Genomic DNA, 54,616 nt, shown 5'->3' with positions numbered 1-54,616 from the left:
CTCCGGCCTGGATCACCATGACGCTGACGTTGTGACTGACGATGTCGTGCAGATCGTGGGCTATCCGGGCCCGTTCGGCGTCGACTGCGTTCCGCGCGGCACTCTCCCGCTCACGCTCGAGCAACCACCCGCGTTCCTCCAGTGCGCGGGCGTGCGCGCGGCGCGCCCGTACGAGGGCCACCGCGAGCGCTATGGCGGCCAGGGAGGCCAGCGCGGCGACGAGCAGCCAGACTGTGATCACACCAACCACTGTCCCAAAGGCATTCGCGATTCCGCATCATCCGCCGGGGGCACGCCGTACATCTCCAGGATGACCGGGCGCGGACAGTACGCCGGCAGGCTGACGCCCGGCGCGCGTGACCGGCCCTAGCGTGAACGCATGACGGATGACGAAGGCAACGGACAGGCGGTCGTACGGCTCACCGCCGTACGCAAGGAGTACGGCGATTCCGTCGCACTGGACGGAGTGTCGCTGGAGATCCGGGCCGGCGAGGCAGTCGCGGTGATGGGGCCGTCCGGCAGCGGCAAGTCCACCCTGCTCAGCATGGTGGCCGGACTGGACCGGCCGACGGCCGGTTCGATCGTGGTGCACGGCGACGACCTGGGCGCGCTGGACGAGAAGGGTCTCGCGCTGTACCGGCGCCGGCGGATCGGCATGATCTTTCAGTTCTTCAACCTGCTCGACGACCTGTCGGCCATCGACAACGTCGCGCTGGCCGCACAGCTGACCGGTACGTCGGCCTCGAACGCCCGCAAGCGCGCCCTCGAACTCTTCGACGAACTCGGCATCGCCGGGCGACGGAACGTCTATCCGGCCCAACTCAGTGGTGGCGAGCGGCAACGTGTCGCCGTAGCCCGGGCGCTGATGAACCGCCCCGCGGTCCTGCTGGCCGACGAACCCACCGGCGCCCTGGACACCCGGGCCGGCGAGCAAGTGATGGATCTGCTGCTGGACCTCAACCAGATCGGCCAGACGCTGCTCCTGGTGACCCACGACCAGCAACTCGCGACCCGCTGCGCCAGCCGCGTGATCGACTTCGTCGACGGGCAGATCGCCGGAGAGCGCAGCCTGGAGCGTACGCCGTGAGCGCCGTGTGGCCGGTATCGCGGGCAGCGGTACGCCGACGCCGGATGCAGACCGTGGTGATCGGAGTGGTCGTTCTGCTCTCCACCACGATGATCGTCGTCGCACTGGGACTGCTGGCGGCCTCGAGCGGGCCCTTCGACCAGGCGTACTCGCGGCAGAGCGGTGCACACCTGGCGGCGTCGTACGACCGGGGCAAAGTCAGCGATGCCCAGCTCACGCAGGCAGCCCGGAGTGCCGCGGATGTGGCTGGACCGTTCGGCCAGGCGACGCTCGACCTGAGTACGTCGCGGATGATGGGGATCCCGATGTCCCTGGTGACTGTGGGACGTGCGGACCCCAATGGGCCGGTCGACCGCCTCAACGTGTGGAAGGGACGCTGGGCGGACAAGCCCGGCGAGATCGTGCTGAACCGGAACCCGACCGAGTCCAGTGGGCGTGGTACGCCGTCGCTGAACTCGACCATCACCCTGTCCGGCGGCCAGGAGCTGACCATCGTCGGGTTTGCCTACAGCGTGAGTCAGTCGGCCGATGCATGGGTGACGCCCGCACAGATGACTGCGTTGAAGCCGACGTCCACGCAGATGCTCTACCGGTTCACCCAGGCCGCGACTAACGCGCAGGTCTCGGCCGGACAGTCCGCAGTGACGGCCGGTCTGCCGTCCGGTGCACTGGTGGGCACGCAGTCCTATCTTGCGCTGCGAGCACTCGCCTCCGGTGAGCCGAACACGTTTGTGCCGTTCTTGATGGTGTTCGGCTGGCTCGGACTGGCGGTCGCCGTACTCATAGTGGCCAACGTGGTCAGTGGTGCGGTGGTGGCCGGCTTCAAGCACATCGGCGTACTCAAGGCGCTGGGGTTCACACCTACGCAGGTGATGACGGTCTACCTGGCGATGGTGTCCATCCCTGCGATCGTCGGGTGTGCCATCGGCATCGCGCTGGGCAATGTGCTCGCGACGTCCTTGCTGACCAGGGCTTTCGAGAACTATGGCGCAGAAGGAGTCGGCGTACCGATCTGGGTGGACGTGGCTGCGCTGCTCGGCGTACCTGCTCTGGTGGCGTTGTCTGCTCTGTTGCCTGCGTTGCGGGCGCGGAGCCTGTCGGCTGCCGAGGCAATCAGTGCGGGGAGCTCCCCACGGGCCGGGCGTGGGCTGCGGGTGCAGCGGTGGCTGAGTGGGACTCGGTTGCCGCGGTCGGTCAGCCTTGGGCTCGGGCTGCCGTTTGCGCGGCCCGCGCGTACGGCGTTGACGCTGGCAGCCGTCGTACTGGGTGTCACGAGCGTGACTCTGGCGGTCGGGCTCGGGAAGTCGCTGACGACGTACCAGACTGCCGCGAGCCGGGTCGATGCGGTTGATCTGACGATCTTCGCGGGGATGGCGGAAGGCGGGCCGGCGCCGAACGATCCTGACGCGCCACCGGTTGCCAAGCTGAGCGATGCGGACGATGAGGCGCTGCTGCGCTCCACTCCGGGTGCGGCGTCGGTGACGGCGAGCGCTGACCTCGACATGCGGTTGGCCGGGACGAAGACCGATCTGCGGGTGTCGTTCTATCGCGGGGACTTCACGGAGCTCGGGTATCGGATCCTCGACGGGAAGTGGTTCGACGGTCCGGGGCAGGTGGTGGTGTCGGAGCGGTTCCTGCGCCAGCGTGGGCTGGCTGTCGGCGACACGATCACCTTGCAGGCGCAGGGGAAGACTGTGCGAGCGCAGATCGTCGGGAAGGCGCTGTACAACTCGGGCGACGAGGTGTTGTCGAACTGGCAGACACTCGCTCTGGTGGCACCTGATCGGCGGGCCAACCTGTACGAGATCAACCTCAAGCCGGGCACGGATCTGGATGCCTATGTCAAGGCAGTGCTGGCCGGAGACTCAGGGCTGGTGGAGACGCCGGGTCAGGACGCGGGGACTTTCGTTGCGATCGTCCTGGCGACGGTCATCCTGCTCACACTGATGCTGGGGACCGTGGCTGCGCTGGGTGTCTTCAACACCGTCGTACTGAACACGCGAGAGCGTCGCCGTGACCTCGGAATGCTCAAGTCTATCGGTATGACGCCCGGCCAGGTCACCACCATGGTCGTCACGTCGATGGCCGCACTCGGTGCTCTGGGCGGTCTCCTTGGCATCCCCCTGGGGATACTGGCCCACCGCTTGGTGGTTCCTGCCATGGCCAACGGGGCTCAGGTGGCGATTCCGTCCTTCATGCTCCACGTCTACCCCCTGTATCTCCTGGCTCTGCTGGTGCTCGCCGGCATCCTCATCTCCGCCATCGGTGCGTACCTACCGGCCCGTTCCGCGGCGCACACCACCATCGCCGAGGTCCTCCACAACGAGTGAGAGTGTTGATAGGAAGGCAGGCATGATGACGGCGGAGCAGGTGCTCGAGTTGGTGGAGCTCCTGACTGCTCGCGGGCTTGACGTGTGGGTCGACGGCGGTTGGGGCGTGGACGCACTGGTGGGTCGGCAGACCCGCGAGCACGGCGACCTCGACCTGGGAGTGGCCCGGCCCCATCTGCAGACGGTAGTCAAGGTCTTGGATGAGGTCGGGTACGCCGTCACGGACGAGCGATTCGTGCGGGTGACCGTGCAACTCACTCACTTCGAAGGCCATCGAGTGGACCTGCACCCCAGTACGCCGGTCGCGGGCGGCGGCACCGAGCAGACCGACTTCGACGGCAACACCTACTACATCCCACCACCAGCACACGGACACATCGGCGGCGAGCCGGTCCGGTGCATGCCCCTCGAAACCCAACTCCGCACCCACCAGGGCTACAACCTCAGACCAAAAGACCACCACGACCTCGACCTGCTACGTGGTCTGGGCTGACTTGAGGCCTTGGATGACGAGGTACTCGGCGGGGAGTAGTACCTCGGTTGTGGTGTATCGCTCGAAGAGGGCGAGCAGGTCGTCGCGGAGGGCAGGCCATTGATCGCCCAACGACTCGCGGGTGCGGACCACGGGGCCGAACTGGGTTGCGTAGCACTCGACCGCGGCTGCCGGCGACGCATGGTGGATCACGCACTCCTCGCGACTGAACTCGAGCTCGATCCCAGTGCCCTCGAACAGCTCCCGCACCGGCTCCTCGGATCCCCAGGCCAGCGGCGGATCGACGTACTCCGGACTCGGCGGCACGTGCCCGCCGACCACCCGGAAGAACTCCCCGATAGACCCCTCCGGCGTCCACGCGCACACCCCCAGCCGGCCACTCGGCCGCAGCACCCGAGCGATCTCGTCGGCGACGATCTCGTGCCGCGGCGCGAACATGCACCCGAAGGTCGACAGCACCACGTCGAAGCTCGCGTCCGGGAAGGGAAGATCCTCGGCATCCCCCTCGACCCACTCGACCGCGACACCCGCCGCACGCTCCCGAGCCCTGGCGAGCATGGCCGGGGTGAGATCGAGCCCGGTCACCCGAGCACCGGTCCGGGCTGCGGGGATGGTCGCGTTCCCGGTCCCGCAGGCCACATCCAGTACGTCCTCACCAGGCTGTACGGCCATTGCCTGCACCAATCGAGGTCCAACCTCGTACAACCCCTCCTGGCGCATCATCGCGTCGTAATCCCCGGTAGCCCAGGTCGTCCGCACTGAGTCCTTGTACTGCTCCAGCTGCTCCATGTCCGCCAGCATCAGCCGGAGCACGTCTTGCCCGCATCGCCTGAACAGGCCATCCCGCTACAGCAGCCCGAGCTGCGTGGCTTGGGACACCGCCGCCGCCCGCGTCGAACAGCCCAACCGGGTGTAGATGTTGGCGACATGCCGATGCACAGTGTGCTCGCTGATCACCAGCTGGCCGGCGATCTCCCGGTCGCCGAGACCGCTCGCGATCAAGCGCAGTACGTCGAGCTGCCGCGCGCTCAGCACAGTGTTGTTGTGCAGATCGAGCGTGGTCAACAACGCCGCCGCGTTCCGGCTCGGCACTGGGATCTCTGCGAGCGCCGTACGGGCTTCCCGCCGAGCTGCGTCGGTACGGCCGAGCGCGAGCAGACTCCGGGCGAGTTCCAACCGGGTGTGCCCAGCCTCGTACGGCGCTAGGCCGTCGTACAACTCGACCGCATCCTCGAAGCAGACGCAGGCCTTCTCGTGCTCACCGCCCGCCGCGGCGTGGACGCCTTCCGCAAACCGCGCCGCCCCCCGGAGTGGTCGCGTCCCCAGCGCCGTAGCGATCGAACAGAACTCGGCGAGGTGGGCCGCAGCCGCCTCGTCGTCACGCAGGGCCGCATCCGCCCGTACCAGGAGTTCGAGCGGCCAGGCCCGGCTGACCGAGCCCGGCGGGATCCGCCGCAGCATTCGCACCAGGACATCCCGAGCGGCAGCCGGATCACCCCGATCGAGGCTCAGCTCAGCCAGACCGCGCTTCGCCAGCGAATGCCACGGCACCTCGTTGAAGAGCGCCTCCGCTTCATCGGACCGCCCCTGCCGACGGCGCAGCTCACCCAGGCGGACGACGGCTTCGGCACGCCAGTACGGGCGGTTCGCGGTGAGGTCCTGCTGCGCTTCGGTCAGCTCCAGCTCGGCCCCGCTCCAGTCGCCATGCCACCCGAGAATCGCCGCATAGTGCGCCCGGCACACTCCGGTGACGAACCGCGCCTCCATCCGCCGGCTGAACTCCTGCACCTGCCGGCACCACTGCGCACCGCGCTCGTAGTCACGGATCTCCTCGCACGCCGAGATCAACCGGCAACACGTCCAGGCCGCCGGCGCGAGATTCTCGTACTCCCCGCCGAGCGCGGCCGCCGTCGCCTCGTCGAGACACCGCATCCCCTGCTCGACGGCGCCCTCCTCCACCAGGGCAAGTCCTTCGGTGGCCAGGCTGAACATCTCCAGATCGACGGCCTGATGCCGGCGACCCAGCTCCTGAGCCTGTACGGCGAGCTCCCGCGCGCGACCGGTGTCGTGGCGACCGAGCGCGGCATGCGCGTCGAACACCCGGAGCCATCCGAGTTCCGGGCAGGGTTCCAGACCGTCGAGCAGCCGAGTGGCCCGGTTGAACCAGCCCTCGGCCACCGCATCGGCACCCTGAAACTCGTTGTGGTCGTCGCCGAGCCACAACGCCATCCTGGCCGCGGACCGCGCGTCGCCGGCCAGCCGGTACAGGCGGTACGACTGCTCGCGCGCGTCCAGGCAGGCCTGGACGTCCTCGAGCCACCAGGTCGCCCAGCTCAATCCCTCGAGGGCCTCGGGTGTCGTCGCGAGCCCGACCGCCCGCTCGAACTGGGAGCGGGCGGCCGACCAGGCTCCGAGTGACAGCGCAGCCCGGCCAGCCTCCAGGAACTCGTCGTACGACGGCGCTGATGCTTCCAAGGCCTCGACCCTCACCGATGTCAGTGGCGGGATCATGTTCCCGGTGTCCGGCCCGGCGCAAGGGCTCGCCGACGGTCAGAGGTGTGGCAGGAGTTCGGCCTCCTCGCGGTCGAGGTGGGCGGTCAGGAGCGCGATGAGGCGGTCGACCTTGGTCAGGAGGTCGGGCGCGGGCGTCGAGACCAACTGCTCGAGCTCCTTCAGCAGTACGGCGATCTGCTCGTGCTCGGCGTTCAGTGCGGCGATGAGCTCGGACAACTCCGGGTGCTGGGCGACGATTCCGGGGAACAGGCCAGTGGACTCGCCGGTGTGGTGATAGTGGAGGCCTTGGCACATGGTGAGGCAGTTGACGCGGAGCTGAGCGCCGAGGGTGCCAGAGGCCGCGACTTCCTTGCGGATCAAGGCGAGTTCGCGGCGGAAGCTCAGGTGGATGCGGACAAGCATGTCCGCGAGCGAGCCGCCTCCGCCAGGGAGACCGGGCTCCGGGACGAGCGCGACGACGGGGATGACCCGGGTGGTGCGCGTTTGGTAATCGCCCCACCCCGCATTCGCCTCGACAAGTCGCCCGAAGACATCGTCGCGTTCCGGACCGCGCAGTACGACGGCCTTGGCTGGATAGGTGAAAAGGCCGGTCTCGACGGTGGCCACTGGACGGGCGAGCAGGTTGTGGTACCAGTCCGGGTGTTTGGGACTGCCGCCGGCCGAGCCGACGACGAGCGTACGGTCGCCGTCCGGGTAGTAACCCAGGATGGTGGTGTGCGGCCGGCCCGAGCGGGCGCCGGTGGTTGTCAGTAGCAACAACCTGGCGTCCTCGAACGGGCCGCCGACCTGGCCGTCGTTCGCGCGGAATTCCTTGATGAGCTGTTCGGTGAAATCGTTCAGTGTTCGCTTCTCTCGTCAGTCGTGGCTGGAAAATCCCTGCAGACAAAGAGAAACGACGGAGGGCCGCGAACGGCCCTCCCGGCGCTCAGAACGCGCCCGGGCACCCAACTCGTGCATGGCCCAAGGCCGACCCGGCAGTCACGGAGAGCATCTTAACCATGCGCCGGGCCAAACGCTTGATGTGCAAAGGGGTCGGTCGGCGCAGACAATGTCTACGTGACCAGCACTCCACTGCGCGACCGCCTCGTCCAGGCCGGCGTCGACCTGCTCGGGGAGGAGGGTCTCGGCAACCTCACGCTGCGCGCCATCACCCGGCGCACCGGGGTTTCCCACGGCGCACCGCGGCGGTACTTCCCCACGCACAACGCTCTGCTGGCCGCCATCGCCGCCACTGGCCTCGCCGACCTCGCCGGCCGCCTCAAGTCCGCCGGGGACGGACAGGCCGAGGACCAGTTGATCGGGGCCGCACTGCGCTACCTGGAGTTCGCCGCCGAGCGACCGGGGATGTTCGAACTGCTGTTCCGCCACGACCTGCTGGCCGGCGCCGGCGGAAACCTCCGCGCGACCTCACTCCCCCTCTTCCAGACCTTCATCGACCTCGTCGCGCAGGTCCACCCCGCCGACGCCCACAATCGCGCCATTGCCCTCTGGACCAACATCCACGGCCTGGCCACCCTCCGCGCGACCAACGCCCTGGAACTCCTAGGCAGCACGGACCTCACTCCGATCGTCCACCACGTCGTACACATCCACCTCAGCTAGCCGCCTACCGAGGGTCGTGCGGCAGGCGCGTGAAGTAGCCACAATGAGGGTAATTCGGCAAGGTCTTGGAGAAATCATTTCGGGAACGCGCGAAAAAACCTCACGAATGCTGTAACGGCGGCCACACCAGGCCGATAAACGGGTGAGCGACCCGGCAGGGGGGCCTAGCGGGACGCTCCGGTGTTTCTTCGGGACCACCGCGTGTTGTGGGGGGCCTCGCAGGTGCTCACCCGGGGCGGGGTGAGCACCTGTTCGAGGTTTCAGGGCACGTCAGCCCTTGATGCCCACGTTCGCCATTCCTTCGACGAACCGCTTCTGGGCGAACACGAACAGCACGATCATCGGCAGTGTCGCGAGCGCCGTACCGGCCATCAGGTAGGGCCACTGGATCTCGGCCGGGTTCTGCGAGAAGATCGCCAGCCCCAGCTGCAGCGGCCGCATCGAGTCCGACGTGGTGATCATCAGCGGCCAGAGGAACCCGTTCCAGGCCGCCTCGATCTGGAACACCGCGATCGTGATCAGGGCCGGCTTGATCAGCGGCGTCGCGATGCGCCAGAAGATCCCGAACTCTCCGAGCCCGTCGACCCGGGCCGCCTGGGCCAGCTCGTTCGGCACCGTGACGTAGAACTGCCGGGCCAGGAAGGTGAACAGCGGCGCCGCGCCGAGCGGGATGATCAGGCCCCACCACGAGTTCAGCCAGCCGATGCCGCCCTGGCCGAGGATGTTGTTGCCGCCGAACAGCGGGATCGACTTCACGATCAGGAACAGCGGCACCAGGATGATCTGGAACGGTACGAGCAGCATCAGGATGAAGTAGTTCAGCAGTACCTTCGACCCGCGCAGCGGCAGTTTCGCCAGCGCGTAACCGGCCATCGTGCAGACCGCGAGGGTGAAGGCGGTCTCGCCGACCGCGATGAACAGGCTGTTGCGGAAGTACCGCAGGAACGGCGCGGTCCGCATCGCCTCGACGTAGTTGTGCCAACGCAACTCGCCGGGCAACCAGCCGAACTTGGCGATCTCCAGGTCGCTCTTGAACGCGGTCAGCACCATCCACACGAACGGCGTGATCATCAGGATCGCGCCGACGCTCAGGACGACGTACAGCAGGATCCGGCCCGGCCGGAGCGCCGACGGCTTGCTCGAAGCGATCCCCGGCAACGTTGCGCTAGTCATTGGCATCCGCCTTCTGGAGCAGGCGTCCGACCCCGATGAACAGCGCGATCACGATCATCATGATCACGGTCTCGGCGGACGCATAGCCGAGTTTCAGGTCCTGGAACGCGTTCTGGTAGATGTCCATCACCAGGACGCGCGTCTCGGACCCGGGACCGCCCTGGGTCATCACGTAGACCAGATCGAACACCTGGAAGGTGCCGACGATCGAGGTGATCAGGACGAAGAACTGCACCGGGCCGATCGCCGGCCAGGTGACGTTGGCGAACTTCTGCCAGCGGCTCGCACCGTCCAGCTCGGCCGACTCCAGCAGATCGCGGGAGACGCCCTGCAGCGCGGCCAGGTAGATGATCACCTTGGTCCCGAGTCCCTGCCAGATGCCGACCACCATCAGCGACGGCAGCGCGGTCGCCGGGTCGGCCAGCCAGCGGTTCGGCGCGAACCCGAACAGGCTGAGGAAGCCGTTCGCCAGACCGGAGCCCGGGTTGTAGATCCACAGCCAGATGGTGGCGACCGCGACCGTCGCGGTCACCGTGGGGATGTAGAACGCGGTCCGGAAGAACCCGAGGCCCTTGATCTTCTGGTTCAGCCCGATCGCGACCGCCAGCGAGATCGCCATCGAGATCGGGATCACCACGATCGCGTAGAGCACCGTGTGCCACAGCGACGCCTGGAAGTCGACGTCGCGGAACAGGTCGGAGTAGTTCCCGAAACCCACCCAGGACCAGGTGTCACCGAAGCTGTAGTCGGTCAGGCTGAGGACCAGGACGGAGATCACCGGGATCACGATGAAGATCCCGGAGTGCAGCAGCGCGGGGGCCAGCAGGGCCCACCCGGTCCGGACCTGGCTGCGGATCAGCGTCCGGCCGTCCTTGGACGGAGTGACCTTGCGGGGCGTGTCCAGTGCTGGACGTTCAAGAGTTGTGCTCATCGGGACTGTCCTGCCAGGTTGTGCAGCACCTTGGCGGGATCCTTCTGACCGAGGACCGCCTGGGTGAGCTGGATGTCGAAGTTGCCGCGCATCTCGAGCCAGTTGGTCGGCACTTCGTTCTCGTTGACCGCGTAGACCAGGCCGTCGGCGACGAACTGGCTCAGCGGGTTCGACTTCGCCTGCGGCGAGTTGCTGGCGTCCGGGTAGGCCGGGATCTTCTTGTTCAGCTTGGCGAGCGCGTCCAGGGTGGTCGGCTTGGTCAGGGTCTGGATGAAGGTCCAGGCCGCGTCCTTGTGCCGGCTGCGCGACCCGATCGAGGCCAGGTCGCCACCGGTGTACTCGATCTCCTTGCCGCTGTTGAAGCGGAAGAACTTCAGGTCGTCGCAGTTCTTCTGGCCGATGCCCTTGTCCGAGCAGTCGACACCGCCGTTCACGATGCCCATCGCGGCCTCACCGGTGAGCACGAGGGGTTGCTGGGCGGCGTTCGTCTGGCCGTACGGCTGGACGTTGTTGATCATCGACTTGATCCACAGCAGGGTGTCCAGGCCGGCCTTGTTGTCGAAGTTCGGCTCGCCGCCGACGTAGAGCGGCGTACCGGTCGAGGCCAGGAAGGTCACGAACGACTGCCGGAAGCCGGTCGCCGACGCGAGGTCGAAACCGCTGCGGGTGATGTTGCCGTCCTTGTCCCGCTTGGTCAGCTTCTCGGCGGCCACCTTGATATCGGCCAGCGACGTCGGCGGCTTGTCCGGGTCCAGGCCGGCTTCGCGGAACGCGCTCTTGCGCAGCGCGACCGCGCGGGTGTCGGCGATCAGCGGGTACGCGTACAGCTTGCCGTCGTACGTCGCCGCCGGGATCAGCGGGCCGAGGCTCTTCTCCTTGATCACGTCCGGGGTCACGCCGTACTTGCCGAGATCGTCGAAGATCCGCTTCGACGCGAACGGCTGGACCCAGCCGACGCCGGTGACCATCACGTCGTACGGGATACCCGCGGCGATCGAGGTGGACAGTTTCTCGTTCAGGTTCTTGTACGTCGCGAAGTCCGGCTCGACCTTCATCTTCGGATAGGTCTTGTGGAAGTCGTCGACGACCTTCTGAAACTCCTCCCGGCCCTTCGTACTGGGCGGGAAGGACGGGATGAGCACTCGCAGGGTCCCGGTGGCCTCGGCCGGCGGGACTCCGTCCGTGCTCTTGTCGATCACCCCGTTGCCACAACTGCTGACCACCACGCTGACCGCGGCGGCCAGCAAGGTCAGTCCCACACCACGTCTCACAGGGGAACTCCTTCGCTGCCGGACCTTGGGGGTTACCCAAGTGCAGCGAAAGTATGGGAAAGGGCTTTCCTCGTCAATACCTCACAGCTCGAATGATCACAATCGATCATCCTCGGAACCACCCAACCTCAGTTCCACCCGGCGGCGACCTCTCAGCGGTCGGCTCGGAGGCCGCTGAGAAGCATGCAGAGAGATCTATTCAGCGCGCGGATCTGATCCCGATCATCCAAGTCGGCCCCCTGCGCGAGGCCGCTGAGCTCGTCGACCGGGTCCCGCGCTCAGCGTTCGTGGGTTGGGGCTTGGCGCTCGGGGCCTGCCGGCGTCGTCGTACGCCGGGAGCCCTGCTGATCAGCCGACAACCGAGACGCCGAACTCAGCGGCGTCGAGCCACTCAACCCAGCCCGAGCCGCAGCCGCCACATCCGGCGGTAATGCCGCCTGACCTGACCCCTCCGGTCCACTACTCCGAACAGGCTCTTGAGGCCCACCAACCGGCGCCTGCCCCGGACCCGACTGCGCCTGACTTCCTCGGAGTCCAGACCGGTCTCCCGGCCGATCGCCTCGGTGAATCTGCGCGCCGACGGCGTGAACTGACGGTACGACGGGTTGGCGGCTGCCGACTTGATCCCGGGCGCGACCTCCTCCAGCCCGAGGTCGTCGATGTAGGTATTCAGGTTGTCGTAGCTGTGGACCTCGGTGATGCCTTCTTCCAGCGCGCGGACGCTGGGGTCCTTGAAGGCCTCCATCGCGTCTTTGTGGTCGGTCCCCTCGCCCGCGAGGAGGTGCGTGTTCTCGTGGAACACCGTCTTGACCGCCTCGCGGTACGACTGCAGCGTCTCGGCGTCCTGGTTGTACACGCGAGCATTGGCGAACATCTCCTTGAGCGGAGCCGTCACCTTCTCGTCGCTGTACTCGATGGTGTTGTCCCAGCTGACCGCTCCACGCACCTTGCGTTCGGGCGCGGTGACGCCGTACCGGCGGTTCCAGGACGAATGGTGCGCACCAGAGACACGGACGGCGGCCCGATCCTGCTCCGCCATCAGCCCCTGGTAGCTGGTGACCTTCACCTGCGGTCGGGCTCCAAAGCCAGGATCAGCATGTAGAGGGACTCGTTGAGGTCGAGGATTGAGGCTTGTTCGGTGGGTGGGGCGGCTTCGGCGATGCCGCCGATGGCGGCCATGCCTGCTTCGGCTCGGGCGATGCGCTCGGCGGGGGTGCCGTGGTTGGCGCCGGCCTCGGAGTGGATGCGGATCGCTTCCATCATTGCCGGGGAGATCGGCGGGCCGTCCGAGCCCTCGGCGAGGACGTCCTCGAGGCTGGCTATGTCGTTCTCGGCGGAGCGGCGGGCGGGCGGGTCGTCGATGGTTGCCGCGAGTTCCTTCAGGCGGGTGACAGCGCCGGGCAGCCAGGGTGGGAGCTTCTCCGCGTCGAGGATGTCGAAGACCGGGTCGTACTCGGCTCTGAACTGGCCGTAGTCCATGTCCTGCCCTTCGTCGCGCTGGTGACGGCCTCTGAATTTACCTGGTCAGGTGGTTGGTGAGGGCTGGTTGGAGGGCTCCGCAGGAGGTGCGGATGTTGAGGTCGGGGAGGAGGCTGAGGTGCTGGACCGGGGCCGCGCCGGACTGGAGTTTGCGGAGGAGAAGTTCGCAGGCGGTCTCGCCGAGGGCGAACTTGGGCGGGCAGACGGCGGTCAGCGGTACGACGGCCAGCGCGGCCGTGACGTCGTTGTAGGCGATGACGGCGAGGTCCTCGGGGACGCGGAGGCCGCGTTCCATCGCGCGTTCGACGAGGCGGGCGCCGTGTTCGTCGGAGTGGACCAGGACCGCGCGGCTGCCGAACGACTCGCACTCGGCCAGGAAGGCGTCGAGCTGCGCGAGGGCGGCCGGGTCGTCACCGGCGGCGGGCAGGTCCACGGGAGACAGGAAGAGGTCGATGTCCAGGGCGGACGCGGCCGTCTCGATTCCGCGCCGCAGCCAGTGCGCCGTCACGGTCGCCTGCAGGTTGATCGCGATCCGCCGGTGACCGAGCGCCGCGAAGTGCCGCAGCGCCAGCATCGCGCCGTACGCGTGGTCGGTGCGGACATGGTCGTATTCGCGCGCCACCTGGGGGAACCCGAAGGCCCGCTCCATCAGCACCACGGGTACGTCGATGTCGTCCAGCCGCGAGTCGAGCTGGTCCGCGTCGCCATCGCCGAGCGCGGTGCTGATCAGCAACCCGGCCACCCCGACCCCGAGCACTTTGTCGATCCGCTCCCGCTCCATCGCCACGTCGTACCCGGACACACCGAGCACGAGGCGAGCGCCGTACCGGCCGGCCATCGCCTCGGCGCCGCGGATCACATCGGAGTAGTAGGACGCGGCACTCGGTACAACGATCCCGATCGTGAGCTGACTGCCCTGCGTCCCGGAGCCGGCCGTGCTGGTCCCGATCGCGCCGCCGTGCACCCGGCGGAGCAAGCCGGCCGAGTCCAGCTCGGCCAGGTCCCGGCGTACTGTGATCGCGGAGACGCCGAGCTCGGCGACCAGTTCGGCCACCCGGAGCCGGCCGTGCCGCCGCAGGCTCCGCAGGATCTGCTCGTGGCGCTCCGGTGCAAGCATGCGGTCCCCCCTGCGCTGGCCGATGAGGTGGCGTGTGATTGTTCGTGATCATACGATCAACGCAGCCCGGGTGGAACGAGACAACGAGGAGGCGATCGGTGGCTGTTCCACAGCCTGAGGGAGGCACCGGCCGGACGAACAGCGTGATGGCGAAGCTGTCGATGGTCGGCGACCTGCTGATGCTGCAGCTCGTCTTCCTGGTGCTCGGCTTCGGCATCATCACGCTGTTCCCAGCGGCCTTCGCGCTACAGCGGGTGCTGCCGGATGCGATCAGCCAGGACCGCCCCGCGCTGATGCGACGGTTCTTCAAGCAGTTCGGCTGGGCCATGCGGCGGTTCTGGCTGTCCGGGTTCGGGCTGTACGCCGGTGGCGTGATGCTCGCGTTCGGGATCTCGTTCTGGGCGTACTCCGGTGGCCCGGTGCGCGTTTTCGCGCTCGCGATCCTGATCCCGCTGACCGGGATGATCCTCGGCCTCTACCTGAGCGGGCTCGCGGTCCTCCCGGAGGTCGACGACACAGCGACGATGAAGTCGCTCTTCCGGTCCGCGAACCTGTTCCTGCTCCGTCGTCCGCTTCCGGTCGCCGGTGGAGTCGTCATACTGCTCACCTGGTTCGCGCTCGCGTCGCAGGTGCCGACGCTGCTGGTGGTCGGATCCGGACTGGTGCCGGCGCTCACGGCGTACTGGCTTTCGCGCGTTCGGCGGGCTCCAGAAAAAAGTTCCGGCGACGTGTCAATCTGAGGCCTCCGAGTTCGACGTAAGGGTGTAAGGCCCAAACGACGGACCCTCAAGGAGACCCCGAGATGTACGCGACGACCGAAACCCTGGCGACTTCGCCGGCCGCGCAGGGCGGCCGCTCGCGCTGGCTGGCCCTCTACACGCTGTGCGCGGGCATGTTGATGATCGTGCTCGACGTCACCGTGGTGAACGTGGCCCTCCCGGCCATCCAAGACGACCTCGGCTTCACCAGCTCCTCGCTGGCGTGGGTCGTGAACGCCTACCTGATCGCGTTCGGCGGTCTGCTCCTGCTGGCCGGTCGCCTCGGCGATCTGCTCGGCCGGCGGAACATCTTCGTCGCCGGACTGATCGTCTTCACCGCCGCCTCTGTGCTCTGCGGTCTGGCCGGCTCGCAGGAGGTGCTCGTCATCGCCCGGTTCGTTCAGGGTGTCGGCGGCGCACTGACCTCCGCAGTGATCCTGGGCATGATCGTGACGCTGTTCCCCGAGCCGCGGGAGCAGGCCAAGGCGATCGGCGTCTACGCGTTCGTAGCGTCGGCCGGTGGGTCGATCGGTCTGCTCGCCGGTGGAGTGCTGACCCAGGCGATCAGCTGGCACTGGATCTTCTTCGTGAACCTGCCGATCGGTGTGCTGACCGCCGTACTGGCCGTCAAGATCATCGAGAAGGACAAGGGGCTCGGGATGGGCCGCGGTACCGACGTACCGGGTGCGGTGCTGATCACCGCGGCGCTGATGGTCGGCGTGTACACGATCGTCAAGCCGGCGGCTGAGCTGGGCTGGACCGCTGGGCAGACTGTGGTGCTGGCCGTCGTGACGCTGGTCCTGCTGGCGGGGTTCATCGTCCGCGAGGCGACCGCCGCCATCCCGCTGGTGCCGCTGCGGATCTTCCGGTCCCGGACGCTGACCGGTGCGAACCTGATCCAGGCGCTGTCCGCGTCCGGCATGTTCGGCATCTTCTTCCTCGGGTCGCTGTACCTGCAGCGAGTGCTCGGGTACGACGCTCTGGAGATCGGACTGGCGTTCCTGCCGACCACCGTGGTGATGGGACTGCTGTCGGTGAAGTACTCCGAGAAGCTGGTGATGCGGTTCGGCCCGCGGCGCCCGCTGATCGCCGGACTGGCGCTGATCGTGGTCGGTCTGGTCCTGTTCACGCAGGCTCCGGTGGGTGGCAACTACTTCGTCCACGTACTCCCGGTGCTGGCCCTGCTGGGTCTCGGCGGCGGTATCTGCTTCCCCGCACTGATGGGTCTGTCGATGTCCGACGTCAAGCCCGAGGACGCCGGCCTGGCGTCCGGCCTGATCGGCACCATGGGTGAGGTCGGCGCGGCCCTCGGCCTGGCCATCCTGGCCACCCTCTCCGCGACCCGCACCGCCGCGGTCGCCGACACCAAGCCCGCCCTCGAGGCCCTCACCGACGGCTACCACCTCTCCTTCTGGATCGCCGCCGCCATCGTCGCCGCCGCGGTAGCCATCGCCATCACGGTGATGCGCCCAACCACCCAGCCGGCCGAGGTCGACCCCGAGGAAGACGTCATCCTCGAAGCCGCCTGACCTCCCCGTACGCCGAACTCCCCGGGACCTCGCTGATCCCGGGGAGTTCGGCGTACCCGGAGTTGTCCACAGGGATGGGATGCGGGTTTCGGGGCTGGGGGTGGGATGGGGAAGGATGAGGGTCCGGCCGGGGTGGAAGACTCGGCGGCGGTGTTGGACGTAGAGGGGATCGGACAGTGGTGGTGCAGTCGGTCGAGCAGCGGATCGCCGAAGAGCTGGAAGTCGGCGAGAACCAGGTCCGGGCAGCGGTGGCGCTGCTGGACGAAGGGTCGACGGTCCCGTTCATCGCGCGGTACCGCAAAGAGGTCACCGGGATGCTCGACGACGCGCAGCTGCGCACGCTCGAGGAGCGCCTGAGGTACCTGCGCGAGCTGGATGAACGCCGCCAGACCGTGCTCGAGTCGATCGAGAGCCAGGGCAAGCTGGACGACGCGCTGAAGGCCTCGATCCTGGCGGCCGACACCAAGTCGCGGCTCGAGGACATCTACCTGCCGTTCAAGCCGAAGCGGCGGACGAAGGCGATGATCGCCCGGGAGAACGGCCTGGAGCCGCTTGCCGACGGGCTGATGGCGGACCCGGACGTCGAGCCGATCGCGGCCGCCGCCGTCTTCGTCAACGAGGAGGTCCCGGACCCGCAGGCGGCGCTGGACGGTGCTCGGGCGATCCTGGTCGAGCGGTTCGCCGAGGACGCCGACCTGATCGGTGAGCTGCGCGAGCGGATGTGGACGCAGGGCCGGCTCGCGTCGGCCGTGCGCGAGGGCAAGGAGACCGACGGCGCGAAGTTCTCGGACTACTTCGACTTCGACGAGCCCTTCACCAAGATGCCGTCGCACCGGATTCTCGCGATGTTCCGCGGCGAGAAGGAGGACGTCCTCACGCTGTCCGTCGAGCCGCTCCCGGCCGGGACCGAGGTCGACGGGCCAACGGAGTACGAGTCGACCATCGCCCGCAAGGTCGGCGTGGAGAACCAGGGCCGCCCGGCCGACAAGTGGCTGGTCGAGACGGTCCGCTGGGCCTGGCGGACGAAGATCCTGGTGCACCTAGGCATCGACCTGCGGATGCGGCTGCGGCAGGTCGCCGAGGACGAGGCGATCCGGGTGTTCGCGGCCAACCTGCGCGACCTGCTGCTGGCCGCCCCGGCCGGGACCCGCGCAACAATGGGCCTCGACCCGGGTTTCCGGACCGGCGTGAAGGTCGCCGTCGTGGACGCGACCGGCAAGGTGGTCAACACCGGCGTCATCTACCCGCACGTCCCGCAGAACCAGTGGGACAAGTCGATCGCGACCCTGGCCCAGCTGGCCGCCGCGCACAACGTCGAGCTGATTGCCATCGGCAACGGTACGGCGTCGCGCGAGACCGACAAGCTGGCTGCGGAGCTGATCGCCAAGCACCCCGAGCTCAAGCTGACCAAGGCGGTCGTGTCGGAGGCCGGCGCATCGGTGTACTCGGCGTCCGCGTTCGCCTCGCAGGAGCTGCCCGGGATGGATGTGTCGCTGCGTGGCGCAGTCTCGATCGCGCGCCGGCTGCAGGACCCGCTGGCCGAGCTGGTCAAGATCGACCCGAAGTCGATCGGCGTCGGGCAGTACCAGCACGACCTCGCCGAGAACGCCCTGTCCCGCTCACTCGACGCGGTCGTCGAGGACTGTGTGAACGCGGTCGGCGTCGACCTGAACACCGCGTCAGCGCCGCTGCTGACCCGGGTCTCCGGGATCACGCCGGGCCTGGCCGACAACATCGTCCTGCACCGCGACCAGAACGGTCCGTTCAAGTCCCGCACCGCGTTGAAGGAGGTCGCGCGGCTCGGCCCGAAGGCGTTCGAGCAGGCGGCCGGCTTCCTCCGGATCCCCGACGGCGACGACCCGCTCGACGCGTCCAGCGTGCACCCCGAGTCCTACCCCGTCGTACGCCGGATCCTCGACGCGACCAGCCAGGACGTGAAGTCGTTGATCGGATCGGCGGACCTGAAGCGGCTGAACGCGGCGGACTTCGTCGACGACATGTTCGGTCTGCCGACGGTGACCGACATCCTGGCCGAGCTCGAGAAGCCCGGCCGGGACCCGCGGCCGGCGTTCAAGACCGCGGTGTTCGCCGAGGGCGTCGACAAGATCGCCGACCTTAAGCCCGGGATGCGGCTGGAAGGCCAGGTCACCAACGTCGCCGCGTTCGGCGCGTTCATCGACATCGGCGTCCACCAGGACGGGCTCGCGCACGTGTCCGCCCTGTCGAAGACCTTCGTCAAGGACCCCCGCGAGGTGGTCAAGCCCGGCGACATCGTCACGGTCAAGGTCCTCGAGGTCGACATCCCCCGGCAGCGGATCTCCCTCACCCTCCGCCTCGACGACGAGCCCGGCACCGGAGCCCGCACGTCCGGCGGCGGCAGCCGCGGAGCCGGCAACCAAGGCGGGCGAGGCTCGGGTGGTCAAGGCGGCCAGGGCGGCCGCGGCTCCGGCGGTCAAGGCGGCCAGGGCGGTCGCGGACCGGGTGGCCAGGGTGGACAAGGCGGCCGTGGTCAGGGTGGACAAGGCGGCCGTGGTCAGGGTGGCGGCGGTGGCCGTGGATCCGGCGGTCGTGGCCAGGGCGGTCAAGGCGGACGCGGCGGCCAGAACCGCGGCGGCAACGCACCAGCCGAAACCCCGATGGACGAGACCTCCCTCGCCGACGCCTTCCGCAAGGCCGGCTTCACCGTCCGCTGACCTGACAGCACCTCAAGGCCCGCCTCCAGCACCTGGGGGCGGGCTTCCACTCTGCTTGAAAGCTAGGTGCCAGCGGCAACTGGTCAGTCGGCAAGCTCGTAGCCGGCGGCCTCCACCGCCGCACGGATCGCGGCCGGCTCGATGACCCGATCGCTGACCACCGTGACTGTTGACGTGGGCAGGTCCACCGCCACGGACTCGACGCCCGGCACCGCCTCGAGCTCGTCGGTCACGAATCGCACGCAATGCCCGCAGCTCATCCCTGCCACGCGGAACGTCGTCGTCACGCGCTCACGTCCCTCGTCGCCTGGGTCGTACGGCGGAGGCGGCCGTCGGGCGCGAGTTCGCCGAACAGGTACACCTCGGTCGCGATCGTCCGCCCCCGGCGCAGCTCCGCGTGGATGGTGAACCGCGCCGCCAGCCGATCGCCGCTGCGCATCGCCTCGTGGACGTCGTACGACCAAGCCACCAGGTTCTTCCGGATCGGCCGCAGATGGTCGATCAAACGCTGCCGGTCGAGCGTGACGCCGTCGGCGATCTGCTCGATGTCTGGCGTGTAGTACCGGTCCACGACCGCCGCCGCGTCGCCGCCGGCGACGACCTCGCGGGTGAACGAGTCGAAGAACTCCGCGACGAACTCCCGTGCACTTAACTCTGACATACCGTCAAAGATAAGCACATCAGCTAACCTTGACAAGGTGTCAAAGAATGAGCCGGTACGACGACGGCGGCGAGCGGACGCGGATCGGAGCCGGGCCGCGATCCTGACCGCGGCGATCACGCTGCTGGACGAGCGGATCGACGCGAGTGTGGAGCGGGTCGCGGAGGCGGCGGGGGTCACGCGGCAGACGGTGTACGCGCACTTCCCGTCCCGCGACGCGCTGCTGAACGCCGTCGTCGACGAACTCACCCGCGAGACCGTGCAGGCGATCGACGCCCTCGACCTCGATCACGGCCCCGCGCTCGACACGCTGCTACAGCTGATCGACCTGGGGTGGCGAAGCTTCGAGCAGCACCCCCTGCTGCTGCACCTACCGCAGCCAGCCGGACCGGACGAACGGCACGACCCAGTGGTCGAGCGGTTCGAGCGACTCATCCGCCGCGGTCAGCGCGCCGGGGAGATCACCCGCGACCTCCCGGTCGGCTGGCTGGTCACCGCCCTCGTCGCCCTCGGCCACGCAGCCGGCGAGTCGGTCGCCGCCGGACGCCTTCCGGCCAGACGAGCCAGCGCCGCCCTCCACGCCAGCATCATCCGCCTCCTCGCCCCCGCATAGGCGGACCTCCGCCACTCACCAACCATCCGCCGCACGAGATACGCGCGCTCAGCCGAACGCGACCCAAGCCGTCAGCCGCGGGTTGGTGAGTGGCAGAGGTCCGCGATTGCCAGCACCTCAGTTGAGGACTTTGCCGCCCCACGATCCAGCTTCGGCTCAAGACGAAGGCGGGATGCGGGCGGGTTGCATCGGTCAGCGAAGATCGGCCAGGTGGCCACCGGGGTCGCCGAGGTGTACTGCGGTCGCCTTGGGCTCGTACCCGAGCCGGCGGTACACGCGATCCGCCCCGTCGTCGCCCGGCGTCAGCCAGGCGAGCGTGGCGCCGGCCAGCTCGAAGGCCTGCTGCGTCGCGTACGCCGTCGCGAGCCCGCCGAGCCCGCGGCGCCGGTGACTGTGGACCGTCCCGACCCCAGCGACCTCAGTGACACCGTCTCCGACCGCAGTCCAGAACGCGGAGGCCACCGGTACGCCGTCGACGCGGATCAGGACGCAGCCGCCGTCCACAGGATCCGGCTTCAGCGCGAAGCCGGCACCGCCGACCTCGAAGGCCTCCGCGGACACGGCGTTCGCCTCGGTCTGCTGCTCTTCCGACTTCACCACTTCCGTTGTCACACCGGCGGGCAGCTCGGGGATCGTCAGGCCGTCGGGATCGACGACGAGCAGCGGTGGGTGGGAGACGATGGTCATCCCATTGGCCTCGAGCGCGTCAGCCAGACCGGGGTTGGCCTCGTCGACGAGCTCGGCGCTCAGCCAGCGACCTTCGGCGCTGAACGCCTGGCGGATGATGTCGAGGGCCCATGGGAGCTCGTCCGGATCGAACGGCTGGCCGGGCTCGGCCGCGAGCATGCCCGACAGGTACCAGGCGTCGTCGTCGTGCAACAGGCCGACCAGCGGACCGGCGATCACCTGCCGCTTTGAACGCGCCGAACCGGTCAACTGCGCCGCGGCGATCCGCACACCAATCTCCATGCCTCGGACCCTACGGCGCTCCGATCACACGGTGCGACCCGGTTATCGGTCGGCTAGTTGGAGCAGGTCGAGTAGGCGGCTCAGGTCTGCGGGGGTTGGCGGACGACCCAAGAGGATCGCGAGCGCGTCGAGGGTGGCGATCAACTGATGGCGGGTGGCGGCGCGGGACCTGTTGCCGGCCAGGGCGGCGACGATCTCGGCAGCCCGCTCCGAGGCGGGCGGCTCCGAGGCGGCCCGGTCCGAGGCGGCCCGGTCCGAGGCCGCCCGGTCCGAGGCGGCGAGTAGCTCGGCCCCGACCGAGGGCACTGGGACCGGTGGTTCGTCAGCGATGCGCACCTCGAGCCGGGCGCCGAGGGCCGTGGCCAGGCGGTCGAGCGCGGCCATGGTCGGGTTGCCGCGACCGTTCTCCAGGTTGGCGATGTACGGCACGGACAGGCCGGCGTCCATGGCGACCGACGCGATGGTGCGCCCGGCCGCCTTGCGCCGGTCGCGGAGGATCTCACCCAGTTCCACGAGCGTCATCCTATTCTCACAGAACACTATTGCCAAGGTCTATCTTGACAAGATAGCTTTCCGATCCGTGAGGACACTTCGGAACCGAGACTTCCGCCGGCTGTGGATCAGCGGCGGCGTCTCCGGTATCGGCTCATGGCTGCTGGTGGTCGCGATCCCGTTCTACGTGTTCGACCTGACCGGATCGACGGTCGCGACCGGCCTCGCGCTCGCCCTCGAGGCGCTGCCCGCTCTGCTGCTCGGACCGTGGGCCGGAGTACTGCTGGACCGCTGGGATCTCACCCGGGCGATGTGGATCGCGGACCTGGTCAGCGCCGCCGCGGTCGCGCTGATCCTGTTCGCCGACACCGATCGCATCTGGCCGATCTACCTGGCGATCCTGGTCGAGAACGTCGCCACCATGGTGTTCCGCCCGGCCGCGCGCGCCCTGCTGCCGGCAGTCGTTGGCACCGGCAACGAACTCGCCGCCGCGAACGCCCTGAACGCCTTCAGTAGCAGTGCGATCAGGCTCGCCGCACCACCACTCGGCGCGCTACTGCTCGCCGGACCGGGCATCACGTTCGTCCTCGCGGTCGACATCGCCAGCTACCTGTTGTCAGCGGCAATCATCTCAACAGTCAGAAGCCCGACCCTGCGGGCCGGGCGGGAGAGGAGAAGCGGCGACGCCGCAAGACGGGGTGGGGCGGAGGAGCGGTTGGCGGGCTTCCGGTTCGTGGCACGGCACCGAGCGCTCCGTGGGATTCTGATCGGCCAGACGATCTTCCTCACTGCGAACGCCGGACTGACCGCATTGCTGGTCCCGTTCACCGTCGGCCGGCTGCACGCACCCGGCTATGTCCTCGGTTACCTGATCTCCGGCCTCGGCGCCGGCTATCTGATCGGCGCCGCCCTGAGCACGAAAGCCGCCAGCTGGCTGGGAGTCCGCGAACTGCTCGCCGTCACCCAGTTCGCCACCGCAGCGGCATTCTTCACGCTCTTCAACGCCCCGAACGTTCCCGTCGCGATCGTCGCCGCCGCGCTCATCGGGCTACCCGGCAGCATTCTCCTGATCACCGCGGAGACGGCGATCCAACGGACCGCACCAGCGGCGATGCTCGCCCGCATCGGTGCCCTCTTCTTCGCCGCTGACTCGCTCGCCTTGCTGATCGGCGCACTCGCCGCCCCAGCCGTGACGCTGGCGCTCGATCTCCCGCTGACCCTCAACCTGCTCGCAGCCTTCGCCGTACTCGCGGCACCCCTGACGCTGTTCGCCGTACCGGCCCATCCGGCGAACTTCACGCGGATCCGGAGCTGACGGCGTCATATCTGGCGCGCGCGGTGGCGATCTCCGCCTGATGGGTCTCGGTCCAGGAGACGAGGGACTGGATGGTCGCGTGCAGAGTGACGCCGAGCGGGGTGAGCTCGTAATCGACGCGTGGCGGCACAACCGGATGGACGGTCCTGCTGACCAGGCCGTCGCGTTCCAACTGGCGCAGGGTGACCGTGAGCATCCGCTGACTGATGCCGTCGATCGTCTTCTTCAACTCGGTGAACCGCATGCACCGGTTGTCCAGCAGCGCGATGACCAGCAGCGACCACTTGTCGCCGATCCGATCCAGGATCTGGCGGACGTCGCAGTCCTCCCGGGTGTCCCACTGGAAGGCGTCCTCGGTACAGCAGGAGTGACTCGGTTCCTTTGAAGTGCCTTCTTCCACAACTCCCGATGGTTCCTGATGATGGGGTCAGTTACAAGAGGTAACCATGAACTCGAGGGAGTCTTTCGTGTCATCAACCGTCACCCCGGAGCGGCTGACCGGCCGCGCCTGGGCCGTTCTGTTCGTGCTCTGCGGCGCGATCTTCCTGGAAGGCATCGACGTCTCGATGATGGGCGTCGCGCTGCCGTCCATCCGGGCCGAGCTCGGTCTGGCCACCGCAGAACTGCAATGGATCGTCAGTGCCTACGCGCTGAGCTACGGCGGGTTCGTGCTGCTCGGCGGCCGCGCGGCGGACCTGCTCGGGCGGCGCCGGATGTTCGTCGGCTGGCTGGTGGTGTTCCTGCTGTTCAGCGGACTGGGCGGATTCGCCACCGAGGGCTGGGTCCTGATCCTGGCCCGCTTCGTCACCGGCATCGCGGCCGCGTTCATGACCCCGGCCGGCCTGTCCATCATCACCACGACCTACCCGGAGGGACCGCAACGCACCAAGGCCTTGCTCGTGTACGCCGGGACCGCCGCCGGTGGATTCTCCTTGGGCATGGTCACCGGCGGACTGCTCACCGCCATCGACTGGCGTTGGGTGTTCTTCGCGCCGGTGATCGTCTCGGCGGTCATCCTCGCCGGCGCGGTCCTGCTGATCCCCCGGGACGCCGCGACGCAGCGGCAACGCGGCGGCTTCGACCTCGCCGGGGCGTTCACGCTGACCGGCGCAATGTTGTTGCTTGTAGCAACCGTAGTACGCGCGCCGGACGTGTCGGCGGCGCCTACCCTGGTGACCGCGGCGGCCGGCCTGGTCCTGCTGGCCGCCTTCGTGCTGATCGAGCAGCGGGTGTCCGCGCCGCTGGTCAGGCTCGGGCTGTTGCGGAACGTGGCGCTCGTCCGCGCGAACCTCGGCGCGATCCTCCTGGTCGGATCGTTCGTCGGGTTCCAGTTCATCGCCGTACTGTATCTGCAGGAGCTGCGCGGCTGGTCCGAGCTGGAGACCGGGCTTGCGCTGATGGTGATCGGCATCGACGCGGTGCTGGCGCCGACGCTCACGCCGTGGCTGGTGAATCGCTTCGGCAACGGGCGCGTGGTGTTCGGTGGGTTCGTCCTCGCGACCCTTGCCTACCTGGCTTTCCTGCCGTTGGGATCGACCTTCGCGGCCATGCTTCCCGCCTTCCTGTTGCTCGGGCTCGCGTTCGCGCTGGCCTACGGCCCGTTGACGATCGCGGCGACCGAGCGGGTGACCGAGGACGAGCAGGGCCTGGCGAGCGGCGTACTGACGACGTCGTTCCAGTTCGGATCCGCGCTCGGCCTGGCAGTCGTGGCCGCCGTTCTGGCCGCGGCCGGCGAGTCGACCGTCAGCGGGTTCCGTACCGGACTCGTGGTGCCGCTCGCGGCCGCCGTACTCGGAATTCTGGTCGCCGGAATACCGGTGCGTGAGCGGGTGCGTACAAACGGTTAGCAGGACGTCATATATTCCGTCATGGTCAGAATGGCGGAGTGGCCGAATCGTTATTGGCAAATTGCTGCAAACATTCTTGACAGGGCTTTCCCAGCCCCCTGACAGACTCGCCGGAAGGGCTCTGACCAGCGGATTCGTAGGGTTTCCCTACTCTGCGTTAGGGCTCTGTAAAGGTCCCTTCGGAACTATTCCGGAGGGACCCGCCGGTGAGGTGTCCTTTTCTCAGTGCCGGACAAAGCCGTCCGGGGCACCGATCACACCGCCGAAGGACCGCTGATGCCCGAGACGTTCGAAACCCCCGCCACGCACCGTCGGGTGCAGGTCTGGTTCGGCGCTCACGCGATCGCGGACCACACGGCCGGTGCGGAGCAGGCAGCGCAGTACGAGGAAGCCATGCGGCGGCGGTTCGCATCCCTGCGGGTGACGAGCGAGCCGGTGCTGGCCGACAGCACCGCGGGTCCGGGTCAATGACGACCCGGCCGACCGTACTCGGGTATGTCCGGGCCGACGCGCTGAGCTGCGCGGAGGAGCTGGCCGCGGCGACGGATTCACTCGTCGCCTTCGCCAGCGCCGAGGGGTTCACCCTCGGCACCGTCTACACCGAGCGCGACGCGGCCGAGTCCGCCGCCTTCAACGCACTGCTCGAAGAGGTGAAGCGGTCCGACGTCCGTGCGGTCGTCGTCCCGGCGATGAACCACCTCGGCCAGGCCGGGACCCCGGCGGAGATGCGGCAGCACCTCGAGTTCCACCAGGCGCGTGTCTGGGCGGTCGACTCGAGATAACTCCACACAGGCAAGCGGAGCTGACGTCTTGACCCCTGCATCGGCGTCGGTTCCGCTCTCCACCTCCACAGCTGCACCGGGGATGCCCGGGCGGTAGTGGACCACCAAGGCCCCACCGGCTGCTACCGGTGGGGCCTTGTCGTTGATCCGCGCTGTCAGGCGACGATCGTGTAGCCGTAGCGCTTCATCACGGTGGCGACGCTCGCGTTGAAGATGCCGGTGACCTCGAGCTTGAAGTGCAGCTGCACCTTGCGGATCACCCGCTGGAAGTGCAGGTGCCACGGCACCCCGGCCGGCGGGATGGTCTCGGCCTTGGTGATCGCACCGACCTTCGGATGCGCCGCCCACGCGATCACCCGGGCCCGGTCCGCGCCCCACACCCCGGTCATCGCGTCGTGCGTCCGCGCGTACGCCATCGCGGCCAGCGAGATGGTCGAGTCCGGCACCGGCTGGGCCGGCGGGTGTGCCTTCAGGTACAGCTCCCAGGTCATCCCGTAGAACCCGGGCGGTCCGTCGTCCTTGCCGCGGTTGGCCAGGCCGTTGCGCTTGCGGTGGTACTCCGCGACCTGGGTGGCCGCGCCGCGGGACAGGTCCTTGTCGCCGACCGCGATCGCGTGCACGTGATACGGCCAGTTGCCCTGGGCCGGCGTCCGCAGCCAGGCCGCGAACCCGACCGCGCGCATCGCCTTCAGCACCTCGACCCGCTGCGGGGCGCTCTTCGTACGAACGTCGATGTCGACCGCACCACCACCGTCATGGGTGCCCGCCGACGCTTCCACGCCGCCCTTGTTGTACGACCCCTGCAGGATCGCGAACTTCGACTTGTAGAGCTTCTCGGCGGCCTCGACCATCGCGACGGACCGCTTGTTCATCGCCCATCCCCGCCAGACGATCCTTGCCTCAGGCATCTGTTTCCCCGGCGACCGCACCGAGGATCAGGTCCGCGTCCTCGGCCGCACCGAGCGCCTCGAGCTGATCCAGGTCGGCATCGGTCAACTCGTCGTCGAACACATCCGGCATCGCACTACCTCCCCCTGACGTCCGCGAGCCTCCCCCGGCACGCGGAATCGCCCTCCAGGCTAGGCGGCGCCCGGGTCACGGGTCGAGGGCCTCCGGAGAGCGGAAGGTTTGAGGAATGTGAAGTTTTCGCCGCCGGCCGCGTGCCGGAGTGTGTGAGGTCCGCGGACATGGGGTACCTCTAGGTGGTCCCGCGGTTCGGTCAGTGCCATTCGGGCATGGGTGGTGTTCACCGAGCCGCGAGTTCTCCCACTGAGGGGCGGGAGAACGACCGGTCCGGCGGGCGCGTCTTTCCCAGGGTGCGCCCGCCGAGCTCGGCGGTCCTACAGCGCCGACGCGACGAACAGGTACCGGTTCAGGCTGAAGAAGTAGCCGGCGCCGAGTCCGCGCAGGTCGTCCGCCCACGCCCGCGCCTCGTCCGCGGTGATGTCGGCATGACCCGGCACGAACCCGGTGACGATGTCCATCAGTCCCGCGCTGTACGTGCGGTCGTCGTACCCCGTGTTCAGGATCGGCACCACCTGCAGATGCGTGAGCGTGAAACCGGACTTGACCAGTACGTCGGCCAACGTCCGAGGCAGATGTGGATCGGCCAGATGGTCCTCGAACGCGGTCAGGACCCGCGCCATCCGTGCATCGTCACTCGACCGCCACACCAGCGAGCCCCAGTCGGTGTCGAGCAGTACGACGCGACCCGCGGGCCGCAGCACTCGGCGTACCTCGTCCAGCGCACCACCCACGTCGTCGAGGTACTCGAAGACCTGGGTCGACACGACCACGTCGAAGCTCTCGGCCGGATGCGGGATGCGCTCGACCGACGCCACCTCGAGCTCGATCCCGGGACCCACGTCGGCGCGCGTAGCCGCGATCGCCAGCATGCTGTCACTGATGTCGATCCCGCAGATCCGCCCGCTCGGCCCGATCTCGGTCGCCATCTCCGCGGCCAGCAATCCCGGCCCGACCCCGACGTCCAGGACTCGATCTCCGGACCGCAACGCCAACGCCGCCCGGACGATCCGCCGCTGTTCGACGACGTCCGCCGTCGTGTACATCGCTTCGACCTGCCGCGACATCCGCGGGTCGAACTGCAACCCGTCCACTTCAGCCTCTCCGCCCATGCCGACATCATGGTCCGCCATCCCGCCGGTTGGGAGGCCTTATCGGGGCGCGTCGCGATCTGCCCCTGGTTAGCTTGTGCCCGTGATCGAACTCCCCGAGTCGTTTCTGCGGATGCCGCGCTGGTGGACCGAGGGTGCGGACTGGCTGGGCGGGTTGGCCCAAGCGGTGGAGCGGCAACGATCGCGATGGCAGCTAGAGGTCATCGGGGACGTGGCCCATGGATCGAACGCGATCGTCGTACCGGTGATGAGGGCGGGCGAGGAGTTCGTCCTGCGGATGTCGCCGCCGGGGACCGAGGTCGCGGACCAGGTACGGGCGCTGCGCTGGTGGGACGGCCGCGGGATGGCTCTGCTGTACGACGCCGACGTCGAAGCCGGCGCGATGTTGCTGGAGCGGCTGTCGACCCCGTTGACGACTCGGCCGGTCGACGAGGCGGTCGACGTACTCGGGCAACTGATGCGCCGACTGGCCGTCCCGGGTCCGGATAACGCGCTCTCGACCGCGGAGATCGTCGTACGGCGGTCCGCCGAGCTGGAGCCGGAGTGGGAACGGCTGGGGCGACCGTTCGACAGCGGGGTCCTGCAGGAGGCGCTCAGCATCGCGCCGCGGTTGGCCGAGACCACCTCGGAGCTGGCGGTCAACGGCGACTTCCACTCCGACCAGGTACTCGCGGGATCGCGCGAGGAATGGTTGACCGTGGATCCCGTGCTGTTCCGCGGCGACATCGAGTTCGACCTCGGCAGGGTCCTGTGGACGCGGCTGGACGAGATGACCAGCATCGTGCCGCACTTCGATGCGGCTGTGTCCGCGGCCGGGCTCGACCGCGATCGCGCTCGGGACTGGGTCGTCTGGCGAACGGTCGACTACTGGCTCTGGGGCCTGTCGGCCGGACTCACCGAGGATCCGGTGCGCTGCGCCCGGCTGGTCGACGTCTTGTAAATGAAGCGGCTGCGGATCATCCGCGGGGTGTCGTTCGCGTTGGTGGCGATGGAGTGCAGGATCCACGGGTGGGTCAGGTAGACGTCGCCCGCGCGACCGGTGAGCTCGATGACGCGGACGGGCAGACCGTCGAGATCGGCCTCGTCCATCGGCTCGACCGACCGCTCGGTCGAGGTCAGACTGCGGAACCACGGGTCGGACCGCAGCACCTGGTCCCGGATCGTGGTGAAGTCCCGCTCGTCCGTCGTACCCAAATACCGAGCGATGACGCGATGGGAGCCGGCCACCTGCGGGGTCCCGCCGCCACCGGGCTCGAGGTCGTCGAGCAGCCCCCAGATCTTCACGGCCGGCAAGTCGTCCATCGGCTGGTCGAACCCGACGTCGGTGTGCCACTGGCGATGCGGGATCACCCAAGGCTCACCGGTCGGCATGGTGACCAGGACCTGGCCGAGATGCGGCGGCTCGAGCCAGGCACCGAGCAAGTCGTCGAGTGCCGACCGGAGCTTCGGACTGAGGATCGCCTGAGCCACCCGATGTTTCTTGGTGCTCTTCAGCCCGGTCGGCCGCAACGTCGTCCAGGTCGACCGGTCATCCGGGTCCATGCCGTGCCGCGCGGTCAGCTCGGACCACAGCACCTCGCGCATCCGCGCGGCATCGTCGGCGGAGAACGCGGCCGGGACCTTCACGATCCCGTCGCGCTCGAACAGTTCTCGCTCCTGGGCGTCGAGCATTCACCCATGCTCCGCCGGACCAGTGCGGTCCGGCCACCCAATTTCTAGTGCGCCGGGGCGAAGTTGTGGAACCCGATGAGCTTCTTGATCTTGCCGTCGTCGTCGAGCACGACGATGTCGGTGCCGCCGGCTACCGGTTCCTGGCCGTCGGCCTGCAGGTGCCAGGTCCAGCGCAGGTAGGTGTGGTGCTCGTCGATGTCGCCGACGCGGACGAAGGACAGCCCCGGGAACATCTGCTGGGCGGCGCCGACCAGCTTGTTCAGCTCGTCATGCCCGTTCGTCTCGAAGCTCGGGTCGACGAAGGTCGCGTCCTCGGTCCAGGTGCCTGCGATCAACTCGGCCCGACGGTCGGCGTCGGCCGCGTTCCACGTCGCGAAGTACTGGTCGGCGAGAGCGGTGGCGTTCATGGTGTTCCTCCTCGGTTCGTTCTGATGACCAGAACCTTGCCGTCGGTCGGCCGATCCGGTCGATGACGTCGGAGGTAATGGCGTTGTCTATGCCACCGGTTACGGTCGGAGGATGGCAGCGACGATCGAGGAGACGTTCCAGCGCCCGGTGGGCGAGCTTCTGCGCGGCTGGCGGGAACGCCGGCGGCTCAGCCAGCTCGAGCTCGCGAACCGGGTCGAGGTGTCCACCCGGCACGTGAGTTTCGTGGAGACCGGACGATCCAAGCCGAGTCGTGAGCTGGTGCTCCGGCTGGCGGAGCATCTCGACGTACCGCTGCGGGATCGCAACCAGCTGCTGCTGGCCGGCGGCTTCGCGCCGATCTTCAGCGAGGCGTCGCTGCACTCACCGGCCATGCTCGCGATCCGGACCACGCTGCGCCGGTTGCTCAAGGCCCACGAGCCCTACCCGGCCCTCGTCGTCGACCGCTGGTGGAACATCGTCGAGGCGAACGCCGGCGTACAGCTCTTCACCACGGACGTCGACGAAAAGTTGCTCCAGGCACCGATCAACGCGCTCCGGCTGACTCTGCACCCGGACGGCCTGGCCCGCCGAATCGGCAACATCGCCGAGGTCCGTGCCGCCGCGCTGGCCAGCCTGCAACGCCACGCCGCCGGCACCGCCGATCCCGACCTCCAGGATCTGTACGACGAACTCCGCGCGTACGCCGTGGACGACCGGCCGGTGCACGCCGGGCAGAACGAGGTCGTCGTACCGTTCAAGCTCACCCACAACGGCCACGAGCTCTCGTTGCTGACGATGATCGCCACGTTCGGCACGCCACTCGACGTCACGGTGTCCGAGCTGATGATCGAGTCCTTCTACCCGGCCGACGACCAGACCGCCGAGTACCTCCGGACGCTCTGATGACGAAGCCACCGCGCGAACTGGCCGACACCATCGAGCTCCATCTTCAGTACCTCGACCGCTATCGCGAAATCATCGAGACGAAGCTGACCGGGCTGAGCGAGTCCGATCTGCGGACCAGCCACCTGCCGTCGGGGTGGGCACCGCTGGACCTCTTGAAGCACTTGGTGTTCGTGGAGCGACGCTGGCTGCGTTGGGGATTCGCCGCCGAGCCTGTCGACCATCCGTGGGGCGACTCGGGTGATGATCCGGACGGCAACTGGAGAGCCGGCGCGGACGAGACGCTCCGAGGTCTCCTGGCCGAACTGCACGAGGGCGGTGCGATCACCCGGCAACTCGTCACCGGCGTGGATCCGGCGACGCTCGGAGCGTCCGGTGGCCGGTTCGATGACGACGACCGGCCGACGCTGAACTGGATCCTGTTCCACGTCCTGCAGGAGTACGCGCGGCACGCCGGCCACCTGGACGTCGTCCGCGAACTCACAGACGGGGTCACCGGCGAGTAGGGCTGCAGGGTGCCTACTCGCCGGTGACCGGTGCCCTACCGGCTTGAGGAGGGGTGACCGGTGGGGAAGGTGGCCGGGAAGCTCGGCGTCGGGACGCTCGGCTTCTCGGTCGGGAAGCTCGGCTTGGCCGTCGGGAGGGACGGCTGCGGCTGCTTGCCCGGGTCGATGGTGACCTTGACTCCGGCCGACACCTTCACGGTCGGAACGCCCGGCTTCGGCAGGGACGGCTCGGTGGTAGGCAGCGAAGGCTTGCCCGGCAGGGTCGGCTTCGGCGCCGGCGCGGACGGCTTCACGGTCGGTACGCCGTCCACGCAGTCCGGCAGCGACGGAGTCGGGACCGGCTTGACCGGCACCGACGGCACGGTCGTCGGCAGCGACGGCTTGGCGGTCGGCAGCGAGGGCTTGGCCGGCAGGGTCGGCTTCGTCGTCGGGACGGACGGCTTAGCCGGCAGCGTCGGCTTCGTGGTCGGAAGCTTGGGCAGGGTCGGCTTCCCCGTCGGGATCGGCAGGGTGGGCTTCGTGGTCGGCAAGGTCGGCTTGCCGGTCGGGAGCGACGGCTTGGCCGGCAGAGTCGGCTTCGTCGTCGGCAGCGACGGCTTACCAGGCAGCGAGGGCAGCGTCGTCGGCACCTTGCTGGGCACGTTGCTGGGTAGGTTTCCGGGCAGCTCCGGCTTGCTCGGCAGCGACGGCTTGTCCGTCGGCACGCTGTTCGGGTCGATGGTCTTGTTGACCGTCACCTTGGGCAGCGTCGGCTTGGCCGGCAGGCAGGTCGGGTCCACCGACGGCACCTGCGGGGCCGCCGAGGGGATCACCACCGGCGCCGGTGGCTTGCCGCCACCGGCCAGCAGGTTCTTCACCGGGGCAGGTCCCCCGACCGCGGCGGACACCGTCGCAACGGTTCCGGCCAAGGCGGTGACGCCCGCCGCGGCCAGTCCACGACGGAGCCAGGCCAGCCGCTTGCCGCGCCGCATCAGGTCGCCCGCGTCCGGCTGCCAAGCATCCATCTCATAGTCGAGTGCGCTGCGTACGCGCTGCTCGTCACTCATCAGTTTCCTCCAACTCCGGTATCGATCAGGTCGGGTGCCAGACGCAGCTTGGCCAGCGCCCGGGAGGCCGTGCTCTTCACGGTCCCGGCCGCCATGCCGAGCAGCTCGGCGGTCTCGGCCTCGGAGAGATCCTGCGAGTAGCGCAGCGCGACGACGGCTCTCTCCCGGACGGTCAGACCCGCGAGCGCCGAGAGCACGGCCTCCCTGGTCTGCACGTCCTGGGCGAAGTCCGCTACCGCTCGCTGGTCCCAATCGTTCTGCACCGGGTCACTGGGTACTTCGTTGTTCCAGCGCCGGCGGGCCTGGGAGAGGAATCGGTTCACCAGCACCCGCCGTACGTACCGCAACGGGTCGCCGTTCAGCCGGTGCCATTTCGGATACGACCGCATCAACGCTTGCTGCACCAGGTCCTCGGCGGTGTGCCGATCGCCGCACAACATCTCCGCGAAGCGGAGCAAGGGTGTCGACTGCGCCAACACGAAGCGCTCGAAGTCGGCGTCCGCGGTCCGGGTCATCGATTCTCCTCTGCCTCTGTCACACCGGTCCAAACCCGCTGGGTGATCGACCGGGTTCTGTGCCGTCACCAACTCCTTCGAAGAAATTTATTCACGGGCTATACAGACGTACGGTTTGTTTGTCACATTGGGTGAACACACCTTCACCGCCCCGGAGGTTCCGCCCATGCGTATCACCCGAAAAGTCACCTGTGCCGCCGGTCTGGTGGCAGTGCTGGCGATCTTTACCGCCACCTTGCCCGGCAACGCCGCGCCGACCGATCCGGTCGCTGTCTCGGCCCAGCCGGTCGCCGGATCCAGCAACGTCAGGATCGAGGGCAACCGGATCATCCTCGGCGACGCCGCGGCTGCGATCGGCTCGACCGAGATCAAGCAGCGCTCCGGCTTGGCCGAGCTCACGCCGGTCCGCTTCACCACCGCGACCTCGGCCGTCGTCGTCGGCTACACCACCGGTACGCCGGACGGTTCGTCGGCGGAGGTCGACGTACGGGCCTGGGTCAACGACAAGTGGTCCGAATGGACCGCCGCCCAGGCCGGTACGCCGACCGCACTGCCCGGCGCGAGTGACCAGGTCCAGCTCCGGATCATCGTCAGCGCTCCGCCCACCGGCGCAAACCCATGGGTCGCTGACCTGACGGTCCAGTCCACCGACAAGGCGGACCCGAGCCGGATGGCGATCCAGGCCGCGCCGTTGAAGTCCCGGGTCTTCGCCACCCGCGAAGGCCTGGTCGGCGGTACGACGGCCAACGGCCACGTGATCGTGAGCCGCGACCACTTCGCCGCCCTGCCGTCGCGCAGAGGCCTGTCAGGCAACGGATCCGGCACCTACTCGGTCAAGGTCTGCACGGCGTCGCGGTGTGCCTTCGAGCCGGTGTGGGACGTCGGCCCGTGGAACACCAAGGACGACTACTGGAACCCGAGCGCGACCCGGGAGATGTGGAAGGACCTGCCGCAGGGCAAGCCCGAAGCACAGGCGGCGTACCAGAACGGCTACAACGGCGGGAAGGACCAGTTCGGCCGGACTGTCGCCAACCCGGCCGGGATCGATCTCGCGGACGGTACGTTCTGGGACGCGCTGGGCATGTCGGACAACGGATTCGTGGACGTGACCTACCTGTGGACCGGTGACGGTGGCCGCGGCACGGTCTCGATCTCCTCCGGCTACCTGAACGTCCGGAACGCCGCGAACTCCTCCGGCGCGGTCGTCGGCATGGCCGGCAAGTCCGCGCAGGTGACCGTCGAGTGCCAAACCACGGGCCAGAGTGTCACCGGCTCACAGGGCACCAGCAACATCTGGCTCCGCGTCAACGCCGGCATGTACGTGGCCAAGGCGTGGGTCTCGGCCGGCACCTTCGGCGCCTGCTGAACCCCCAGGCCATCACAATCCCGCGCTGCGTGCGACCTGCCACGAGCGGATCGCGCGAGGCGGCGATTGTGATGGCCTGGCGGTCCGCCTTCAGCAGCCGTGGGTGATCTGAGCGCAGGTCTGCTCGCCCCAGGTGAGTTCGAAGGTCTTCACCGGACCGCTCGCAGTGGACAGTGTCACCTCGACCTGTGCGGCCGGCGCCGTACCCTCCTTCCACGGAATCCCGACCAGGTGCTGCATGACCCAGTAGTCCCCCGTGATCACCGCTTCGGTGGTCTTGTCGTCCGGGAACCAGTAGGTGACCTTGGTGATCCCGGCCGGGAGACGCCCCGCCGCCCAGAAGTACTCGTACTGCTGTCCGTTGACCGGGATGAGGTTGTTCGCAACGGCGAAGGTGTCGGCGGACAGTGGAGGAGTGGCGATCTTCGCCGGTTGCCGGATCGAGCCGCGGCCTCCACCGGTCCGGGCGAACGCCGTGTCGCAGCCGACCCAGTTCTTGCTGTCGGCAAGGATCAGGACCGTGCCCGGCGCGCCGTTCAGTCGGGCGACGACCTTCGCACTCGAGCCGGGTGCGTTCTCGGCGTCCGCGTCCTTCAGCCACGACTTGCAGGCCGCGACCGGGTCGGCCGGCGGCTTCTGCGGCTGCGGCGGCTTCGGTACGACGGGCTTGGTGCCGGGGGTCTGCCGGACAGTCGGTTTGCTCGAGGGCGTCACGACCGACGGCGTCGGCTGGGCTGGTGTCGTAGGTGCCGGCGTCGGCGTGACCTGCGGAGAGACCGTCGGCGTCACTGGTGTTTCCGCGACCGGCGTGGCCGGACCGCCGCCCGCGACCGCCGAGTCACCGGACGAGTGGCGGCTGCGCGCCACCGCCGTCCCTGCGATCGCGACACCGGCGACCGCGGCGACCGCGAGTCCGCTGACCAGGATCGCCACCACCCGCCGTTTCCGGCTCTGTTCGATCATCGTTGCCCTCCACAACTTTCTGGAAATCTGTCGGACTCAAGGACGCAGGCCGGACCGGGAAAGGTTCTGCGCTCAGCAGCCGTGGCTGATCTGGGCACAGGTCTGCTCACCCCAGACCAGCTGGAAATCGTTCACGACCGCGCCGGACGCGGACACCAGGCGGACCCGGATCTTGGTCGCCGATGGACCGCCCGGACGGATGTGCTCTGAGACATGGCGCATCAGCCAGAAGGCACCATCGACCTGGGCGTCCTCGGTCGCGCCGTCGGGGAAGGTGTATCGGATCGTCGCCACGCCGTCGGGCAGCATCCCGCCGGCCCAGTAGAGCTCGCGCTGACCGGCTGCGAGGGTGATCTCGTTGTCGGCAACCGCGAAGGCGTCCGTGTCCTGTGCGCTCGGCTTCTGCAGCCGCTCGGGCTTTCGTGCCGACACCTGCGGCCCGAACGTGTTGTCGCACACCATCCAGTAGCGGCTGTCCGCGATCATGATCGTGGTTCCGGACTCGTCGCTCAGCAGGCTTCGCCGGGTGGCGCCGGTGCCGGGACCTGGCTCGCCGTTCAGCGCCGCCCTGCAGGTCGCCGCCGTGATCGGGACCGCGCCGGGCGTGCTCCCGAGGCCGGGGGTGATTGCGCTGCCCTTCGGGATCTGTGGCGTCGTTGTCGGGGCGCTGGGTGACACGAGCGTCGTCGGTCCGGGATCCGCGGGCTCCGGAGCCTGGCCGAGCAACTGGCCGCCGGCCAGGATTCCACCGGTGGCGACCCCGCCGACCACGACCGCCGCGATCGCGGCAGTGGCGAGGCCGCGGACCTTGCGCCGGCGACGCGCTCCCGCGATCATGCGCGCGGGGTCGAGCGGCGCGATGGTGCCATCCGGAGCCAGGGCGGACCGGAGGTCGTCCTCGGTCGCCGTACTGCCCTTGTCGTTCATGCTCGCTCTCCTACGTAACTGCCGCTCAGCTCGGGAGCGACCCGCAGCTTCGCCAGCGCCCGCGCGTTCGTGCTCTTCACCGTGCCGACCGCCACCCCGAGGACCGCCGCCGTCTGCTGCTCGGTGAGGTCCTCGACATACCGCAGTACGACGACCGCACGCTCGCGCCGGCTCAATGCCGCCAGGGCCGCGCCGACCGCGAGCCGGCGCTCGACCGCACCGGACGGATCGGCCACGGACCTGCCCGCGCCCGCGCCGGAGCGGTCCGGGTCGGACAGGCCGACGTACAGGTCCAGCTCGACCGCGTCACCGCTCGGCCGCTCGCGCCACGGCCGGCGTCGTACCCAGGACAGGTGCTGGTTGACCACGGCCTGCCGGATGTAGCCGAACGGGTCGGCCATCTCGATCCGGTCCCACCGCAGGTACGCCTTCTCCAGCGCGGTCTGCACCAGGTCCTCCGCCAGGCCGGCGTCGCCACAGAGCATCCGCGCGAAGTGCACCAACCGCGCGGACCTGGCCAGCACGAACGCCGTGAAGTCGTCGTCGCGACTTCCCGAAGCCGCCATCTGCTCTCCGTCCTACCGTCCTCACACAGAGGACGCCGAACGGCGGTGAATGGTTCTCCGGATGCTGAAGATCAGTGGCGGTCGGTGGGTGACGCGACCCCGGAGGCGACCGCGGACCCGGCTCGCTCGGCCGGAGCGGTGTCCGGTGAGCGGGGCCCGGCGCCGGGATGATCGGGCGCGGCAGCAAGTGCGGGACGGGCAGCGTGTCGGCGGCCAGGCGGACGCGGTTGCGGCCGGCGGCCTTGGCGGCATACATCGCCCGGTCGGCGCGGAGCAGCAGGTCGTCGACGGTGCTGCCGTCGGCCGGATAGACGGACACCCCGATCGAGACGGTGAGGCGGAAGGTGTCGGGGTCCAGATCGGGCTCGTCCAGGACGCCGGCGCACATCGCCGCGAGCGGGCTGGCGGCGACCGCGTTGCGGAGCCGGTCGGCGGTCACCGTGGCCTCGTCGATCCCGGTGCCCGGCAGCGCGATCACGAACTCCTCACCACCGAACCGGCCGATCACATCCTTCGCCCGGATCGCACTGCGCAGGATCGTCGCGACCGCGCGGAGCGCCTCGTCGCCGACCAGGTGCCCGTGCCGGTCGTTGACCTGCTTGAAGTGGTCGATGTCGATCAGCAGGACCGCCATCGGCTCCCGCTGGTTCCGCGCGGTGCGCAGCATCTCCTCGGTCCGGCGCCGCCACCAGTCGACCCGGGTGAGGCTGGTCTTCGGGTCGGTCTGCGCCTCGGTCTCCAACTGGCCGAGCAACAGGGCCCGCTGCGCGGTCAGCGTGATCGGGATCGCCACGAACGCGAACCAGGGGCTGATCAGGCACGCCGCCGCGAGCAGGCAGCCGAGGGTTGCGGCCGTCGCGTCGGTGCAGAGATCGTCGAGCCCGCCGATCGCCTCACGCCGGCTGCTGCCGGGGATGATCAGCGAGATCGCCAGTCCACACAGGACGGTGTCGGTCACGACGTACGCCATCGCGCCGGCCACCATCGAGATGGCCAGACCGAGGCCGCTGCCGCCGGTCAGGTCGCGGGCCATGACGAAGACCGCGTGCGCGGCGCCGACCGCGAGCACGTACACCGCGGTCGAGAAGGCCCAGCGGTACGGGATGCACTTGCCGGCCCGGATCCGCCACCAGATCCGGAGCAGGACGGCGACCAGGATCGCCAGCCCCGGATGCAGCACCAGGGCGGCCGCGATCATCCAGGCCGGGGCGAGGTCCTTGTGCAGTGCTCCGCCCCGGCGCCGCCGACTCTCCACCCGGCGAGCACCCTCGACCGCGATCAGCGCCGACGTGGTCAGTGCGAACACCACATCCAGCCCGCGCCAGCTCGGCAGGTCGGTGAACGCGTGCACGGCGTACCCGATCGCGGCCAGGTCGACCAGCACCACGACGGCGAACGCCGGGACCGTCAGGGTCCAGAGCGACCAAGAACGTACCGCTCGCCTACTCTGCGCAACCATCCGTCCCACCGTACGACGAGTAAGCGTTTCGTCCCAATCCGCGACGGCGCGCTGTGGACTACGAGTTGGAAACGATGGCTGATGATTGATGATTCAGTCGTTTGATCAACGATCAAACGACGGCTTCCCTGTCTGCACAGGGATTACTTGCGCCGGCGTGCGGAGCCGAACAGGCCGCGGACGATCTCCCGGCCGGCCGAGCGGGCGAACTGTTTGAAGGCGGACGAGCCGATGACCTGTTCGACCATGGACTTCTCCTGCTTCTGGGCGCGCGGCTTCGGGGCCTCTTGCTGTTGCTGCTTGGCCTGCTCCTCGGCCTCCGCCTGCTCAGCGCCCGCCTGCACCTTGGCGGCGAGCTTCTCGTACGCCGACTCCCGGTCGATCACCTCGGTGTACTTCGCGTTGTTCGACGACCCCTGGACCGACGCGGTCATCTGCTCCGCCGACGCCGGCGCCATCAGCGACTGCGGCGCCCGCAACCGGGTCCACGCGACCGGCGTCGGCGCACCCTTCTCGTTCATCACCGTCACGATCGCCTCGCCGATCCCGAGCTGCGTGAGGACCTCACCCAGGTCGTACGACGAGCTCGGGAAGGTCGACACCGTCGCCTTCAGCGCCTTCGCGTCGTTCGGCGTGTGCGCCCGCAGTTGGTGCTGGACCCGCGAACCGAGCTGCGCGAGTACGTCGTCCGGAACGTCCTTCGGGGTCTGGGTGACGAAGAAGACGCCGACACCCTTCGACCGGATCAGCCGGACGGTCTGCGCGATCGAGTCCAGGAACGCCTTGGACGCGTCATTGAACAGCAGGTGCGCCTCGTCGAAGAAGAACACCAGCTTCGGTTTGTCCACGTCGCCGACCTCAGGGAGGTCGTGGAACAGGTCGGCCAGCAGCCACATCAGGAAGGTGGAGAAGACGGCCGGCCGGTCCTGCAGGTTGGGCAGCTCCAGCAGCGATACGACGCCCTTGCCGTCGCGCTGCTGCATCAGGTCCGCGGTGTCGAACTCCGGCTCCCCGAAGAACGCCTCGGCGCCCTGGTCGGCGAACCCGATCAGCGACCGCAGGATCACCCCGGCAGTCGCCGCGGACAGTCCGCCGAGCTCCTTCAAGTCGTCCTTGCCCTCGTCGGACGTGAGGTGCTGGATGACCGACCGCAGGTCCTTGATGTCGAGCAGCGTCAGGCCGGCCTTGTCGGCGTAGTGGAAGATCAGCCCGAGCGACGACTCCTGGACGTCGTTCAGCCCCAGCACCTTCGACAGCAGCACCGGCCCGAACGACGTGATCGTGGCCCGGATCGGGATCCCGGTGCCCTGCCCGCCGAGCGCGTAGAACTCGGTCGGGAAGCCGGACGCGGTCCAGTCCTGACCAATCGACTTGGTCCGGGACAGCAGCTTGTCGTTCCCCTCGCCCGGCTGGGAGATGCCGGACAGGTCGCCCTTGATGTCGGCGGCGAACACCGCGACACCGGCCGCGGACAGCTGCTCGGCCATCAACTGCAACGTCTTCGTCTTACCGGTTCCGGTGGCGCCGGCGACCAGGCCGTGCCGGTTCACCATCGACAGTGGGATCCGGACCGCGGCCTCCGGTGTCGGCTCGCCGCCGACCAGCAGCGCGCCGAGCTCGATCGCCGCTCCCTCGAACGCGTACCCCTGCTTGACGGTCTCCAGGACGTCGCCTGTCTCGGCCATGTCAGCGTGCCTTTCCCCGGTTCGACGGAACTACCCGCTGCGCATGCTAGCCCTCCGGAGTCACCGCATCACGACTACACGCGTCGCACCCGCCGCGAAGGACCAGATGGTGGCGGACATCGACGCCGAGACCCGGATGCAGCCGTGCGAGGCCCGGTAGTTCGTGCCGAGCAGGTAGTCGGCGTGGATCTGCCTTCCGTTCGACTTGTACGTCGGGATCTGGTGGAAGCCGATCCCGCACGGCGCGAACCGGACGAAGTTGTTCAGGTAGAGGCTCGCGCCGTCGGTGTTCTTCCGGATCCGGGCCGCGCGGCCGCACTTGGCGCCACTGGTGTAGTTCCCGGCCTTCAGGTACGTCGGATTGTCGATGATCCCGCCCTGCCGGACGATCTTGCCGCGGGCATCGACGAGCCAGACCCAGTTCTGCGTCTGGCTGATCACGATCCGGCGACCCGTGCCCGACCGGCGTGGCACGGCCCGGACGTCACACCGTTTCGCGGTCGACGCCATCAACCGCGCGTACGTCGTACTGGTCAGCGAACCGGTCTGGCTCAGGACGTTGGCGGACTGGAATCGCACCGTCGCCGCCTGCGTCATGGCGCCGACCTTGCCGTCCACCGGGCCCGCGCCGCAGCCGATCGCGTTCAGCCGGGTCTGGGCCGCTCGCACCTGGGACACGGTGATCGCGTCCGCCGGCAACGTCGCACCGAGAGCGACGACCGTGACTGTCGCCGTCGCGAGACCGAGTTTGGAAAGAATTCGCATGCGTTAACCCCCCTTGATCGCGGGTGCGGAGTCCGCTCCCGCTGCTCCTCATCCTCTGGGACGCCGGACGGCGGCGAAAGGTTGAGCGGCCCTTGTGGTCTGTTCCGGTGACATTTGTGACCTCTCACAAGACCTTTTACCCCGCTAGACTTCGGGGGGTGATCTTCAAGCGCGTCGGGGAGGAACGGCCGTACCCGGACCATGGGCTCAAGCCGAAGGACTGGTCGTCACTGCCGCCACGGCAGGTGCGGCTGGACGAGCTCGTCACGACCAAGGGCACCCTGGACCTGAACGCGCTGCTCGACGAGGACTCCACTTTCTACGGCGACCTGTTCGCCCATGTCGTCGAGTGGAAGGGTGAGATGTTCCTCGAGGACGGTCTGCACCGGGCCCTGCGGGCCGCGCTGCAGCAGCGTCTGGTCCTGCACGCCCGGGTCCTGGTTGTGGACTGACCCATGTCTGCTCACGGGGGTTGAGCCGATGACCGCGATCCATCCGCAGCCGAGGCCGCACTCGCGGATCCGCTGGCGCACGCCGGTGACGATGGTGATCCTGCTGGGCATCCTGGTCGGCGGCGGCTGGTGGGGGTGGAACTCCCTGGTCAACAGCAGCGCCGAGCCGACCTGCGTCGAGCAGAAGCTGCCGAACAACCGGCTGGTGCCCAAGCAGGTCGTGCTGAACGTCTACAACGGCGGCGCCAGGGCGGGCTCGGCGCAGCGGGTCGCCGACGCGCTGAAGAAGCGCGGCTTCAACATCGGCAGGGTCGCGAACGAGCCCAAGGGCGACAAGATCGACGTGGCCTCGATCCGCGGTGCCGGCGACAACGCGCCCGAGGTGCTGCTGGTCGCGGGCCAGCTGAACCAGAAGGCCCTGATCGTCGCCGACGGCCGCACCGACCACACGGTGGACCTGGTCATCGGTGCCGGCTTCGGCTCGGTCCGCCTCAAGGGCCTCCCCTCGGTCGGCGTCCCGGCTGACAGCACCGTCTGCCTCCCGGTGATCCACACCCCGCAGCCGGTCCCTTCAGGCCAGAACCCCAACTAGAGCTGTTCGCGGCCGCGTTCGCCGAACCAGCCGGCCAGGCGGCCGGCCCGGCTGACCGCCCGCAGCCGGCGCACGGTCTGGTCGCGGAGGGGGCTGGGGGCAACGACCAGGAGCGAGTCGTTGGCGCGCAGGACGGTCCGCCGGTCCGGGACGAAAGCCTGGTCACCCCGGATGATCAGGGACACGGACACGCCGGCCGGCAGGCGGAGCTCGCCGATCTCGACACCCGCCAGACGCGACTCGCTGGGCACGTACACCTGGAGCATGTCGGCGCCGAGGGACTCCAGCGGCGCGACGTCGATGTCCACCTCGTGCGCGGCGTTCTCGTCGAGCACCCCCAGCCGGCGCGCCAGCCAGGGCAGCGAAGGCCCCTGCAGCAGCGTGAAGAGCAGGACCAGGACGAACACCACGTCGAAGATCCGGACCGCCTGCGGCACGCCCTCGGCGAGTGGGATGGTCGCGAGCACGATCGGCACCGCCCCACGCAGGCCTGCCCAGGAGATGAACGCCTGCTCACGCCACGGCACCCGGAACGGCGTCGCCGACACGGCCACCGACAAGAATCGGCCGACCACGGTCACCGCGATCCCGATCACCAGCGCGACCAGTACGTCGTTCAGCCGGAACCGGCCCGGCGACGCGAGCAGCCCGAGCATCACGAACAGCCCGATCTGCGCCAGCCACGCCAGCCCGTCCACGAACGACCGCGTGGCCATCCGGTGCGGCAGCTCCGCCCGTCCGAGGACCAGCGAGGTCACGTAGACCGAAGCGAACCCGGACACGTGCAGCAGCACCGACCCGCCAGCGTACGAAATGATCGCCAGCGACAAGACCGCCAGCGGGTACAGACCAGCGGAGCTGAGCGCGATCCGGCGGATCAGGCCGACGCTGAGCCACCCGATCACGAACCCGAACAGCGCGCCGATGACGAGCTCGTAGAGCACCAGGCCGCTGAAGTACAGCAGGCCCTTCTCACCGACCTCGCCCGTGCTGACCAGGGTGACCAGCAAGACGGTCGGGGCGTCGTTCAGACCGGACTCGGACTCCAGCGCACCCCGCAACCGCGGTCTGATCGGCACCTTCCGCAGTACCGAGAAGACCGCGGCCGCGTCCGTCGGCGACGTGACAGCGCCGAGCAGTACGGCGATCTGCCAGTCGAGGCCGAGCACATAGTGCGCCACGCAGGCGACCACCGCCACGCTGATCGCCACCCCGACGGTCGCCAGGACGACGCCCAGCGGCATCACCGGACGGACTTCGTTCCACCGGGTGGTCAGACCGCCCTCGGTCAGGATCACCACCAGCGCCGCGAACCCGAGCGCGTGCGCCAGTTGCGCGTCCTCGAAGTGGATGTGTCCCGGCCCCGACTCGCCGAGCACGAGCCCCATCCCGAGGTAGATCAACAGCGACGGGAGCCCGAGCCGCCCGCTCAACCGCACCGCGACGACCGCGACGAGCAGCACCACAGCCCCGGCCAGGAGAATCCGATCGAGCTCCGCAACGTCCATGGTGGGGCCCCCTCGTCGCGTCAGGTCCCGAGCAAGGTCCAGAGAGACGAAAACCCTGACGCATCACACAGCATCAGGGTCTCCGGCTCTCTTCCACCCTCGAGGGGCGGTTGGCGGTGGCGGAGGGATTTGAACCCTCGGACGGGGGTTGCCCGTCACGCGCTTTCGAGGCGCGCTCCTTCGGCCGCTCGGACACGCCACCGCCGCAGAGGCTATCAAGGTCTGTGCCCGATAAAGAAATCGCGTAGCCGCGCGCCCGCCTCGTCGGCCATCACGCCGCCCACGACTTCCGGCCGGTGGTTGAGCCGCCGATCCCGCACGACGTCCCACAACGAGCCCACGGCCCCCGCCTTCTCGTCGTACGCGGCGAAAACCAGCCGCTCCAGCCGGGACAGCACGATCGCGCCGGCGCACATCGTGCACGGCTCCAGCGTTACGACGAGCGTGCAGCCCGTCAGCCGCCACTCGCCGACGTGCTTGGCGGCGTCCCGGATCGCCAGGACTTCGGCGTGCGCGGTCGGGTCGCCGGTCAGCTCCCGCTCGTTGTGACCACGGCCGATCACCTCGCCGGAGGAGTCCACCACGACCGCCCCGATCGGTACGTCGGGCAGCGCCTTCTCGCCCTCGTCCAGCGCGAGGGTCATCAACCGCGCCCACTCGCGCCGCAGCGCCGGACTAACCAAGGGCCTCGATCGCCTCGTGGAACTGGTTGCCGAACCCCAGTACCTCGGCGATCTCCTCGAGCATCTCCTCCGGGTAGAGGTCGACGTCGTCGCACAGCGCGCCCAGATCCATCGCGCTCAGGCCGAGGTCCGCGATGATCGCCAGGTCGCCGGCCGGAACCTGTTCGTCGTCGTCATCCGCGAGCGGGATGTCGAGTTCGTCGACCACTTGCCGGGCCAGCGGCCACTCGGTCGCCGCGGTCACGTCGGAGATCAGCAACCGGGCCCGGCCGCCGAGCACGCGCAGCAGGATGAAGAAGTCCTCGTCGACCGAGATCATCCCGAGCACGCCCGCCTCGCCCGGGTACCGCAGCAGTGCCGACACCAGCGTGGACAGGTCGGGCTCACCGCGGAGCACCAGCGGTGTGACGGTCCAGACCCCGTCCTCGGTGTACGCGGCGACCGCGAAGTCGAGATCCGTGGTCATCGGCCCAGCCGTGGCATCAGACACCGCCTCATCGTCGCAGACTCCCGCCGGACACGGGAGGTATTGGTGATCTCGACGCGATATCAGTAGCCCTAACGATCAGTGATGATACGTCGCTCTGCGCATGGCCTCACGGAGTTGCCGGACCCGGGCCCGGCGGGTGCGATCCGGTCACGGAGGGCGCGGGCTTCCTCGAGCTCCCGCAGGAACGCGGCCCGCCGGCGAAGGCGGTCGAGCTGCTCGGGAGTCTTCGCGGTGCTCTCGGTCATCGGCGTACTCCCTGGGGGGCGAGGCAGGGCAGATTCCAATGCACTTTCGAGTCTGGCAGCGAGCGCACTTTCCCGCGCCGAATCGCCGACGGTACCGTTCCGGCTTATGCAGATCCTCGTCGTGGACCACCCGCTCGTCGCCCACAAGCTCACCGCGCTGCGGGACGAGCGCACGGACTCACCCACGTTCCGGCGGCTGACCGAGGAGCTCGTCACGCTGCTCGCCTACGAGGCGACCCGGGACGTCCGCACCGGTCCGGTCACCGTCCAGACCCCGGTCGCCGAGGCCCAGGGCGTCAAGCTGACGGCGCCGAAACCGCTGGTCGTGCCGATCCTGCGGGCCGGCCTCGGCATGCTCGAAGGCATGTCCCGGCTGCTGCCGACCGCCGAGGTCGGGTTCCTCGGCATGGTCCGCAACGAGGAGACCCTGACGGCCTCGACGTACGCCGAACGGCTGCCGGAGGATCTGTCCGGTCGCCAGTGCTACGTGCTCGACCCGATGCTGGCCACCGGCGGCACCCTGGCGGCGGCGATCCAGTTCCTGGTCGAACGCGGCGCCGACCACATCACCGCGATCTGCCTGCTCGCCGCACCCGAGGGCGTGCAGCGCATCGAGCAGGAGCTCGCCGACCTCGACGTACCGTGCAACCTCGTGATCGCGGGGATGGACTCGCACCTGAACGAGAAGGGCTACATCGTGCCCGGCCTGGGCGACGCCGGCGACCGCTTGTACGGCGTCGCCCAGTAGCCGCTAGACGAGCGTGTCGCGGTAGAAGAGGTTGGCTCGGCGGTCGCCGGTGACACCGGAGGCGAACCCGAAGCACAGGCGGGGGCTGCCCAGGTGGCCGACGTACACGCCGACGCCCTCGGCTTCGCGGTAGACCAGGTCGGCGCCGTCGAGGATTCGCACCGACTCGACGACCTCGCCGGAGTTGATGTCGTAGGTCCATAGCTTCGACGTCGCCAGGGCCGGGTCGGGAGTGCCGGCGTACGCCTCGCCCTCCCAGAGATAGACGTACGAGCCATAGAGGGCCCAGCCCTGGAAGTCGATCCCGGCCGTCATCGTGGGTTGCTTGAACGACGCGAGCACCCGCGAGAAGTTGCCCACCCGCGCAGCCGCGAGCGAGTACACGTTGATGTGGAAACCGTCCGCCAGCGTGTGCCGGATGGCGATCCGGCCGTGCCGCTGATCCACCGACGGCGTGAACACGGCTCCGTCGGCGACCGGCTTCCAGCTCCGCAGCGTCGGGGAGTCCTTGGTCAGAGTGGCGCCGTTCTGCCAGGGGAAGCGGGCGATCTGCCGGCCACGGGCGTTGGCCGTGTCCACGTCGGTCTCGGTCCACAGGTACGTCGTCCGCCCGACGGTCTCGGCGCCGATCGAGACGGCGTGCCCGAAGCCGGACAGGTACATGTGGCCGGCGACGTCTCCGTCGAGGCTGAGCTGAGTGAGCGTGAGGTCACCGCTACTCGCGGGCGACCCGGCGCGCAGTTGGCCGGCGAACAGTCGCCGGTTCGGGCTGTCGAAGGCGATCGACTGCATCACCGTGACGTCGGCCAGCGGCTTGCCGGTGAACAGCTCGCCGCCCGGCCCGTCCAGGGCGAAGCGTCGAGTGGGCAGCAGGGCGAACGGGCGGGCAGCGGCGGTAGGTGCGCCGACGGCACCGGCGGCGAGCAGCGCGCCGGCTCCGGCGAGCAGCCCACGGCGGGAAAGTTTGTCCATAGGAGCCGACCGTAAGCGTCTTACCGTGAACTGTCAGTAGTTCGCACGAAATTTTCTGCTAACTACTCAGCAATTGATGTTAGAAGCTGGCTGGAAGATCGGCCGACTCGAGCGAAACGAGCTGGGCAGGGGTCGGGGCCGTGAGGTCGGACAGGCGGTGGGCCTGCCGTTCGGTCATCGCCTGGAAGATCTGCCGGGCGGACCGGCCGTTGCCGAACCCCTCGCCGCGGGGCAGTTGCTCGAACAGCTCCGCCAACGCCGTACGCGCGTCGCCCGACAGCTCGTACTGGTGCTCGCGGGCCTGGTACTCGACGATCGCGACCAGCTCGGCGGCGGTGTAGTCCTCGAACATCAGCGTCCGGGTGAACCGGGACGACAGACCGGGTTGGAGCCGATGAACCGGGACATGTCGTTGACGTAGCCGGCCACGATCACGACGAGGTCGTCGCGGTGGTCCTCCATCAGCTTCACCAGCGTCGCGATCGCCTCCGCACCGAAGTCGTTGCCGATGCCAACGGGTGCCAGCGAGTACGCCTCGTCGATGAACAGCACACCACCGAGCGCCTGGGTGACTGCCGCGGTGGTCTTCGGTCCGGTGTGACCGACGTACTCGCCGACGAGCGCGGTCCGCTCGACTTCGACCAAGTGGCCGCGGCGCAGCAGGCCGAGCGCCTTGAGCACCCGCCCGTACAGCCGGGCCACGGTGGTCTTGCCCGTGCCGGGGTTGCCGGCGAAGACCAGGTGCCGGCTCAGCGGTGGCGCGGGCAGACCGGCTTCCTGCCGCATCCGGACCGCCTGCATCAGCTTCACCATCGACTGGACGTCGCGCTTCACCCGATCCAGGCCGACCTGCTCCTCGAGCTCGGCCAGCACGTCCTCGAGAGTCTCGTCATCGGGCGGCATGCTCTCGTCGAGGGCCCCGGCCGCGGTGACGGCGGGCGCACCGGCAGCGGCAGCCACGGCCTGAGCAGCCATCGGTACGCCGTCGACCGTGCAGTCCTCGAACACCGGATTCGCCCCGTCCTCCTGGCCGATCGACTCGACGCAGCAGCCACCGGCCGCGGCGGGCGCGTCGGCGGTCGCGTTGCAGAGCGACGCATCGAACCGCTGCATCGACGTACAGAACGCGACCGACGGCGTCGGCCGGGACGGAACGCCCTTGCAGCTATGGGATTGCGCGACCGCCCCGAACCAGCAGTGGACCTTCCAGCCCGACGGATCGGTCCGGTCGATGGGCCTGTGTATGGACCTCGCCTGGGCGTCGACCGCCGAGGGCACGCAGGTCCAGCTGGTCAACTGCAACGGCGGCTGGGCCCAGAAGTTTGCCCTCAACAACAATCACGACCTGGTCAACCCGACCGCCGACAAGTGCGTCACCGCCGACACGACCGCGAACGGCGGCCGGCTGACCCTGCGTTCCTGCAACGGCGCCAGCAACCAGAAGTGGCACAAACCCTAGAAGGCGTAGGGGTACGGCGACCAGTCCGCGGGACGCTTCTCCAGGAAGGAATCGCGGCCCTCGGCGGCCTCGTCCGTACCGTAGGCGAGGCGGGTCGCTTCGCCGGCGAACAACTGCTGCCCGACCAGCCCGTCGTCGATCAGGTTGAAGGCGTACTTCAGCATCCGTTGCGCGGTCGGCGACTTCGCGCAGATCTTCTTGCCCCACTCGAGGGCGACCGCCTCCAGCTCGGCGTGCGGCACGACCTTGTTCACCATGCCCATCCGGTACGCGTCCTCGGCGGAGTACTCGTCACCGAGGAAGAAGATCTCCCGCGCGAACTTCTGCCCGACCTGCCGGGCCAGGTACGCCGATCCGAAGCCACCGTCGAACGACGCCACATCGGCATCGGTCTGCTTGAACCGTGCGTGTTCCGCGGACGCCAGGGTCAGGTCCGCGACCACGTGCAGGCTGTGCCCGCCGCCCGCGGCCCACCCCGGGACTACGCAGATGACGACCTTCGACATGAAGCGGATCAGCCGCTGCACCTCGAGGATGTGCAGCCGGCCGGCCTTCGCCGGGTCGATGGATTCGGCCGTCGTACCCTCGGCGTACTTGTAACCGTCCTTGCCACGGATCCGCTGGTCACCACCCGAGCAGAACGCCCACCCGCCGTCCTTCGGTGACGGGCCGTTGCCGGTCAGCAGCACACAGCCGACGTCGGACGACATCCGCGCGTGGTCCAGCACCCGGTACAGCTCGTCCACGGTGTGCGGCCGGAACGCGTTGCGCACCTCGGGCCGGTTGAACGCGATCCGCACCACCCCGGCGTCGACCGCCCGGTGATAGGTGATGTCGGTCAGGTCGAACCCGTCCACCTGTTTCCAGGCCGATGGGTCGAAGATCTCGGAAACAGTCACCCCGCGAGCATATTTCAGGCCTTCGCGGTGCTCTCCCGCAGGACGACCTCGGCCTTGAACGTCTCGGTCTTCGGCTCGCCACCCTCGATCGCGAGCTCGAGCGCCCGCCGGCCCATCTGCTCCAGTGGCAGCCGTACCGTCGTCAGCCCCGGCCACACGTCCCGCAGCGTCGCGATGTCGTCGAATCCGGCGACCCCCAACTGACCCGGTACGTCGACTCCGCGCGCACGCAACGCGGACATCGCACCGACCGCCATCACGTCGTTCACCGCGAACACACAGTCAACATCGGCGTGCCGATCCAGCATCACCTCGGCCGCGGCGTACCCGCCGTCACGAGTGAACTCACCGGCCTCGACAACCACCGGCTCCAACCCGGACTCGGCCAGACCCTCGACGAATCCGACTCGTCGGTCACGTGCCGTCGCCAGCGTTTCCGGTCCACTCAGTACGGCGAACTTCCGCCAGCCGAGCCCGACCAGCTCGCGGGCCAGCGCCGCCGCGCCGGAACGGTTGTCCGGCTCGATCGTGTGGGCCGGCATCCCGGACTGGCTGACCAGCGCCAGGCCGGCGCCGGAATTGAGGAACGTGTCGACCTCGGTCGCGGTCCGGGCCAGGCTCTCGGCGTCGGTCCGCCGGCTGCCGATCATCACCGCGGCCCGCGCCCGCTGCGCCCGCAACGACGACAGGTAAGCGATCTCGCGCTCCGCGTCCCGGAACGTGCTGGCCATCATCACCAGCAGATGGCGTTCGTCGGCGGCACGCATCACGCCGTTCGCGATGGCGGCGAAGTACGGGTCCTCGATGTCGTGGACCAGGATGCCGACCACGTTGGTCGACGATTTCGCCAACGCCTGCGCCTGCGCGTTCGGCGTGTAGCCGAGCTCGTCGGCGGCGGCCTTGACCCGCTCCTGCAACTCGGGACGGGGAACCCGGTCCCCGCCGTTGAGCACGCGAGAAGCGGTCGCGACCGACACGCCCGCGCGCTGTGCCACGTCCAGCAATGTCACCGGTGCTCGCAGATTCACTGGCCTACCCTTTCCTGCTCTCCCCCTGCGGGTGGTGGCGGTCACCTTATCGGAACCAGTGTCTCGTCACGCTCTGTCGCGGGGAAGTGCCGGGCAATCTCGGTAGAACCTGGCTTTGCGGCGCGGGAGTGACTAGCCTTCCCAGCCATGACGACCGTCCGCGCCAGGATGACGATCCTGGTCTCGTCCACTGTGCTCAGCCTCGCGACCGTGACGGGTCCCGCCGTGGCTGTCCCGACCCCGGATGACCCCTCCGGAGCCCCCGCTCCGGCCGCTCCGAGCCTGCCCGCGCACGTCGACGCGGCGACCAAGAGCACCCAGCCGGTCTACGACTACTCTTCCGCGATCCGCGAGTCCGTGTACGTCGACACCACTATGGACACCGACTCCGACGGCAAGGACGACGTGATCGCCGTCGACATCGTCCGCCCGGTCGAGACCGTGCTGACCGGCGTACGGATCCCGGTCATCATGGACGCGTCGCCGTACTACTCCTGCTGCGGTCGCGGCAACGAGAGTGAGAAGAAGACGTACGACGAGAACGGCATCATCCAGCGGATGCCGCTCTACTACGACAACTACTTCGTTCCGCGCGGCTACGCGATGGTCGGCGTCGACATCGTCGGCACCGGACGCTCGACCGGCTGCGGCGACGTCGGCGGCAAGGACGAGATCGACTCCGTTGTCGACGTCATCGACTGGCTGAACGGACGCAACACCGCACACACCGCCGACGGGCGGCCGGTGAAGGCGACCTGGACCACCGGCGCGGTCGGCATGATCGGCAAGTCGTACGACGGAACGCTGGCCAACGGTGTCGCGGCGACCGGAGTCAAAGGCCTGAAGACGATCGTGCCGATCTCGGCCATCTCCTCGTGGTACGACTACACCCGCTCCGGCGGCGTACCGTACTCGGACGACTACATGCCCTGGCTCGGCGGCTACGTCGGTCACGACAGCCCCGCGTGTGAAGCGGTCCGCGCCGAGCTCGGTGACAACGACGATGACGACACCGGCGACTACACCGCGTTCTGGGCCGAGCGTGACTATCTGAAGGACGCGAGCAAGGTGAAGGCGTCGGTCTTCATGACGCACGGCCTGAGCGACTACAACGTGCAGACCATCCACTTCTCGCAGTGGTGGGCCGCGCTGGCCAAGAACAACGTTCCCCGCAAGCTGTGGCTCGGCGTCGAGGACCACGTGGATCCCTTCGAGTTCCGCCGCGACGAGTGGGTTGACGAGCTGCACAAGTGGTTCGACTACTGGTTGCAGGGCTTGCAGAACGGCGTGATGAAGGAGCCGATGGCATCGGTCGAGACGTCGCCCGATGTCTGGCGCAACTACAAGACCTGGCCGGCCGTGAACCGTCCCGTCTCCGTGCCACTGTCCGCCGGCAAACTAGGTGCTCTGGGCAAGGGATCCGTCACGATCACCGACGACCCCGACCTGACCGAGGACGATATCGTCGCCGACCCGTCCGAGGTGATCGCCGGCCGGCAGATGTTCCTGTCCGCGCCACTGCCGGTGCCGATCCGGATCAGCGGTACGGCGTCCGTCACGCTGCGGATCAAGTCCGACTCGGTCACCACTCCGGTCACAGCCCGCCTGATCGAGTACGGCGACGCCGCCCGGTACTCCGGCATCCGCCGTACCGACCAGAGCACCTGCGAAGGCGCGAGTACGGACTATGACGACAGCTGCTATTACACGGTCCAGAAACTGACCACCCAAAGCGACCACGGCATCGTCAGCCGCGGCTGGGTCGACGCCGCCCACAGCAAGTCCCTGAGCAAGCCCACCCCGCTCACCCCCGGCCAGTGGACGACCATCACCGTCCCTCTTCGCGCCCAGGACGAGGTCATCCCCAAGGGCCGCATCCTCGGCCTGGCCATCACCCTCTCCGACACCGAGTGGACCAGCCCCAACGACACCGGCGCCACCATCGACATCGACCTGGCCGGCAGCAAACTCAACCTCCCCGTCACCTCCGGCAAACTAACCGCCCCCACCAAGCTCCAACCAATAGACGTAGACATCACCACCCCCTCCCAACGCCCCGACCTCCACGACCCCACCAACTAACCCCGGCCCTTCGCCGGCCCCGGCTCGTTTCGCCCACCCCGGGCCTTTCGCCGACCCCGAGCCCGGTTCGCCGAGTCATGGATTGGCGGCTGCCCCAGCCCCTCGCCGAGTCGTGCACAACGGCTGCCCTTGGGCCGACCGCTCCCCGGGGCTGCTTTCGCCGAGTCGTGAGGTTCGGCTGCCGACACGCCGACTTCCGCAACCCGCATCCACGACTCGCGGTTTCACGGTCCAGCCGAACGCCACGACTCGATGGGCCTGTGGATAAGCGGAGCAGGGGAGGGGTGGAGCCGGGAAGATGGAGCCATGTTGTTCACGGCGGCGCAGGCGCGAGTGGGTGGGATCTCCCGCGGAGTCCTGCGCGGAGTGGGCTACCGGCGAGTGCTGGGCCCCGTGTACGTCGCCGCACACGTCGCAGTGACGCCCCGCCTGCTCGCCGAGGCCGCATTGCTCCTGACGCCCGAAGCAGTCGTGAGTCACCACACCGCGCTGACTCTGTGGGACGCCGACGGCCCGACCGACAACGACGTACATGTGAGCGTCCAACGCGATCCCCACCGAACGCTCCCACGAATCGACGGCCTGCGCGTCCACGAAGTACTCAACCTCGAGCGCATCATGAACGCCGGGCTACCGCTGACCCCTCCCGGCCGCACATTCCTCGACCTAGCACCGCACTCCGACCTGACCGAGCTCGTGACAGCCGGAGACTCCCTCGTACGACGTACACACGCCGAGCCCGCGCACCTGATCGACCTCACGTCAGCGGCGATCGGCGTACGAGGCGTCCGCTTGGCCCGAGAAGCGGCCGCACTCGTCAGACGTGGAGTCGACTCACCGATGGAATCGCGTCTGCGACTCCTCCTCGTCCTCGCCGGCCTCCCCGAACCGCAAGTCGCCCACGACATCCACGACTGCGACGGAGGCTGGCTGGCGAGACCCGACCTGGCCTACCCCAACCTCAAGATCGCGATCGAGTACGACGGCCGGCACCACCTCGTCGACCTCCGTCAGTGGAGACGCGACATCCGCCGGCGCGAGAACCTGGAACGCGAAGGCTGGCTGCTCCGCGTCGTCACCGCCAACGACCTCCTCCATGCCCCCGCCACCGTCGTCGCCCGCATCACCCAGGACCTCGACGCTCGCCGCCACCCACTCGCCGCCTGAGCCCAGAAGGGCAGACCCCGCAGAACTACTTGCCTTCGGTGACGAAGTGCATGGGGTCGCCGAAGCCGAGGTCGGTGATGCCGGCGGTGTAGAAGGCGCCGATGAGTAGAGATCGACGGTGGGCGGCGAACGTCAGTACGTGGGCGACCATCCCGCCGTACGTGAAGACTCGCGGCGGCTCACACGTGGTGTCGACGAAGCTCTCGTCGAAGCGCCCGTCCTCGTTCAACTGATTGACCAAGGCAACGAATCGTGAGCCGGCGAGCGCGTGCCGGTCGCGGAGCTCGGGGATCGGCGTGACCACTTGCCGCCCGCACTCCGGAACCTGGAACGGCCGGTCCTCCACCGATGCCAGCCACATTTCTTCCTGCCAGACCAGCCGATCCAGCAGGTACCGGATCGAGATGTCGTCGTCGATCCCTTCCACCGACAGCTCGATCGGCCGATCCAGCGCGGCCGCGTCCAGCCGGGCGCCGCGCTCGATCATCTCGCCGGTCAACCAGACGTGGTGTTCAACCATCCTGACCAGTACGTCCATCCCTCGCACCTCTCTCCGTGCCGGCAGGCGCAATCCCGCCGGCGGCTGAAAATGAACCCCGCTCGGCGCCGTCAGGAAGAACACCCGCGACGCCTCCCGCCGCCACTCCCGCGGCGACATCCCATAAGCCCTGGCGAACGCCCGCGTGAACGCCTCGTGCGACCCGTACCCGGCCTCCACCGCGACATCCAGTACGGCGACCTGCTCGGCCAGCAACCGGTACGCCGCCCGCTCCAGCAACACCCGCCGCCGGAACGCGAACGGCGACTCCCCCGCCACCGCCCCGATCACCCGATCAAAATGAAACCGCGACAAATGCACCCGGCCGGCCAGCCCGGCCCCATTCACCGTCGCAGCCCCCACCCCGGCCAGCCCCTCAGCCACTACCGCAACAAACTCCTCAAACACATCCGCCATACCCCCACTGTGCCCTCCCCAGCCCCCCCAAACTTGATCGAAATTGCGGAGCTACGAACCGCGTCGGCCCCTGCTGTCTTGTGGAGTACTGTGCAGTGTGTAGTAGTGTGGTCGGTAGAGCACCGGGAGGGCGGTCTGAGGGGTCCGGCCTTCCGGTGCGCGGAGGGAGGACTGATGGACACGAGCCAGTTGCTCAAAGGCGTGCTGGATCTGGCGGTGCTCGCCGTGCTGCGCGACGCCGACGGATACGGGTACGACGTACTCCGGCGACTGCGGGCCGCCGGCCTGGAGGACGTTGCGGACGCGTCGGTGTACGGGACGTTGCGGCGGTTGTTCGCGGCCGGCGCGCTGACGTCGTACGTGCAGCCGAGCGAGGAAGGCCCGCACCGCAAGTACTACGGGCTGAACAAGACCGGCCGGGACTTGCTCGCGCAGTCCACCAAGACCTGGAACCACTTCGCCGACACCATGTCGGTGCTGCTGCTGGAGAAGGAGGCCGCGTGAACAGCACTCTGACCGGAGCGGTCGCGATCTACCTGGCCCAGGTTCGGGCCGAGCTGAGCGACCTGCCGCCGGGCGAGCTGGAGGACGTGCTCGACGACGTCAGCGGTCACCTCACCGAGGTCGCCGCCGAGTTCGAGGGCGAGCCGACCATCACGGCCCTGCAGGAGCGGCTGGGCAGCCCGAAGCAGTATGCCGATGAGCTGCGGACCGCGGCCGGCTATCCGCCCCGCACCCAACCGGTCGGCGCCGCCCACCTCGAGG

60 protein-coding genes, 1 tRNA gene and 1 pseudogene (2 of these 62 running past the window's edge) are annotated in these 54,616 nt (G+C 68.5%); 24 read left to right on the top strand and 38 right to left on the bottom strand.

The window, feature by feature from the left end; genetic code table 11:
* Positions 1-241, bottom strand: partial view of a histidine kinase gene (locus AB0E63_RS13065; RefSeq protein ID WP_360364892.1) — the beginning only. 560 nt of this gene lie to the left of the window's left edge; the window shows 241 of its 801 coding nt (coding positions 1-241); the start codon lies at positions 239-241; its stop codon lies beyond the left edge, outside the window.
* A 138-nt stretch (positions 242-379) separates the two neighbouring features.
* Here AB0E63_RS13065 and AB0E63_RS13060 point away from each other — a divergent pair, with 138 nt between their 5' ends.
* The 3 genes from AB0E63_RS13060 to AB0E63_RS13050 are packed head-to-tail and all read left to right on the top strand — an operon-like array spanning position 380 to position 3,910.
* Positions 380-1,087 (top strand): ABC transporter ATP-binding protein, encoded by a 708-nt coding sequence (locus AB0E63_RS13060; protein ID WP_360364890.1) that lies wholly within the window; start codon positions 380-382, stop codon positions 1,085-1,087.
* Positions 1,084-3,417 (top strand): FtsX-like permease family protein, encoded by a 2,334-nt coding sequence (locus AB0E63_RS13055; protein WP_360364888.1) that lies wholly within the window; start codon positions 1,084-1,086, stop codon positions 3,415-3,417. The genes AB0E63_RS13060 and AB0E63_RS13055 overlap by 4 nt, the downstream gene beginning before the upstream one ends.
* Before the next feature lie 22 nt (positions 3,418-3,439).
* On the top strand, positions 3,440-3,910 hold the full coding sequence (locus tag AB0E63_RS13050) for a lincomycin resistance protein LmrB (protein WP_360364886.1): 471 nt from the start codon (positions 3,440-3,442) through the stop codon (positions 3,908-3,910).
* On the opposite strand, the gene AB0E63_RS13045 is transcribed toward AB0E63_RS13050, so the two are convergent.
* The 3 genes from AB0E63_RS13045 to AB0E63_RS13035 form a co-directional block, all read right to left on the bottom strand.
* Positions 3,893-4,699 (bottom strand): class I SAM-dependent methyltransferase, encoded by an 807-nt coding sequence (locus AB0E63_RS13045; RefSeq protein ID WP_360364884.1) that lies wholly within the window; start codon positions 4,697-4,699, stop codon positions 3,893-3,895. The two genes, AB0E63_RS13050 and AB0E63_RS13045, sit on opposite strands and share 18 nt — an antisense overlap.
* A gap of 57 nt (positions 4,700-4,756) precedes the next feature.
* The gene (locus tag AB0E63_RS13040) at positions 4,757-6,385 is read right to left on the bottom strand and encodes a LuxR C-terminal-related transcriptional regulator (protein WP_360364882.1); all 1,629 of its coding nucleotides are present in this window, start codon (positions 6,383-6,385) and stop codon (positions 4,757-4,759) included.
* A 75-nt stretch (positions 6,386-6,460) separates the two neighbouring features.
* Complete coding sequence (locus AB0E63_RS13035) at positions 6,461-7,240, bottom strand: nitroreductase/quinone reductase family protein (protein WP_360364914.1); 780 nt, start codon at positions 7,238-7,240, stop codon at positions 6,461-6,463.
* Positions 7,241-7,480: 240 nt separating this feature from the next.
* Here AB0E63_RS13035 and AB0E63_RS13030 point away from each other — a divergent pair, with 240 nt between their 5' ends.
* Positions 7,481-8,026, top strand: a complete 546-nt coding sequence (locus AB0E63_RS13030) for a TetR/AcrR family transcriptional regulator (protein ID WP_360364880.1) — start codon at positions 7,481-7,483, stop codon at positions 8,024-8,026.
* A gap of 270 nt (positions 8,027-8,296) precedes the next feature.
* On the opposite strand, the gene AB0E63_RS13025 is transcribed toward AB0E63_RS13030, so the two are convergent.
* The 6 genes from AB0E63_RS13025 to AB0E63_RS13000 all read right to left on the bottom strand — a co-directional run bounded on the left by AB0E63_RS13025 (position 8,297) and on the right by AB0E63_RS13000 (position 13,997).
* Positions 8,297-9,199, bottom strand: a complete 903-nt coding sequence (locus AB0E63_RS13025) for a carbohydrate ABC transporter permease (RefSeq protein ID WP_360364878.1) — start codon at positions 9,197-9,199, stop codon at positions 8,297-8,299.
* On the bottom strand, positions 9,192-10,130 hold the full coding sequence (locus AB0E63_RS13020) for a sugar ABC transporter permease (RefSeq protein ID WP_360364876.1): 939 nt from the start codon (positions 10,128-10,130) through the stop codon (positions 9,192-9,194). The genes AB0E63_RS13025 and AB0E63_RS13020 overlap by 8 nt, the downstream gene beginning before the upstream one ends.
* Entirely contained in the window at positions 10,127-11,401 is a 1,275-nt protein-coding gene (locus AB0E63_RS13015; RefSeq protein WP_360364874.1) for an extracellular solute-binding protein, read from the bottom strand. Before AB0E63_RS13015 ends, AB0E63_RS13020 begins: the two co-directional genes overlap by 4 nt.
* A 391-nt stretch (positions 11,402-11,792) precedes the next feature.
* Positions 11,793-12,467, bottom strand: a complete 675-nt coding sequence (locus AB0E63_RS13010; protein WP_360364872.1) for a hypothetical protein — start codon at positions 12,465-12,467, stop codon at positions 11,793-11,795.
* Positions 12,464-12,880, bottom strand: coding sequence for a hypothetical protein (locus AB0E63_RS13005; protein WP_360364870.1), 417 nt, complete (start codon positions 12,878-12,880; stop codon positions 12,464-12,466). Before AB0E63_RS13005 ends, AB0E63_RS13010 begins: the two co-directional genes overlap by 4 nt.
* A gap of 37 nt (positions 12,881-12,917) precedes the next feature.
* Positions 12,918-13,997, bottom strand: coding sequence for a substrate-binding domain-containing protein (locus AB0E63_RS13000; protein WP_360364868.1), 1,080 nt, complete (start codon positions 13,995-13,997; stop codon positions 12,918-12,920).
* Positions 13,998-14,095: 98 nt separating this feature from the next.
* Here AB0E63_RS13000 and AB0E63_RS12995 point away from each other — a divergent pair, with 98 nt between their 5' ends.
* From AB0E63_RS12995 to AB0E63_RS12985, 3 genes are all read left to right on the top strand, one after another.
* On the top strand, positions 14,096-14,737 hold the full coding sequence (locus AB0E63_RS12995; RefSeq protein WP_360364866.1) for a DUF624 domain-containing protein: 642 nt from the start codon (positions 14,096-14,098) through the stop codon (positions 14,735-14,737).
* A gap of 62 nt (positions 14,738-14,799) precedes the next feature.
* Entirely contained in the window at positions 14,800-16,284 is a 1,485-nt protein-coding gene (locus AB0E63_RS12990) for a DHA2 family efflux MFS transporter permease subunit (protein WP_360364864.1), read from the top strand.
* Positions 16,285-16,460: 176 nt separating this feature from the next.
* Positions 16,461-18,977 carry a Tex family protein gene (locus AB0E63_RS12985; protein WP_360364862.1) on the top strand — a complete coding sequence of 839 codons (2,517 nt, stop codon included), beginning with the start codon at positions 16,461-16,463 and terminating at the stop codon, positions 18,975-18,977.
* An 83-nt stretch (positions 18,978-19,060) separates the two neighbouring features.
* On the opposite strand, the gene AB0E63_RS12980 is transcribed toward AB0E63_RS12985, so the two are convergent.
* Both AB0E63_RS12980 and AB0E63_RS12975 read right to left on the bottom strand, forming a co-directional pair.
* Positions 19,061-19,210 carry a heavy metal-associated domain-containing protein gene (locus AB0E63_RS12980; protein ID WP_360364860.1) on the bottom strand — a complete coding sequence of 50 codons (150 nt, stop codon included), beginning with the start codon at positions 19,208-19,210 and terminating at the stop codon, positions 19,061-19,063.
* A gap of 50 nt (positions 19,211-19,260) precedes the next feature.
* Complete coding sequence (locus tag AB0E63_RS12975) at positions 19,261-19,638, bottom strand: nuclear transport factor 2 family protein (protein ID WP_360364858.1); 378 nt, start codon at positions 19,636-19,638, stop codon at positions 19,261-19,263.
* Positions 19,639-19,675: 37 nt separating this feature from the next.
* Between AB0E63_RS12975 and AB0E63_RS12970 the strand changes: the two genes are divergently transcribed.
* Positions 19,676-20,251 carry a TetR/AcrR family transcriptional regulator gene (locus AB0E63_RS12970; protein WP_360364856.1) on the top strand — a complete coding sequence of 192 codons (576 nt, stop codon included), beginning with the start codon at positions 19,676-19,678 and terminating at the stop codon, positions 20,249-20,251.
* 192 nt (positions 20,252-20,443) lie between these two features.
* Here AB0E63_RS12970 and AB0E63_RS12965 read toward each other — a convergent pair whose 3' ends face one another.
* Together AB0E63_RS12965 and AB0E63_RS12960 are read right to left on the bottom strand one after the other, a co-directional pair.
* Positions 20,444-21,220, bottom strand: a complete 777-nt coding sequence (locus tag AB0E63_RS12965; RefSeq protein ID WP_360364854.1) for a GNAT family N-acetyltransferase — start codon at positions 21,218-21,220, stop codon at positions 20,444-20,446.
* A gap of 42 nt (positions 21,221-21,262) precedes the next feature.
* Complete coding sequence (locus AB0E63_RS12960; protein WP_360364852.1) at positions 21,263-21,742, bottom strand: helix-turn-helix domain-containing protein; 480 nt, start codon at positions 21,740-21,742, stop codon at positions 21,263-21,265.
* Between the two features lie 58 nt (positions 21,743-21,800).
* Here AB0E63_RS12960 and AB0E63_RS12955 point away from each other — a divergent pair, with 58 nt between their 5' ends.
* Positions 21,801-23,027 carry an MFS transporter gene (locus AB0E63_RS12955; RefSeq protein WP_360364850.1) on the top strand — a complete coding sequence of 409 codons (1,227 nt, stop codon included), beginning with the start codon at positions 21,801-21,803 and terminating at the stop codon, positions 23,025-23,027.
* Here the strand turns inward: AB0E63_RS12955 and AB0E63_RS12950 are convergent.
* A complete protein-coding gene (locus AB0E63_RS12950; protein ID WP_360364848.1) occupies positions 23,008-23,427 on the bottom strand; it encodes a helix-turn-helix domain-containing protein in 420 nt (139 codons plus the stop codon). The genes AB0E63_RS12955 and AB0E63_RS12950 overlap by 20 nt on opposite strands.
* Before the next feature lie 67 nt (positions 23,428-23,494).
* On the opposite strand from AB0E63_RS12950, the gene AB0E63_RS12945 reads away from it, so the two are divergent.
* From AB0E63_RS12945 to AB0E63_RS12935, 3 genes are all read left to right on the top strand, one after another.
* Positions 23,495-24,874: an MFS transporter gene (locus AB0E63_RS12945; protein ID WP_360364846.1), complete on the top strand. Its 1,380-nt coding sequence runs from the start codon at positions 23,495-23,497 to the stop codon at positions 24,872-24,874.
* 276 nt (positions 24,875-25,150) lie between these two features.
* Positions 25,151-25,345, top strand: coding sequence for a hypothetical protein (locus AB0E63_RS12940; RefSeq protein WP_360364844.1), 195 nt, complete (start codon positions 25,151-25,153; stop codon positions 25,343-25,345).
* Positions 25,342-25,656 carry a hypothetical protein gene (locus AB0E63_RS12935; RefSeq protein WP_360364842.1) on the top strand — a complete coding sequence of 105 codons (315 nt, stop codon included), beginning with the start codon at positions 25,342-25,344 and terminating at the stop codon, positions 25,654-25,656. The genes AB0E63_RS12940 and AB0E63_RS12935 overlap by 4 nt, the downstream gene beginning before the upstream one ends.
* 155 nt (positions 25,657-25,811) lie before the next feature.
* Here AB0E63_RS12935 and AB0E63_RS12930 read toward each other — a convergent pair whose 3' ends face one another.
* Together AB0E63_RS12930 and AB0E63_RS12925 are read right to left on the bottom strand one after the other, a co-directional pair.
* Positions 25,812-26,528 carry a hypothetical protein gene (locus tag AB0E63_RS12930; RefSeq protein ID WP_360364840.1) on the bottom strand — a complete coding sequence of 239 codons (717 nt, stop codon included), beginning with the start codon at positions 26,526-26,528 and terminating at the stop codon, positions 25,812-25,814.
* Positions 26,529-26,996: 468 nt separating this feature from the next.
* Positions 26,997-27,791, bottom strand: a complete 795-nt coding sequence (locus tag AB0E63_RS12925) for a methyltransferase domain-containing protein (RefSeq protein WP_360364838.1) — start codon at positions 27,789-27,791, stop codon at positions 26,997-26,999.
* Between the two features lie 82 nt (positions 27,792-27,873).
* Between AB0E63_RS12925 and AB0E63_RS12920 the strand changes: the two genes are divergently transcribed.
* A complete protein-coding gene (locus tag AB0E63_RS12920) occupies positions 27,874-28,731 on the top strand; it encodes an aminoglycoside phosphotransferase family protein (protein ID WP_360364836.1) in 858 nt (285 codons plus the stop codon).
* Here the strand turns inward: AB0E63_RS12920 and AB0E63_RS12915 are convergent.
* A complete protein-coding gene (locus AB0E63_RS12915; protein WP_360364834.1) occupies positions 28,656-29,462 on the bottom strand; it encodes a phytanoyl-CoA dioxygenase family protein in 807 nt (268 codons plus the stop codon). The genes AB0E63_RS12920 and AB0E63_RS12915 overlap by 76 nt on opposite strands.
* 44 nt (positions 29,463-29,506) lie before the next feature.
* A complete protein-coding gene (locus AB0E63_RS12910) occupies positions 29,507-29,869 on the bottom strand; it encodes a nuclear transport factor 2 family protein (protein ID WP_360364832.1) in 363 nt (120 codons plus the stop codon).
* Positions 29,870-29,981: 112 nt separating this feature from the next.
* On the opposite strand from AB0E63_RS12910, the gene AB0E63_RS12905 reads away from it, so the two are divergent.
* Entirely contained in the window at positions 29,982-30,773 is a 792-nt protein-coding gene (locus AB0E63_RS12905) for a helix-turn-helix transcriptional regulator (RefSeq protein WP_360364830.1), read from the top strand.
* Positions 30,773-31,279: a DinB family protein gene (locus AB0E63_RS12900; RefSeq protein ID WP_360364828.1), complete on the top strand. Its 507-nt coding sequence runs from the start codon at positions 30,773-30,775 to the stop codon at positions 31,277-31,279. The genes AB0E63_RS12905 and AB0E63_RS12900 overlap by 1 nt, the downstream gene beginning before the upstream one ends.
* Positions 31,280-31,314: 35 nt before the next feature.
* On the opposite strand, the gene AB0E63_RS12895 is transcribed toward AB0E63_RS12900, so the two are convergent.
* Positions 31,315-32,325: a hypothetical protein gene (locus AB0E63_RS12895; protein WP_360364826.1), complete on the bottom strand. Its 1,011-nt coding sequence runs from the start codon at positions 32,323-32,325 to the stop codon at positions 31,315-31,317.
* Positions 32,325-32,840: a SigE family RNA polymerase sigma factor gene (locus tag AB0E63_RS12890; protein WP_360364824.1), complete on the bottom strand. Its 516-nt coding sequence runs from the start codon at positions 32,838-32,840 to the stop codon at positions 32,325-32,327. Before AB0E63_RS12890 ends, AB0E63_RS12895 begins: the two co-directional genes overlap by 1 nt.
* A gap of 166 nt (positions 32,841-33,006) precedes the next feature.
* Between AB0E63_RS12890 and AB0E63_RS12885 the strand changes: the two genes are divergently transcribed.
* Positions 33,007-34,206: a hypothetical protein gene (locus tag AB0E63_RS12885; RefSeq protein ID WP_360364822.1), complete on the top strand. Its 1,200-nt coding sequence runs from the start codon at positions 33,007-33,009 to the stop codon at positions 34,204-34,206.
* Positions 34,207-34,296: 90 nt separating this feature from the next.
* Here AB0E63_RS12885 and AB0E63_RS12880 read toward each other — a convergent pair whose 3' ends face one another.
* The 6 genes and pseudogenes from AB0E63_RS12880 to AB0E63_RS12855 all read right to left on the bottom strand — a co-directional run bounded on the left by AB0E63_RS12880 (position 34,297) and on the right by AB0E63_RS12855 (position 40,571).
* Positions 34,297-35,169, bottom strand: coding sequence for a hypothetical protein (locus AB0E63_RS12880; protein ID WP_360364820.1), 873 nt, complete (start codon positions 35,167-35,169; stop codon positions 34,297-34,299).
* A 72-nt stretch (positions 35,170-35,241) separates the two neighbouring features.
* Positions 35,242-36,096 (bottom strand): hypothetical protein, encoded by an 855-nt coding sequence (locus AB0E63_RS12875; protein ID WP_360364818.1) that lies wholly within the window; start codon positions 36,094-36,096, stop codon positions 35,242-35,244.
* Positions 36,093-36,581 (bottom strand): sigma-70 family RNA polymerase sigma factor, encoded by a 489-nt coding sequence (locus tag AB0E63_RS12870; protein WP_360364816.1) that lies wholly within the window; start codon positions 36,579-36,581, stop codon positions 36,093-36,095. The genes AB0E63_RS12875 and AB0E63_RS12870 overlap by 4 nt, the downstream gene beginning before the upstream one ends.
* 304 nt (positions 36,582-36,885) lie before the next feature.
* Positions 36,886-37,632 (bottom strand): annotated as a pseudogene (locus AB0E63_RS12865) (GGDEF domain-containing protein); the annotation flags it as partial.
* 632 nt (positions 37,633-38,264) lie between these two features.
* On the bottom strand, positions 38,265-39,806 hold the full coding sequence (locus AB0E63_RS12860) for a helicase HerA-like domain-containing protein (protein WP_360364814.1): 1,542 nt from the start codon (positions 39,804-39,806) through the stop codon (positions 38,265-38,267).
* Between the two features lie 60 nt (positions 39,807-39,866).
* A complete protein-coding gene (locus tag AB0E63_RS12855) occupies positions 39,867-40,571 on the bottom strand; it encodes a L,D-transpeptidase family protein (RefSeq protein ID WP_360364812.1) in 705 nt (234 codons plus the stop codon).
* A gap of 158 nt (positions 40,572-40,729) precedes the next feature.
* On the opposite strand from AB0E63_RS12855, the gene AB0E63_RS12850 reads away from it, so the two are divergent.
* Together AB0E63_RS12850 and AB0E63_RS12845 are read left to right on the top strand one after the other, a co-directional pair.
* The gene (locus tag AB0E63_RS12850) at positions 40,730-41,023 is read left to right on the top strand and encodes a type II toxin-antitoxin system VapB family antitoxin (RefSeq protein WP_360364810.1); all 294 of its coding nucleotides are present in this window, start codon (positions 40,730-40,732) and stop codon (positions 41,021-41,023) included.
* Between the two features lie 28 nt (positions 41,024-41,051).
* Entirely contained in the window at positions 41,052-41,615 is a 564-nt protein-coding gene (locus tag AB0E63_RS12845; RefSeq protein ID WP_360364808.1) for a LytR C-terminal domain-containing protein, read from the top strand.
* Here AB0E63_RS12845 and AB0E63_RS12840 read toward each other — a convergent pair.
* From AB0E63_RS12840 to AB0E63_RS12820, 5 genes are all read right to left on the bottom strand, one after another.
* Positions 41,612-43,123 carry a potassium/proton antiporter gene (locus AB0E63_RS12840; RefSeq protein WP_360364806.1) on the bottom strand — a complete coding sequence of 504 codons (1,512 nt, stop codon included), beginning with the start codon at positions 43,121-43,123 and terminating at the stop codon, positions 41,612-41,614. The genes AB0E63_RS12845 and AB0E63_RS12840 overlap by 4 nt on opposite strands.
* 111 nt (positions 43,124-43,234) lie before the next feature.
* Positions 43,235-43,325, bottom strand: a tRNA-Ser gene (locus AB0E63_RS12835).
* A gap of 13 nt (positions 43,326-43,338) precedes the next feature.
* Positions 43,339-43,767, bottom strand: coding sequence for a nucleoside deaminase (locus tag AB0E63_RS12830; protein WP_360364804.1), 429 nt, complete (start codon positions 43,765-43,767; stop codon positions 43,339-43,341).
* Positions 43,768-43,798: 31 nt separating this feature from the next.
* Positions 43,799-44,296: a tRNA adenosine deaminase-associated protein gene (locus AB0E63_RS12825; protein ID WP_360364802.1), complete on the bottom strand. Its 498-nt coding sequence runs from the start codon at positions 44,294-44,296 to the stop codon at positions 43,799-43,801.
* A gap of 68 nt (positions 44,297-44,364) precedes the next feature.
* Complete coding sequence (locus tag AB0E63_RS12820; protein WP_360364800.1) at positions 44,365-44,541, bottom strand: hypothetical protein; 177 nt, start codon at positions 44,539-44,541, stop codon at positions 44,365-44,367.
* 106 nt (positions 44,542-44,647) lie between these two features.
* On the opposite strand from AB0E63_RS12820, the gene upp reads away from it, so the two are divergent.
* Entirely contained in the window at positions 44,648-45,289 is a 642-nt protein-coding gene (gene upp / locus AB0E63_RS12815; protein ID WP_360364798.1) for a uracil phosphoribosyltransferase, read from the top strand.
* A 3-nt stretch (positions 45,290-45,292) separates the two neighbouring features.
* Here the strand turns inward: upp and AB0E63_RS12810 are convergent, their stop codons facing one another.
* The 3 genes from AB0E63_RS12810 to AB0E63_RS12800 form a co-directional block, all read right to left on the bottom strand.
* Positions 45,293-46,261 (bottom strand): hypothetical protein, encoded by a 969-nt coding sequence (locus tag AB0E63_RS12810; RefSeq protein ID WP_360364796.1) that lies wholly within the window; start codon positions 46,259-46,261, stop codon positions 45,293-45,295.
* Between the two features lie 79 nt (positions 46,262-46,340).
* On the bottom strand, positions 46,341-46,613 hold the full coding sequence (locus AB0E63_RS12805; RefSeq protein ID WP_360364794.1) for a hypothetical protein: 273 nt from the start codon (positions 46,611-46,613) through the stop codon (positions 46,341-46,343).
* Complete coding sequence (locus tag AB0E63_RS12800; RefSeq protein WP_360364792.1) at positions 46,613-47,374, bottom strand: AAA family ATPase; 762 nt, start codon at positions 47,372-47,374, stop codon at positions 46,613-46,615. Before AB0E63_RS12800 ends, AB0E63_RS12805 begins: the two co-directional genes overlap by 1 nt.
* Here AB0E63_RS12800 and AB0E63_RS12795 point away from each other — a divergent pair.
* A complete protein-coding gene (locus AB0E63_RS12795) occupies positions 47,346-47,720 on the top strand; it encodes an RICIN domain-containing protein (RefSeq protein WP_360364790.1) in 375 nt (124 codons plus the stop codon). The two genes, AB0E63_RS12800 and AB0E63_RS12795, sit on opposite strands and share 29 nt — an antisense overlap.
* Here the strand turns inward: AB0E63_RS12795 and AB0E63_RS12790 are convergent.
* On the bottom strand, positions 47,717-48,619 hold the full coding sequence (locus AB0E63_RS12790; RefSeq protein ID WP_360364788.1) for a 1,4-dihydroxy-2-naphthoyl-CoA synthase: 903 nt from the start codon (positions 48,617-48,619) through the stop codon (positions 47,717-47,719). The two genes, AB0E63_RS12795 and AB0E63_RS12790, sit on opposite strands and share 4 nt — an antisense overlap.
* A 14-nt stretch (positions 48,620-48,633) precedes the next feature.
* Positions 48,634-49,647, bottom strand: a complete 1,014-nt coding sequence (locus AB0E63_RS12785) for a LacI family DNA-binding transcriptional regulator (protein WP_360364786.1) — start codon at positions 49,645-49,647, stop codon at positions 48,634-48,636.
* Between the two features lie 147 nt (positions 49,648-49,794).
* On the opposite strand from AB0E63_RS12785, the gene AB0E63_RS12780 reads away from it, so the two are divergent.
* Complete coding sequence (locus AB0E63_RS12780) at positions 49,795-51,729, top strand: Xaa-Pro dipeptidyl-peptidase (RefSeq protein WP_360364784.1); 1,935 nt, start codon at positions 49,795-49,797, stop codon at positions 51,727-51,729.
* A 306-nt stretch (positions 51,730-52,035) separates the two neighbouring features.
* Positions 52,036-52,896, top strand: a complete 861-nt coding sequence (locus AB0E63_RS12775) for a hypothetical protein (RefSeq protein ID WP_360364783.1) — start codon at positions 52,036-52,038, stop codon at positions 52,894-52,896.
* A 25-nt stretch (positions 52,897-52,921) separates the two neighbouring features.
* Here AB0E63_RS12775 and AB0E63_RS12770 read toward each other — a convergent pair whose 3' ends face one another.
* Positions 52,922-53,851, bottom strand: a complete 930-nt coding sequence (locus AB0E63_RS12770) for an AraC family transcriptional regulator (protein WP_360364781.1) — start codon at positions 53,849-53,851, stop codon at positions 52,922-52,924.
* A gap of 174 nt (positions 53,852-54,025) precedes the next feature.
* On the opposite strand from AB0E63_RS12770, the gene AB0E63_RS12765 reads away from it, so the two are divergent.
* Positions 54,026-54,355, top strand: coding sequence for a PadR family transcriptional regulator (locus AB0E63_RS12765; protein ID WP_130445805.1), 330 nt, complete (start codon positions 54,026-54,028; stop codon positions 54,353-54,355).
* Positions 54,352-54,616 carry the 5' end (the start) of a hypothetical protein gene (locus AB0E63_RS12760; RefSeq protein WP_360364779.1) on the top strand. Its footprint extends 1,001 nt past the window's final position, so only the first 265 of its 1,266 coding nucleotides appear in the window; its start codon is at positions 54,352-54,354; its stop codon lies beyond the right edge, outside the window. Before AB0E63_RS12765 ends, AB0E63_RS12760 begins: the two co-directional genes overlap by 4 nt.

Origin of the sequence: Kribbella sp. NPDC026596, assembly GCF_040638415.1 — a bacterium.
Taxonomy (GTDB): domain Bacteria; phylum Actinomycetota; class Actinomycetes; order Propionibacteriales; family Kribbellaceae; genus Kribbella.
This window is presented reverse-complemented; position numbering and strand designations above follow the sequence as displayed.

What these genes read in the sequence shown, in the direction of transcription:
- AB0E63_RS12940 (WP_360364844.1), top strand. Translation starts at nt 25,151, where the DNA reads ATGCCCGAGACGTTCGAAACCCCCGCCACGCACCGTCGGGTGCAGGTC.
- AB0E63_RS12805 (WP_360364794.1), bottom strand. Translation starts at nt 46,613, where the DNA reads ATGTTCGAGGACTACACCGCCGCCGAGCTGGTCGCGATCGTCGAGTAC.
- AB0E63_RS12885 (WP_360364822.1), top strand. Translation starts at nt 33,007, where the DNA reads ATGCGTATCACCCGAAAAGTCACCTGTGCCGCCGGTCTGGTGGCAGTG.
- AB0E63_RS13050 (WP_360364886.1), top strand. Translation starts at nt 3,440, where the DNA reads ATGATGACGGCGGAGCAGGTGCTCGAGTTGGTGGAGCTCCTGACTGCT.
- AB0E63_RS12965 (WP_360364854.1), bottom strand. Translation starts at nt 21,220, where the DNA reads ATGGAGATTGGTGTGCGGATCGCCGCGGCGCAGTTGACCGGTTCGGCG.
- AB0E63_RS12830 (WP_360364804.1), bottom strand. Translation starts at nt 43,767, where the DNA reads ATGACCCTCGCGCTGGACGAGGGCGAGAAGGCGCTGCCCGACGTACCG.
- AB0E63_RS13000 (WP_360364868.1), bottom strand. Translation starts at nt 13,997, where the DNA reads ATGCTTGCACCGGAGCGCCACGAGCAGATCCTGCGGAGCCTGCGGCGG.
- AB0E63_RS12765 (WP_130445805.1), top strand. Translation starts at nt 54,026, where the DNA reads ATGGACACGAGCCAGTTGCTCAAAGGCGTGCTGGATCTGGCGGTGCTC.
- upp (WP_360364798.1), top strand. Translation starts at nt 44,648, where the DNA reads ATGCAGATCCTCGTCGTGGACCACCCGCTCGTCGCCCACAAGCTCACC.
- AB0E63_RS12900 (WP_360364828.1), top strand. Translation starts at nt 30,773, where the DNA reads ATGACGAAGCCACCGCGCGAACTGGCCGACACCATCGAGCTCCATCTT.
- AB0E63_RS12870 (WP_360364816.1), bottom strand. Translation starts at nt 36,581, where the DNA reads ATGCTCTGTGGCGACGCCGGCCTGGCGGAGGACCTGGTGCAGACCGCG.
- AB0E63_RS12845 (WP_360364808.1), top strand. Translation starts at nt 41,052, where the DNA reads ATGACCGCGATCCATCCGCAGCCGAGGCCGCACTCGCGGATCCGCTGG.
- AB0E63_RS12820 (WP_360364800.1), bottom strand. Translation starts at nt 44,541, where the DNA reads ATGACCGAGAGCACCGCGAAGACTCCCGAGCAGCTCGACCGCCTTCGC.
- AB0E63_RS12975 (WP_360364858.1), bottom strand. Translation starts at nt 19,638, where the DNA reads ATGTCAGAGTTAAGTGCACGGGAGTTCGTCGCGGAGTTCTTCGACTCG.
- AB0E63_RS12875 (WP_360364818.1), bottom strand. Translation starts at nt 36,096, where the DNA reads ATGAACGACAAGGGCAGTACGGCGACCGAGGACGACCTCCGGTCCGCC.
- AB0E63_RS12905 (WP_360364830.1), top strand. Translation starts at nt 29,982, where the DNA reads ATGGCAGCGACGATCGAGGAGACGTTCCAGCGCCCGGTGGGCGAGCTT.
- AB0E63_RS12810 (WP_360364796.1), bottom strand. Translation starts at nt 46,261, where the DNA reads ATGGACAAACTTTCCCGCCGTGGGCTGCTCGCCGGAGCCGGCGCGCTG.
- AB0E63_RS13025 (WP_360364878.1), bottom strand. Translation starts at nt 9,199, where the DNA reads ATGACTAGCGCAACGTTGCCGGGGATCGCTTCGAGCAAGCCGTCGGCG.
- AB0E63_RS12930 (WP_360364840.1), bottom strand. Translation starts at nt 26,528, where the DNA reads ATGAACAAGCGGTCCGTCGCGATGGTCGAGGCCGCCGAGAAGCTCTAC.
- AB0E63_RS13045 (WP_360364884.1), bottom strand. Translation starts at nt 4,699, where the DNA reads ATGGAGCAGCTGGAGCAGTACAAGGACTCAGTGCGGACGACCTGGGCT.
- AB0E63_RS12775 (WP_360364783.1), top strand. Translation starts at nt 52,036, where the DNA reads ATGTTGTTCACGGCGGCGCAGGCGCGAGTGGGTGGGATCTCCCGCGGA.
- AB0E63_RS12990 (WP_360364864.1), top strand. Translation starts at nt 14,800, where the DNA reads ATGTACGCGACGACCGAAACCCTGGCGACTTCGCCGGCCGCGCAGGGC.
- AB0E63_RS12770 (WP_360364781.1), bottom strand. Translation starts at nt 53,851, where the DNA reads ATGGCGGATGTGTTTGAGGAGTTTGTTGCGGTAGTGGCTGAGGGGCTG.
- AB0E63_RS12935 (WP_360364842.1), top strand. Translation starts at nt 25,342, where the DNA reads ATGACGACCCGGCCGACCGTACTCGGGTATGTCCGGGCCGACGCGCTG.
- AB0E63_RS12890 (WP_360364824.1), bottom strand. Translation starts at nt 32,840, where the DNA reads ATGACCCGGACCGCGGACGCCGACTTCGAGCGCTTCGTGTTGGCGCAG.
- AB0E63_RS12915 (WP_360364834.1), bottom strand. Translation starts at nt 29,462, where the DNA reads ATGCTCGACGCCCAGGAGCGAGAACTGTTCGAGCGCGACGGGATCGTG.
- AB0E63_RS12855 (WP_360364812.1), bottom strand. Translation starts at nt 40,571, where the DNA reads ATGCGAATTCTTTCCAAACTCGGTCTCGCGACGGCGACAGTCACGGTC.
- AB0E63_RS13005 (WP_360364870.1), bottom strand. Translation starts at nt 12,880, where the DNA reads ATGGACTACGGCCAGTTCAGAGCCGAGTACGACCCGGTCTTCGACATC.
- AB0E63_RS12880 (WP_360364820.1), bottom strand. Translation starts at nt 35,169, where the DNA reads ATGATCGAACAGAGCCGGAAACGGCGGGTGGTGGCGATCCTGGTCAGC.
- AB0E63_RS12910 (WP_360364832.1), bottom strand. Translation starts at nt 29,869, where the DNA reads ATGAACGCCACCGCTCTCGCCGACCAGTACTTCGCGACGTGGAACGCG.
- AB0E63_RS12860 (WP_360364814.1), bottom strand. Translation starts at nt 39,806, where the DNA reads ATGGCCGAGACAGGCGACGTCCTGGAGACCGTCAAGCAGGGGTACGCG.
- AB0E63_RS12780 (WP_360364784.1), top strand. Translation starts at nt 49,795, where the DNA reads ATGACGACCGTCCGCGCCAGGATGACGATCCTGGTCTCGTCCACTGTG.
- AB0E63_RS13020 (WP_360364876.1), bottom strand. Translation starts at nt 10,130, where the DNA reads ATGAGCACAACTCTTGAACGTCCAGCACTGGACACGCCCCGCAAGGTC.
- AB0E63_RS12925 (WP_360364838.1), bottom strand. Translation starts at nt 27,791, where the DNA reads ATGGGCGGAGAGGCTGAAGTGGACGGGTTGCAGTTCGACCCGCGGATG.
- AB0E63_RS12960 (WP_360364852.1), bottom strand. Translation starts at nt 21,742, where the DNA reads ATGACGCTCGTGGAACTGGGTGAGATCCTCCGCGACCGGCGCAAGGCG.
- AB0E63_RS13060 (WP_360364890.1), top strand. Translation starts at nt 380, where the DNA reads ATGACGGATGACGAAGGCAACGGACAGGCGGTCGTACGGCTCACCGCC.
- AB0E63_RS12895 (WP_360364826.1), bottom strand. Translation starts at nt 32,325, where the DNA reads ATGAGTGACGAGCAGCGCGTACGCAGCGCACTCGACTATGAGATGGAT.
- AB0E63_RS12800 (WP_360364792.1), bottom strand. Translation starts at nt 47,374, where the DNA reads ATGCAGCGGTTCGATGCGTCGCTCTGCAACGCGACCGCCGACGCGCCC.
- AB0E63_RS12840 (WP_360364806.1), bottom strand. Translation starts at nt 43,123, where the DNA reads ATGGACGTTGCGGAGCTCGATCGGATTCTCCTGGCCGGGGCTGTGGTG.